A 56,895-nucleotide genomic window follows, 5' to 3' on the forward strand; every position below is an offset into this window, starting at 1 on the left:
TCAGCTCAGCCAGTTTCAATTCCTCATAGGTAGGCTAAAAACCTTTTTTGCCATTTCTTCCTACCCCTCAATATCCAAGTTTCAATTCCTCATAGGTAGGCTAAAAACTAGAATGCCAATATTCAGTCATCAGATACTAGGGGGTTTCAATTCCTCATAGGTAGGCTAAAAACGCGGGAAACAATGATGGGACACTTGGCACTATGGGGGTTTCAATTCCTCATAGGTAGGCTAAAAACTTCTGCCACGTCTCCCAACCGCCTCACCTCCGCAGAAGTTTCAATTCCTCATAGGTAGGCTAAAAACGTGGAGCATACCGCTATATCTTTCGTAGTGCATACGGGTTTCAATTCCTCATAGGTAGGCTAAAAACGAAACAGGTTGAGTACATTATGAACCTGTACCCGGAGTTTCAATTCCTCATAGGTAGGCTAAAAACTAACCCAAACTCTACCATCCATTGGGCCAAATTCTGGGTTTCAATTCCTCATAGGTAGGCTAAAAACTTAATACCCCATTTAGTTAATGCACTTACGGCATCGATGTTTCAATTCCTCATAGGTAGGCTAAAAACGTTATAGCAACAAAATATATGTTATTTCCACTAACGTTTCAATTCCTCATAGGTAGGCTAAAAACTTTTTGACCGGTTCAACAGTTCTTTGGCATAAAGGAGTTTCAATTCCTCATAGGTAGGCTAAAAACTGTGTTTGTTGCAGGGTCATATTCTTCGTTTGTAGCGTTTCAATTCCTCATAGGTAGGCTAAAAACGCCGCCGTATCGTCAGTTGCTGATCCTCCAGTACGGGTTTCAATTCCTCATAGGTAGGCTAAAAACTTGGTGTAGAATCGTTTCCCTGGTGGCAGTGGATATTGTTTCAATTCCTCATAGGTAGGCTAAAAACAGGCTGGAGGGCATTGCGGGAGTATCTGACACCGTAGTTTCAATTCCTCATAGGTAGGCTAAAAACCGGAGACGCATATATTCATCCCAGCGAAACTGTCTGAGTTTCAATTCCTCATAGGTAGGCTAAAAACGTAGAAAATATGATGCACGAAGCAAAATGCGGCAACTGGTTTCAATTCCTCATAGGTAGGCTAAAAACGAGGCCGCCTATCACCAAGGAGGAAAGGCTTATATTGAGGTTTCAATTCCTCATAGGTAGGCTAAAAACGTAACTTCCGTGACGTATTTAAGGGCGGTTATGAAGTTTCAATTCCTCATAGGTAGGCTAAAAACATTATGTCGTTTAAGAAGTGTTTAATAGAGTTATTGGTTTCAATTCCTCATAGGTAGGCTAAAAACAATGAAGTTACAGCGGCTATACTTGATACGTTTGAGTTTCAATTCCTCATAGGTAGGCTAAAAACCAGGTTGCCGGTTGAACCGCCGGCTTCCATGAATAGTGTTTCAATTCCTCATAGGTAGGCTAAAAACGCAAAAATTCTTCGCCTGGTGCAAATCCCAGGCCATGTTTCAATTCCTCATAGGTAGGCTAAAAACTCCATCATGGAGGATATTCACGATATCAATGAGGCCATGTTTCAATTCCTCATAGGTAGGCTAAAAACTACAATATCGAACCCGCATCCAAAAGACATCATTCCGAAGTTTCAATTCCTCATAGGTAGGCTAAAAACCAATCACCCTGGCCGCCGGCGGCTGTGGCTTTCCACCGTGTTTCAATTCCTCATAGGTAGGCTAAAAACTTTCTGGCTAGCCCCGCTATTGGCAATGTCGGTTGCAGTTTCAATTCCTCATAGGTAGGCTAAAAACGCAGAAAATTGCCGAGGCCATCAAAGAAAAGGAGGAGTTTCAATTCCTCATAGGTAGGCTAAAAACTACAGAATACTCACCGTGCGAGCACCTTCCAACGGGTTTCAATTCCTCATAGGTAGGCTAAAAACGCAGCAGAGTTAGAGCAGACTTACCTTGGTGATCTCAAGTTTCAATTCCTCATAGGTAGGCTAAAAACTGCCTCTGTTGATGCCGCACAATCAGCGAGAAGGTGTTTCAATTCCTCATAGGTAGGCTAAAAACTCATCTTTGTACGTCGTTTCAATGACGGTGTATTTATTGTTTCAATTCCTCATAGGTAGGCTAAAAACGAAGCCATCGATGAAAAGGAGGAAAAGTAAATGTTGTTTCAATTCCTCATAGGTAGGCTAAAAACGAGGTGGGGAATATTGGGGGAAAGTGACGTAGCAGGTTTCAATTCCTCATAGGTAGCTAAAAACGAACACCTACTTTCTCGCCTGCTATAGATACTGTTGGGTTTCAATTCCTCATAGGTAGGCTAAAAACTTTTGCCGTGTTGCTCTATTTGGCCCTTAATGAGAACACGTTTCAATTCCTCATAGGTAGGCTAAAAACTGAAGTCAAGGGCCTCATTGAAGCGGCATTGCGAACATTGTTTCAATTCCTCATAGGTAGGCTAAAAACGCTATTATAACTGGTGACAGTGACTTTTTGCCAGCAAGTTTCAATTCCTCATAGGTAGCTAAAAACGCACCGAAGCCATTTACGCCAACATTGCTTCCAAGTAGTTTCAATTCCTCATAGGTAGGCTAAAAACAGATAATAGGTAGTATTAATTGCCGGGGCGGTGATGGTTTCAATTCCTCATAGGTAGGCTAAAAACCGCATACATGATTAATTTTGAAGCCAAAGGGAAATGTTTCAATTCCTCATAGGTAGGCTAAAAACGCCGAGTTGACCACGCTCACGGCCCTGGACCGGCGGGGTTTCAATTCCTCATAGGTAGGCTAAAAACTAAATGACCTTGACTTCAAAGTACTAGCAGCAGTCGGTTTCAATTCCTCATAGGTAGGCTAAAAACGTTCGAACTATCTGGTGACCAAAGATGGGCGAATTTTAGTTTCAATTCCTCATAGGTAGGCTAAAAACCGAGTGGCTGGCGGCCAGGGCCGCTGAACACGGCAGTTTCAATTCCTCATAGGTAGGCTAAAAACAGAGAATCATGGTAGATCACTTTATCACCTCCTCAGTTTCAATTCCTCATAGGTAGGCTAAAAACGCGCGACGCAGTCCTTTTTGAATTTTTATCAGCCAGTTTCAATTCCTCATAGGTAGGCTAAAAACTGACCTGCAGTATGACATTGAGGGATACGCAAATATGTTTCAATTCCTCATAGGTAGGCTAAAAACGGGCGATTATTTCACGTGAAAAACTTCTCCAGAAAAAAGTTTCAATTCCTCATAGGTAGGCTAAAAACGAAACATTAATGTTAACCGCTGTGGCTGCCACCACTGGTTTCAATTCCTCATAGGTAGGCTAAAAACGTTTTGCGTACATACTACTATCATTGCTTGCCATATGTTTCAATTCCTCATAGGTAGGCTAAAAACTGGTCACCTGTGCCTGTAGTGTCTTTGACTATAACGGTTTCAATTCCTCATAGGTAGGCTAAAAACTAATCTCCAACCGCAATGCCACTGGAACTTGCAACAGGTTTCAATTCCTCATAGGTAGGCTAAAAACGCATATCAAAAATATGAAAAATTGTTTGATCAGATTGTTTCAATTCCTCATAGGTAGGCTAAAAACTGTGTGAGTATAAGTTCCAGATGCTACCTGAATAGGTTTCAATTCCTCATAGGTAGGCTAAAAACTATTAATGAGGGAATAGTTGTTGGTAGATTACCTAGGTTTCAATTCCTCATAGGTAGGCTAAAAACATTTTTTTGTTGTTATCTTTCAGGTTCTAAGTATTTGTTTCAATTCCTCATAGGTAGGCTAAAAACTGGACCTGATTTATCCGGAATATGGAACGCTATCAAAAAGTTTCAATTCCTCATAGGTAGGCTAAAAACATTTTAAGTCAACTACGCCATTTGAGGCGTAGCTAAAAGTTTCAATTCCTCATAGGTAGGCTAAAAACGTGGTAACCTGCCAGAGCAATGCAGCGGTACCAGGGAGTTTCAATTCCTCATAGGTAGGCTAAAAACGTACTGCCTCAACAAGTTCTTTTACTCGCCAATCGAGGTTTCAATTCCTCATAGGTAGGCTAAAAACTTTGTGATGTCGACGGAGGAAAAAGTCTCAATATCGGTTTCAATTCCTCATAGGTAGGCTAAAAACAAAACCGGAAGATTGAAGCCCTGAAACTGATCTATGGGTTTCAATTCCTCATAGGTAGGCTAAAAACTCTGCCTGCGTCAACTAGCTGGGTGGCGGCTACCGGTTTCAATTCCTCATAGGTAGGCTAAAAACTCAAGCAGGCTGTTGAGGTGCTGAAAAGAAAGGGTGTTTCAATTCCTCATAGGTAGGCTAAAAACCTACACAGCTATGTGTGAGTTTGCCGTCGCCGATGAAGTTTCAATTCCTCATAGGTAGGCTAAAAACGCTAAAGAATGCGTAATAAAGGCAGGTGATTAAAAAGTTTCAATTCCTCATAGGTAGGCTAAAAACGCGGAAATCACTTCGGGGAAGTCAGGACGTTTCTCTGTTTCAATTCCTCATAGGTAGGCTAAAAACTTAAGCCAAAGTATGACCAAGTTATCCCGAAAAAGTTTCAATTCCTCATAGGTAGGCTAAAAACCCGTCAGAGTGCCCAAAAAATAAGGTTTTCATTTACAGGCCTAACCGGGTATTTGGTGTTAGCAATATTGAAAATCCATATGCCGCAAGGATTTTTTGTTTTCAGGTTGTCGTCGATCCCCGGGAACTTTTACGCTACCGGAGATCGACGACAACCACTCGTCATTTTTTTAAATTATATTTTCATACCCGCCTTTTTTCAACCCTATTATTTCCCTGGACGAATATTTTGTTGTACGCAGGTAGTAAAATATCACCGAGTCCTCATCTTGCCGGATTATCCGTTCAAGCTCCATTTTCAATTTTTTTAAGTTAGCCTCTGAAATCTCACCCTCAAGAACCGAGTTCTGAACCCAGTTAAGGTACTGGCGGCATTTTTTCAGGACCTTTGCCACTCTTTTCTGATTGACATCATATACCAGGATTACAAACAGTTAAGGCTCACCACCTTCTAGTTCTTTCCATTTTTCTTAACGTGCCCTATGTCTAGTTTTTAGAATAGGTTTACTTCAGTTGCTGTCACCACCGGGCAACAAAGGGAGTGTAAAGTTTTTCCCCCATCAGGTGCTTTTCCAGCTTATAGAGTTCCAGGCGGATTAGACGGCGATATGATACCGGGCGGCCAATTTCCCGGTGATTAATGGTTGTTTTCAGTTTGTTATCCAATTCCTCTGCAAAACACTTTTTCGCCTTATCTTTAAGCACGATGCCCTCGGTGCCACGGTCAAAATCACTCTTTGTAACCATCTTCTTACCTAACAATGAGAATATAAGACGATCAATGATGATGGGCTTAAAAATCTCTGATATATCAAGGTTTAAGGTAAACCGCCGGAAATTGGTGGCATGCAGAAAACCTATCCGGGGGTCCAGGTGTGTTTTGTAAATCTCACTCAAACAGATAGAATACATTATAGAGTTGCCAAAGCTGATCAGTGTATTTAAATAATTTTTGGGAGGACGTCTGGTACGTTCCTGAAAAATAAAATCGGGGTCGCCAATGATGGCATCAAAGGCACGGTAGTAATGGTCGCGTATATTTCCCTCTATGGCCATTAATGCAGAGGTGTCCCCGCAGTCATCCACCGTGGGAAGAAGTTTTTCCACTGCATTAAGTGGTTCCCCCACGTCTTTCTCCCGTCCATGATAGTATTTTAGGACCTGGCGAATGTTTTTGCCTGCCCCGTGGACAAACTCCCTGGCAATAGCCAAACGCCGTTGTTTGTCCAGGTAATGTTCCGACTGTCGCAGTATCATGTATCCGGAGTTTAAATGTTCCCTGGGGTAGAAAGTGCCCATATAATAACCGTAATGACTAAAGTAGTGGAGAATAATTTCTTTCTGCGAGAGGAACTCCAGAAACTTTTTATTAATTTGCACTTCCCCGAATACCATGATCTCTCCGGTATCTTCAACGGGAATAAACCGCCGCCCGCTTTCCGATTCAAAATACAGGGTATTGTCTTTTCTATGCAGTTCACCATTGGAGAAAATATATAAGGTCTTTTTCAAAGGAATCCCCCTTACACCTATGACCAGCAGAACTCGGCATAAGCGCATTTTTTACAAAATTGTATCTTCCGGGGCTGCGGCGGTTTCTCCATATAAACGATGTGCAGAATCTCCCGCCGCACTTTATCCAGTTCCTGCTCCGTCCGTTCGTCCAAAATGACTTCTTCCCGGACTTTCTCCTTGGGGAACCTTAGTTCGCCGCGCGCCATAATGCCCCTTTCTTTCAATTCACTTAAATAAAAGGCCAGTTGCATCCGGGCGATTTCTTTATATTTGGAGCTTTTCTTAACTTCGCCTATTACCATTTTACCGTTTTCAGTATGAAAAACATCTATTTTGCTGTTGCCTACACTGATCTCCTTTTTCTCCCGCTGATAAGTATTTTCACCGATAAACCGTCCCAGAACCACATTATCGTCATCCTGGTCGGGGTTGATCTGATGGCTGATGAGCCATACCTCGCGCGGGCATATATAGTAGTACCATACCAGCGTACCGCTTACGCCTAGGTCTCTTTCTGACACGGTACATCAACTCCCCATACCATAATCCGATAACAACAAAGGGACAACCAAACGGATAAATTCATGGATATTATCAACCATCTTTAATTCTTCTGCCCGTTCTTTAAACAAGTCGCCTTCAATCATCAATTATTACCGCACCTGATACGGCGTCATCAGGCGGAACAAATCCCAATACTGCGTCATATAAACCGGTATTCATCCCGTCCCGTGTCATAAGATACGCATGACCACCAAATACTTCACCAAACGGTTCCAGAGTATCCTGGGTAGCAATCTCCGTCATTGCACTCCTGCACGCTCGAATATATTTTTCGGGAATACTGATCATATATTGTTGAAGCTCCCGGAACAGTTGCTTTTGTTCATGGCGTTCCTCTAGAGACCATTGTCTGTTCTGTAACTGTTCCAATATCTTCCGTACTTCCCCGCTCTGTTCGATAATTACATCTGCTTCTCTGTATTTTTGTTTGTCAATCAACGGAGGAACTTCATTCCATTTTCCCGAGGACAAGTTCTTATAAATCGGCACGGAACGTAAAGCATCAAGGATCTTAGTATAATATGTGTCAATAAGGCGAACAACTTCATTTTCTCCGAATTCACGATCGCGGGGCAATGTTTCACTTGTGGCAAATAAAAGAATATCGTCATAGACCGCTTTAGCAATGGTTCTGCTCCTGTTCATTAACTCCGCAACCATCACTTTCCCTGGCTGCAGGCATTTCAAATGCCGGTTGCAACGCCCCGCCACTTGCACAATACTGTCTAAAGGACCCATATCCCGGAAAACCCAGTCAAAATCAAGATCAACGCCTGCTTCAACAACCTGTGTTGAAATCAAATATCTCTGGATATTTTGTTCTTCCAATTGACGTAATTGGGCAAGGACTTTCTTTCTATGCCACGGCGTCATCCACGCACTCAAAAATAACATAGGCGCATCAGTTATAACAGCCTTCAGCGCTTCATAGGCTTTGATCGCCGCCCGTTTCGTATTTAATACAACGAGCCCGGAACCTTGTGTTACAGGTAAATTGTCACATAACAAATCACACAGCTCATCAAATTCGTACTTTTTGCTTTTAACCAGATAGCGGTGCCGTTCAAAGGGTCTTGACAAATCACGGGGAGCTAACTCGGCAGCCGCATTTATATGGGGCTGGGTCGCCGTCATAAATAAAAAGGTAGTTCCCAACTTTTCGCTCAGATAGTTTAAAGTATCAGATAAGCCTCCCCACAAGTTGGGAGAAATACTTTGCGGTTCGTCCAGTATGACTACGGCGCGGCTCAGTTTATGAAAATTCATGGTTTTGTTGGCTTTTGTATTAAATAACGCTTCCCACAGTTGCACCATGGTTGTTACTACTACCGCTCACGCCAATACCGAAATAAACTCAGCATTCTCTGCCAAAATGCATCCTTAACATTACCAAAATCATCTTCCTGGCCCCCGGCATAAGCAAGACTATGGTCTTCCTGTACCGCCGCACCGAATACCTTTTTGGCCACCGCCGCATTCTGCTCGACAACACTGATAAAGGGCAATGCATATATGATCGCCCGGTACTTGAACTTATCTGCCCATGTACGGGCTATCTCCAATCCCAGCAGCGTTTTTCCCGCTCCGGTGGGTAATGTTAAAGTATATACCCCCGGTTTTTCGATTTTTTCCGCCTGCTTGATGCATATTTGCCTTGTCTTTTCCCGCCATTGTCCTAATGCTGTTTGGGCTTTAAACGATAACGGCATAAAAGCAGGCACGGCTGCACTAGAAAAATCGCGAATCCCCAGGGCTTCCATCCTGTCAGCGGCTATGAGCACGGAATAAAGCAGCCGCAGCTTGAGCCATTCATCAATGCTTACATCCGGCCCGTCAGATAACAGGTTGTCAAGTTCTTTCCATTTCCCTTTGGTAAGGGGCAGTGGCCACTCCGGCAAGAAACGGCACAGCCTATTATTAATTTTATCTTCCGCGGCCCCGTCCGGCAGCCAGTCTTCTTCCAGGTCATCCACATCGCGCAGGCATGTATGATGCCTGCGGACGCTTCCGCCGCCCACAGGTCATGGGTTAACAAATAGGTAAACCACGCGGAGGGTTCCGCATGATTAACACCAGGGCCTTTTTTATCCAGATAGGCCTGGAAATCAGGGTGCGCCTTCCCCAGGTCATGGGTTATTGCTATCTGCTTGAGCAAACTCTTGTTTACAGGCAATTCGTATGTTTCCGCCAACCGCTCGCTGATGGCAGCCACACCATTCAGATGAGCGGCGAGTTTTTTATGAGGATGGCTCCGCAGATCACCATGCAGGAAACCAAGCGACAATATCTTCTCCGCACCGTGTGACATCCAACTCCCCCCGTTTAATAAGCCGCAATTTTTTAGCCGGGTCTGTCTGATAAAGGATTGGCAATGTCTCAACCAGGGATCTGTCCTGCGTCAGACGGTAAGGAATCCGTTCCCGGAACGCACCGCCCGAGCTTAATATATCTACTTCCAGATTGTTCATATATGGCACCACTGTCGACACATCTGCCTGTTCCAGCACCACCGGCCCCCATGGATAATGCCCGCAGTATTTGATGTCTGCCACTGCGTAAGCAACACCCAGGTACGGCGTATAAACAAAGGTGCCCCGGGACAAATGTTTTTTTAATTCTTCTTCAACACCGCCATGCACGTAAAAACGATACCGCGGTCGGCTGATGAACTGGTGCTTAACCTGGATATGCGGGTTTTTCTGCGGTTCTTTTACATTCCAGAAATTAATCGTCTCCGAACGCCATTTCAACGGCGCAAGCATTTGTATGGCAATACGAGTCCCCTGTAAATATTGCCAGTATTGGGCGGCAAATCCCCGTTCCTGGCAGCCGTTAACCAGACCGGTAATGGCTGCCAGCAACCCGGCCACAGCAGTTGGGGTCGGTAACGGATAGGAAACCGACGAGGTGGTGGTGTACGGTCGGCGGAACATGGCAATGGCTGCGGAAGCCTCAAAGACCGTCGCCATATTCTCACTCCTCTTTTTTGATTTTATCGCCAAGTTCCTGTTGTAGTTCGTCCAGCCCGATAATCTCCAGGTCAGCATCTTTGCGGATATTTACCAGCGCGATATCATCTTTCACACCTTTAATTCTCTCTACCAAAAGGGAAATATCCAACCGGCAGTCACGTACGCTGCGAATGGCAAATTCTTCGTCCCTGCTAAAATTGCCCGCTTCTGTGCCTTCTGCTTTGCTTAAGCAAACCTTTTCATCCAGAGAACCAAGGGCCCCCTGGAAACCTTCGCTGTATACGATTTCCAACAGTAAACGCGGGATATGGCCAACCTTGCTTCGCGTAATAAGGTTTACAGTACCGTCCCATAAAGCAGCTTTTAAATCCCTTAAGTCTGCGTCCGTTGCTCCTGTTGTTTGGGCGGCATTTTGATTGGCAATACCATAAACTGCTATTAACGCAAAGGGTACGATATATTCATTCCGGAAAGAACGCTGGTCGCTTTCGTCTTTGGTGGCAAAGGCCGCCGTCCCTTGAATTAATTCCGGTTTCACCCGGTGCAGTGAGCGTCCCCATTTGAATTGGACCGGGCCAACCCATGAAAAAGACTTTCCTTCTACCGGATAGGTAACACCGAACAGCCGCGTATCAATACAACCGGCGCATATTTTTTTCCCTTCCTTTACCTTTAGCTTTTCCTGCAGCTCCTCAATTTTCTTTTTAGCAGTTTTGGCTTCGCCGTCCACAAATACGTCTTTTCCGTCTCTGACCCACTGGTCCCGCACAGTCCGTTTGATCCTTACGTCCGAAACCAGCACTTGCCCCGTTTCCTCATCATACCTGGGGTGATTGGCATTGAGCGGATCACCGTTGGGATTGGCATCCTTTACACTGTAAACAAACAAATATTCCCGTCTTTGTTTAAAGGTCATAACAATTAACCTCCTCTGCTCTATTAATTCCCTTCGTCATTTTCCCCATGCTGTTTACCAAAAATCGTCCAGAAATACTCCCTTGCATTCATGAAGGCGGTGGCAAAAGCAAAATTACCGTCAACCCCCAGTTCAAACCCTTCATCCTGCAAAATAAGTTCACCGGCATAGGCAGCCAATTTCCTGATTAAATCTTTGTAATTCAAGTCATAGGCCTTTACCAGTTCCGGCACCCTGGCCAGATGGCGCTTGAGATCCCGGCGCTTCATCCGTCCAAAGGTCATCTGCTTAAAAAGGGGCGCTCCGTCAATGCTCCCGTCCTTTGTCTGCCCCCTCGCCACCATGCCGAGAACCACCCCTGCCAGGAAGGCTCCCTGCCCGGCGGGGGTCTGCATCACCGGATCGGCAAACTTGGCCAAGAAATCCAGCTTCATAAACTCACCTCCCATTTGCTTTTGTTAAAAAGTCAACCAGAGCAACCATATTTTTAACTTCATGGCGGCCAAATCTTTTTACCCAGTCCCGGTCCGCAAATAAACCGGGAAACCGGGATACCATCAAGGTTTTCAAACAATACACATCCACCTGCTGGCCACCTAACAGTTTTCCCATTGTTTGCACCCACTTGTCCCGCATTATTTTTTTATCTTCATCCCTTTTCCCCGCCAGACTCAGCAAAACCCTGTACAAAAGCTTGAAAAGACCGTCCAGGGCACCTGTCTCCCTATCATCTTCATTAACGGACAGATGCACATTTATTGTTTCCTGCCACAATTTAAGGAGTTTCCTTAACCGTGACGGCGGCACATCTTCAACGAGCAGGTGCACCCGCTCTTGCCTTTGGTTCTGTTCCCAGAAGAAGAAATGATAGACCAGCCCGTCGCCCTGTTCGGCCAATTTATTGAACCTTTTTTCTTCCGTCTTGATCCCCTTGTGTAAAAACTCCTCCGTTTTATCGGCAATCTTTTTCAGGTTGGCTATGCCAAATAACAGTTCAGGTACCACGTCAATATGCAGCCCCGCCACTGTTTGGGAATCGCGAAAACTTTCCTTTATTTTTTCCTTGCCGTCGCAAACCAGGGAAAAACAATGTTGACACACCGGATACACTTTTTCTTTGGACCCTGGAATGTCCCTGGCTCCAGGTAAAAAGCCGGGTTTGTCAAAGGTGGCGAAGGTAAACAGCTTGTCCACAGTAATAGCTGCAGCAGCCTGGCCGCCACATACAGCGCAAAAACAGGTCTTATCTACTTTGGCCACACCACCTGCGACCATATGGTCAGAAAGCTTTTTTTCGAAATACCGCCGAAAGGCGGCTACTTCTCCCGGATAAAGGAAACGCCCATTATCGTTTACACCGAATATCAGTATATAAGAGCGTTTTCTGTCTGACCAAAGGGATACGATATCGTCAACCCGGTCAATCAGATATTGCATAATGGTATTCACCGCTCCCGGCGTAAATGCTTTTTCTTCTTCAAAGGCGTCAAGCATGGCGTTTTTCAGTTTTAAGTAGCGGTTGTCTTTGATTTCCTTTGTTACTTGCTTGGATAAAAAACCAGGTTGTGTTCCCCGTAACCAGGCCAGCATTTCTTGGCGGGCCGCCTCACCCCCTTTTCCCATCAGTTCCTTCTGTCCGTCAGACATGGCTGTTCCCAATTTATACACCGGGGAAAACTTCCAGCTGGTATTTGATCCCACCGGCTCGCGGTATAAATATTTTTCTTTCTCCACCCGGGGATATTCAACAAGATCAATTTTTGCTATCCCTAAAACCTTTAATACATCCGCATCTTTGTCATCAACTGACAACCAAATTCGTATTTCCCGTCCGCTTTTCTTTGCGTCGGCCATAACAGGAAGAGGCAACTGTAGATAGCTGCTAATATCGTTGTCTTTTGAAACATCTTTCGCTGTCCCTTTAACCATTAATCCCAAGTCGCGTACCGCATGAATAAATCCCATAAACTTATCACCCCCCACTGAACTGCCAAGACCTGACTGTTGCCATAGCCTGCCGGTAATGGCTTTGACCTACTCATCGTATGATAATCCTCTGTCCTCCCTGGCCAGCTGTAAGAACCACTCCTTTGTAGCAGCCTTCATAAACCACTTAAAATTCTCGTCTCCACCTTCCTTTGCTTCTTTCGTCAACCTGGGATAGTGCACCGGAAGCTCATCTATGGGACTGCCAAAAATGGATTTTAAATCACAAATATTCTCCAGTTCAGAAAAGTCTTTACCAAAGGCCTCCTTGCAGGTTTCTTTAAATTTGTCAATATACCCATCCAGGTCGACTTCCTGTGCTCCGGAATTAGTTAAGCCGGCATATCTCTTTTGAAAATTAAAGGTTTTACAGGACTCAATTGATATTCTTACACTGCCCAGACCCAGCGGTTTGCCGTAACCCAGCCTGTGAAACAGACCTTCTTCCAGCTGGATACTCCAGGCAAGGGCCCCTAATTCTTCTTCGGTAAGGTTCTCAAAGCGGACTAAAAAGCTAAACCGGCTGCCCGGCTTCACAGGATCTTTTATTGTCCGGTTACGCTTGTTGTCAGATGATCCTTTTTGCCACTGAAACCTGCTGTGATGGCGGTAAAACTTTCTCCCCCGAAGTTTCAGGGTCTGTTGATAGCCATCCCTTTTATTAATGTAACGAGCCTTCCCTTCGCTGTCAGCAAGGTAAAAGAAAGTGGCAGTGGGCTTGGGCGATGCCAGCTCCGCCAGCGTAACCATGTCTTCTGTTCTATTTTTACCAACAAGTTTTCCATCACTTACTTCCACCCTGCCGGCGTATGAGGCAAATCCTTTGTCATCTGAGGTCGATGGTTTCACCCAACCAAAAAGACGACAAGCTGGGCACAGTTTTTCATATCTGCCGCATGGACGCAAGTATTCAGGCAACAGTTCCCCTGTACTTGCCTTAAACAGCCGGCGGCTAATCTGGACAGGAACCATGTACTTAACCTCATTCCCACTAACTCCGGCATATACAAGGTCTCCCGGTTTTAATTCTTTCGAAGCATAGATGAAATTGCTCAGCGCAATCTCGGTTTTATCCTTTTCTCCCCGGGAACACCCACCGTCAGAGTCTTTTAATTGTTCCTCATGCCTTTTCTGATATTCACCCACTATTCTTTCGTAATCCTCACGGACTTGTCCTGGCAATTCAATTAACTCCGCCTCCCCGAAGAAAAACCGCTCATCATGCTTGTTCTCAGCATTTTGCCCGGAGATAAACAGCCAACCCTTTTCTATAATAATTAGTTCATTGCTCTTGTACTGTTCAGAACACTGTCGTGCTTCATTTTCATCCCTGAAAAGATTTTTCACTTTCCAGTAAGAAATTGGTTTATTGGCATGTTTTTTCGGCTCTAAAAGGGCCCAGACTTTATCCCCGTGATTGAAGCCATCCGTATCAACCTTCGTTTCTGATGGAGCCGTTTTACTTTGCTTTTTCGGGTCATATTTACTTATCCAGGCAGCAAGCTGCATGTTTTTATGATTTTTAACTGACCTTCCCTTCAGTAGTTGCAGTTTCCAACTGACATCCTCTTGGATCACCCTGGCCGGAATCAGATCTTTTGCCTCTTGCGCCTCCATACGGCGGCTATACAGTTTGTCAGCAAAGACGGCAAAACAGGAATTGGTCGCAGCCTCATAAACATTCCTGATCATTCCCCGCAGGCTGGAGCCGGGAATAAAGGGTTTATCCCACCTTTTAATAAAACTATAGACTCCATGCCCGCCGGCTACTTCACCGGGTCTACCTTCACTAATAAACAACGGCGTTACTACTTCCAGTGTACAAGCCATATAACCCGTTAATCCGCTATAAACGGCATGGGAAGGCGGGGTTTGGTGTTTAAAAAAGGGGTGTTCCACCTCCGGCAGGGGAGAAACAAAATTGTAAGGGTTAAAAAAATGCCGGCTTTTTTCTTTTTGCTCGCTAACAAGTTTTAACTTTTTCGCTCTTTTTTTACCGTCATTTTCAGCAGCAAGCACAAACTCCACCTCCAGTCCTTTCGCAGGTGCAAAACCTTTGACCTCAGAAAGTCGAAAATAATAATCCTGACCTTGGGTCGTAATAAAGCCGTAATTTTTCTCCATCTTGATAAACTTAATTTTCCCTCTCATCCGCTTCCCACTCCTCCAGTGAATAGTACCAGGCAAACTGCGGACGGCCAAAATAGGTGTAAATCCTGGTCTTGATAACCGCTCGTTTTTTGTTCGTATGCTCCCCCAGCGGATAAACCAGCCGGGCGGCTGCAAACCTACCGTCATAGTACCTGTCTCCCCGTTTCTCTCCCCAGAGGAGCAAGGTTTCATCGTGCCGGCAGAGGTGCTGTATCCCTGTTTCTGCCCAAAAATCGCGAAGTTGATATCTACGGTCAAATTTGCTGCCGGCAGGGCCGATAAAACGCCACCTGTACGCATCATCTTCTCTTCTTAATTCCAGGTCCCCTCCTGGTCCAAACAGCCTTAACCGCTCAAGATATTTCAGCTCCGGCAATTGTTCTTTTAATATCTCGCAACGGTCCGGATGCTCACCAATGGACCATAGCAAGCCGCCGGGCGTAATCTTCAAAAAATCAGGTAATATTTCAGTTTTTATCCTGCCACCGAAAATGGCTATATGGTCTTTTGTACAAACTGATAACACCAGGGTTTTCATTTTACACCCTCCCCTGCCAGTTCCAAAAGCCTGGTATGGAATTTTTCAACCTGCCGCTGAGCTTCAGGTGATTGCATAAATTTTTTAAAATTATATTCTCTGACTGTCAGAGCACCGGAATAGCGTTCTGTTCCTTCGGAAAATAAACTGCTTTTAACCATTACCTTTCCTTCACTTATTGCCGCCTTGCCCAACCCTTTTGCCCTCCCTGAGCCCACAGATACAAGCCCTTCATTTAAGTCCCGCAGGTCAACAGCAGCCAGCCAAGTTCCCATGCTTCCGGTTCTTCAAATAGAATCTCGATATAATAACTAGGTCGATAGGTGTATACACTATCAAATTTTTTCCCTTCGCTGCCCCCTCCGGTAAAGCGGTCAACGGCCAGATAGTCTTGAAGATAAAATTTGCCCGCCTCAATTTCCCAGGCATCAGATATTTTCAGGCGGCTGCCTGCGTGCATGCTGCCGAAAAGCTTGCAGGCCAGGCATTCATTGCCGTTTTTCTTATCCGGTCGGCGGCTGCAGGACCTGCCAGGCTCACTTTCACCTGCAGCCAGTGGGTCACAGGCAACCAACCATCCTGCCAGATTATTTAATTCCGCCAGGGTTCTGCCAATCCGTTCGGTCTGGAAGCGCAATACACCGCGCAAAGAGCTCCCAGGCAGGCACGTCCGCCTTTTCCCTCTTTCCGTAACCAGTAGCGGGAATGAATCATAGGGACTTTCCACCGTCAGAAAGCTTTCTTTCGTCAGAAATCCTTCTTTAAACCTAAGTGTTCCGCTGATAATTAAAAATGTATCGTCCGACCCCGCAAATAGTCGCCGGGCTTCCTCCAACCGCCGGGAAAACCAGTTTGCTATTTCTTGCCCTCCTTGCAAAAACCAGTCATCCGAGGTAAGCAGAGCGTAAAATTGCGTCCACTGGGCCGGCGTGCATTGGGGCAGACGCCAGGCCGCAACATTATCTAAAGACACACGACCGAGGCCGCGGGAACTTTTCCCTCCAAAACGTATACGCCCTTCGCCGATTTCTGCCAGTAAAGCCGCCAGCAGCACTTCCTCCTTGTCCGTAAGCCCGGTTGCCTCCATTCTCAGCACAAGCTGTGCCCCCCGCGCCACGGTTTCATAGTCATACTTTGCGGCCGCTGCACTGTTGGAGGTGCGTGATACTCTGTTTATCCCGACACCATCCCGAATGGAAGTACCGTCTGCCAACTGGATCTCCATGTCATGGACCAGTATTTTGGCAGACAGCCTGTTATTGGATGATCCAGCATCCGGGTAAATATTGCCAAACATTGCGCATGTGGGGCAGTCGCATTCCCTATCCGTTATGCCTGATAAAGACAGGCACTTTTTCTCCCCGCGCAAGGAAGAAAACAGGCGTGTCGCCCTGCCACGTAAGGCCCCGGCAACGGAAGAACCTGGTATTATGAGGGCACTATCCGGCCTCCGGTATATCATGGCATCACAAAGGGGGCTGTCATCGCCGCTCCCGACATGAAGCTGCGTTGCCAGGGTCAGGTTTGCAGCCAATAAAATTCTATCCATTTTCTTCACCCCTTTGCTCCATGCTCACCAGTTTTTCACCCAGCCATTGCAGGCAAAGGGGCCACAAGGCGCCTTTGAGTTGAAAACCGGTATCAGAGTAATTCTTGATCTTGTCTTCCATTACTGCGTAAATATCTTTAACTTTTTGGGCCATTGATTTACCAAAACTTTGAAAATCGTCTTTGTTTCTGTCAGGTATATCAAACTCCTTTAAAATGTTTACACTGCCAAAGGACTCCAGCTTGTTTACTAGGTCATCAATTTCCAGATGGGCATGAGCAAACAGCCACCTTGCAACTTCTCTATACCTTTTGGTGACTTCTTCGCCCCATTTGGGATCAAACACCGGTAGAGTTGAATAATGATACTCCCACAACAAATCGGGTTGTATTTCGTCTTTCCAAATTGCTGTTACATCCGTCCTTTCTTTGAGCCAATCCTCTGGAACCTCAACCACATCTAATTTATCCGTAAGTTCCGGGATCAGGTAAACAGCGTGGTTAAAGGAAATTCTGCCGAAACCTTCGTGGCGTCTGTATCCCCAGCCGCCGGCTTCGAGTCTCTCCAGAGTTTTCTGGCATTCATCAAAGGAAGTATCCGGTGACAAGTCAAAGCCAAGGGCAGAACCTGCTTTAATGGCCAGATCACTAAAGCCCGGTAATCCCGTAACCCCGGAAAAGCTGCGGATTTCTCCGGTCTTTATGAAAACATTGTTAATTTTTCCGACTTTAAGGCCAAGCAGCTGGGACAGGATCTCAGGCGTAAACCGGGAAATGGTTCTTCCCCAGGGATCAGTGATAATGCTGTCTGTCAGAAAAGTAAGGGTGATGCCGCCGGCAGACTTTACCCTCTCTGCCAGCGGCAACGGGTTGAGCCAAGAACCGGCCACAGGTTTTAAATACAGGCGTGTTTTTCCATACCCTCTGGTTATACCCTTCCCCAAGCGTAATGTAATCTCATAGCCTTCTCCCTTTTGTTCGCACAACCGCAAAAGGCCGTTCAGGCAGTCTTTATCCGATGCCGTAATTTCTCCGATGAAATACTGCCCGGCGGACAGTGGTTGGTATGAAAAAAGCCTTCCTTTATCAGCCATGCGTTCCTTTTCTTTCATACCGACATGAGGTGCATAGTCAAAACGGGGATTATAAATGGTATAATCGCCTTCCTGCAGCGGCATATATCCTGCCACCTGCACCATGGGAACATCCTGGTCATCGCACTGTTGGCAGCTTCCCTGGAAGGACCTGTTTGCATAACTGTGTAAATATATTTCACCCTTTTCATTCCGGTGTGGTTTAGTGGCGTAAAAGGGTTTATTTTTGCAAGTGAGAAAATCAAAGGGAGCAGGAAGGCACGGAAATAACCAGTCTGTTTGATATTGTTTGGCGGGATACAATGGAGTAAAGCACACTTTTCCCCGGCGAAAAATATTTAGGAAAAGGTCATAATCTTCACGCATATCATTGTTTTGCACATACCTGGCAGCAAAGGCTCCTAACAGGGTCGAACCGCTGATAAAGGAAATACCATGGTATTCATTGCCGCCAAAGTTTGCTTGAGAGACGATGATCGGTTCCTGGGCCTGGGCTACAACCAGTAACCTGATGTAACCGGCATTCTCCGGCAGATGGCAGGCACCTTCCCGGTAATGCCTGGCATCATGTTTAAAACGCCTGTTTCTTTTTTCCTCCCCTTTTACTAACATGCCAAAATGCTGTAACAGTTCGGCCTGACAAACATCCTCCCCGATGCCCACAACCTTACACAAAGAGATCAAACACCGGCCACAACCCCTGTTGACTGAACTGCCAAGCCCCCGCACCATCCTGGCAGCAGCAACCAAAAGGGCTGCCTGATCCTTCTCCCGGTCACTGCCGGTTATTTGTTCAACAGAAAATTCAAACTCCAGGCCGTTGCTGCCAAACTCCCTGGCATACAATTTCTTGTCTTCGGCCTTCCGTAAAAGCGGATTGAGCTTGACCCCTCGCTTCACCCGGGCAAATTTTTTGTTTCCAAAGGATGTGAGGGCAACAGCAGACACCAGCCGGGCATTGCCGAAGGCCCAGCTTTTAGCCTTTGCCGGCGAACCGAAGATTTCTTCCAGTAAGCACCCTTTCCCTGCCACATGCTCCAACAATTCAGCGGCTGCAGAACGGAACAAGCCGGCCAGCGTTGAGCCTCTGATACAAGGGTTGCCGTTTTCATCCCGCAGCAACACCGAATCAATGGAATTTCCCCATGATTGCCCGGTTGAAGTATGAAACTCTGACAGAAACTTTAATTTAAAGACCATTGTAATACTCATAAATCCTGCACCTTTCCTTTAATGTCCATACCTAAAGTATAGTCCCAGAAATCCATAAGATCGCCAAAACCTGTCCCCCATATTCCATCATTGATATGTTCTGCGCTGCGCATATACAAAAAATCAGGGTCTGCGCTGCCAAGCCTGCGTAAAGCTTTTTCCAGATTATCCCTGTCCTGCGGTTTCCGCCCGGCCCTGTCCAGTTGATAATCCAGTCGCTTAAGCCAGTCCTTTCTTTTTTCATTATCATAATCATTTGGTGAAGGTAAAATAGCCTGATCATACAGTTCATGTATCGCTGCAAGTCTTGAACCAGGAACATCTTTCAAAATCTCCCGGCATTCTAGCAGGTCCAACAAGGGCAGAATAGAACCTGTACTTTCGTCCCGCAAATGATATGTTTGCAATGTATTCAACAGTTTTCCGGGCTTATCCGGTTCTTCCGCCGCTGTTGCTCCTTTTGTAAAAGAAATAAGGCTTAAACTTGCCCCCTGCGTCCTTGCTGCTGTTTTAGCCCGTTCAAGCATCCTGCTTGCTCGCTTATAGGCAAGGGTATGGGGATAGCTGGCCTTACAAACCACCAGCCCAACACACATACCTGCAGCAAAATCCCTTACGCCTATACCGGCCAAAAAAGCATTCAATTCATCAATATAGTGCTGCACAAACTGCCTGGCAAAATCAAAGCTGTAGGGCGCCGCCAAAAGCACACAAAGATCGTCGCCACCCATGATCAGGGGTAACACAGGTAAACCCTTAATTTTAAATTTTTCATCTTGTATTAACCGGTTGATTAGCTTGACCCTTGCTGTGCTAAGAGAGCTGTCAATGATCTCTGGGAGCCGCAAAGATACCTTTCTCATTTGTTCTTTTGAACATTTGCTGAAAAGGACACCCATATTGTTTCCGTCGGCCACCAAATAGGCAACATTGGTATGCGCGTCAAAGCTGCCAAAATAGTCAACTTGTCTATTAATTTCCAGGTCTGCCGCAAGGGTCTGCACAAACAGGCTATGTGAAATATCCTTTATATGGTCAAATCTGGCCGAGCAGCCGGAACAAACGGTTTTCCCTTCGCTCGATTCCCTTTTGCTGCCAAAACCGTGCCCGCATATATCACAATAGGCCAGAAAAGGGTTGTGGATACAAGCTGAAGCATTGGGCGGGTGCATTTTTTCCACCCTTAACCTGCGCTGCGCTTCAACGGAGGCGACAGTAAAATCTGCTTCCTCAAACTGCAACGGTTCTACGACAGTTAATGTCCCTCCCGTTTCCCTCCAGTAATACTCGGCCAGCTGTTCCCCCCAGAGACGGCACTTTTCCTTATCGGAAAAAACAACCCGGAAAGCTCCCCCGTCAGCCACTATAATATCCTCCGGCGGCACGCCGTCCCTTTGCATTTCTTCAGCCATTCGCCGGCACCATTCCGTCAGCAGTTGACTACCGCCGGTTATTTCTTTTTGACGGATGGCCTGGAAAATTAATTCCTGAATTTTATCTACTTCCGCTGCCAACAAATATTTCATCAGCGATGCTTCACCTCCGGCACAAACTCAAGCCCGCAGACCTCTTTTACCTTTTCCCACGGCATTGCCCCATACACCCCTGGTAAGGGTACCTTTTTAAGCCATAATCTAAATTCATCACAGTTTTTCCTCGCTATCTTTAAACATTCTTCTGCCAAATCCCGGCCCACGGGAAGACAACCGTGAACCACTGCATTTCTGATTTCCGCAAGCTTTTCGAGATTATCTAATTGTTCTCGAAATTCTTCCAGTCTTTTTTTTGAACCTTCAGGTAAGGATTCTTCATTTAACTTGTAAATATAATTTCTGTCTTTCGGCTCGTTTTTTCGATTATTTTTATTAAGTAGCAGGTTTCTTTTTTGACTAATTGACAGCTTATGCAAATCAATTTTATCTACGTTCATCCAATCATTATCATCGGATTTTTGTCTTTTTTTGGAAATATACTCACACAGCTTATGCAAATCAATTTTATCTACGTTCATCCATTCATTATCATCGGATTTTTGTCTTTTTTTGGAAATATACTCACACAGCATGGTAACCCTGGCCGTTATCAGCAATTCCGATGCCGCAGCCCCGCGGATGAGGGCGGAACGGTAATCCTCATAATATTTTATTAATCTTTCTGCCTTTGCCAGTTCATCATTAACATATACATATATCTTTTCAGGATCACCAAATATCTTCTCGACACTCTCTTCGCCTATTTTTTTATTTCTTTAGCTCTTTTACTTAATAACAGTTTTTGATCTTCAACGGGCCAATTACCGGAAAATTTATGAATTATTGTGGGAAGGTCTTCGGCAACCGGCATTTCCAATTGTTGATACAACTTTTTGGCTTCGGGATAATCCGCGTTATCCCAAGCTTTATATAATTCAAGCAGTTTTTTTAATTTTTCAGAACTCTTTTTATCTTCTTCTCTGAAATAGCTTTCTTCTTGCATAATCTTCTGAATCCCTTGAAGCAGTTTGAGAGCTGCAGAAAATGAGTGCTTTTGGCATAACTCTTTAATCTCGGTCCAGTCTCTCAAGGCAAATACCTGGTAAGGATTTTTAAACAACGTTGGTTTGCACAGGTAACCATATGGGCGGTGATATCTGGTGCTATACTTGTCAAAATCAATATAAGATATCTGGGTATCTGAATAAGCAGCAAATAAAAAAGCCCCCGCAACCATTGATTTTTTGCCCCCGGTAATATCTATGGTTAAGCCAGAACAGTTGCCAAAATCCCTCTGCAGGTAATCAAAAACCCCCGGGGGGTCATCATTTTCCAAAGAACGCTGATAATCCTTTATTTCCGGTCGGTAATCGAACTTTTTGTAAATTTTTTCCACTAGCTTGGTGAGCATTTGAAATCTATACTTTCCTTTATCAGACCCATATTCTTTATTCACTACAAAAGCCACTGTTTTGGGTTGCCAGTAACACATAGCGATTAACAACGGTTCCACTGTATGTCCCACCATCAGGACAAGGTTTTCAACCAAACCTTGTTCAGACCTTTGACCGCCATAAGAGGATCTTATATGCTCCAATTCAGATGGTAATAATTCCTCAATGTATACTTCCAAATACGTTTTGTCATCCTGCCCATTAGAATATTGCTGCCAAAATAAGTCCGTCTTTTTCTCCAACTGCTCGTTATAACTTCCCCGTCCCTTAACCATAAAATTCCCTCCTTACCTACCTACAAGGACTTGAGAAAACACCGTTATCGGTGTTTTTCTCCTTTACCACTCTCTACCACCTCCACACAGCCAAATCCCTGGCTGTTCTTATTCCCCATCCCTGCGTCCACCGCCATTTGCAGCAGTTCCTTCGGTCCGGTTAGTTCCATCCTGCCGGAATAACCTTTGATGATCGTCCCTTTGTAATTAACAATGTTCATTTTTACAGGGCCCATTGGTTTTACCTTCACTGTGCCGGGCGGGGCTGCCTGATTGTAAAACGCCAGGTATTTTTTCCGCAGGTTGTTTTCAATCAGGCTGTCGTAATCGGGGTCTCCCGGCTGAAAGTAGCAGGTATATTTTCGCCCGTCAGGCCGCAGGAACGTGCTGTAGGCGACAACCGGTGACAAGGTTTTTAAGATCACCTTGTCTCCCGGCACCGTAAACTGCTGAACTGTAACGGCTTTCACTTCGACGCGGTGCGTCCCCAGCCGAATTTGTCCCCCGGTCAACAGCCCGTTGGCGATGGACTGGCAAAAATCACCCACCGGGGAGGAAACCGTCAGAACGATATCTCCGGCAAACCTCAGGGTGTTTTTTTCTTTATTGGCATCGAACCTGCCGTTCACCTTGGAAAAGGCAAACAGCTTGAACCGCCGGCTACCACTTTCGTAGCCCTTATCGTGCAGAAAAGCCGCCAGTGCCGGGTCAATGGTTCTGTATAAGGCAGCTTGTAGTAAATGGTTGTAATGTACCGGCAATTCAAGTTCTTCCTGTGGAGCTAATGTAATAAATAGGTGCATCCTCTACCACCATCCGGTTTTTTAATGTTTTTCCATTAAAATTTATAAGATTTTTATCTAAATTTATTTTATCAAAACATTAAGTCAAAAAAGCTAAATGTATGTCGAATAGTAAAATAAAAAAGATGAATATACGGCAGGCGGGTAATGGCAGGGCTGCCAGGAATTGTGGGTTTATTTTTATGGACAAGCTGTGTTAGTCTTATAACCGACCCCGCCACCCAGATGGTTTTTGCTTGTTAACAGGTAAAACTCCAGACAACGTAAGGCTTTTAAAAAGCTTTCATTGAAAGGAGTGGAATCTAATGAAAAAATTAATCACGTTGTCGGTGCAATCTTTACAAACAAAAGGTTTACTAAAAAAGGTCATTGCTTCAGCTCTGGCTGTTTCAATACTGTCAGTATCAATGTTTCCTTTTTACCCGTCAGCAGGAACTGACAATCAAACAATCCAAGCGGCCGAAAAAGAAAATGAAAAACAAAATGACACCGGAATCATGAACAAACCGCAAATTCAAGTGGCAGATGCTTCTTCTAAGGATTTGTCACAGGTGAACAGACCTCAAAGAAAACCCCAAGTTTCCAGGGGGAATCTAAATCGCGATGAAGTGATCCTGCTGGCCATGGTCATCGAAGGCGAAGCAGCCGATGAACCCTATCAAGGAAAAGTGGCGGTGGGAGCTGTCATTCTGAACCGGATGGAAAGCAAAAAGTTCCCCGAAACATTGTCTGGAGTAGTTTATCAGGGATTGGCCTTTGAGTCAGTTATGAACAGCCAGTACAAGCGACCTTTGACCACCGAATCCATTAAAGCGGCCCAGGCCGCCATCCAGGGCTGGGACCCCACCAACGGGGCCCTGTACTTCTGGAACCCGGCAACCGCTAAAAGTAAATGGGTTTGGTCACGGCCGGTAACCGGCCAAATCGGGCGGCATGTATTTGCCAAATAAAAGTACAAAGAGGGACATTTCCCGGGTGAAGCCGGGAAATGTCCCTCTTTGTTTTATCCTAAAAAGCCACTTCCAAATGGCCGATTTCGTCTCCGCGGTGGTTTTTCAGCGTGGGCCGCCATAAATGGCGCAGGTCCTCAAATTCAGCATCTGTGATATAGTTTAATTGCTTGAGTATTTGAATCACTACCGGGTCAATGGCCCTGAAACTTCCATCCTCAATTTTTAGGGCCAGCCCGATGCCCTGATTCACGATACCAACGCAGTAAACCCCTTCAGCCCCCAGTTTGGCCACCACTTTACCCTTGGTGACTTCCATCAGAACGGTATCCAGGCGGTCTGTACCGGCCACAAAATACGGATGGGACGTCATGGCATCACGGATGGTATTGAGAGCCTCAACCATGGCCTGGTCAAAATATCCTTGGGGTAACGACAAGCGGGCATAGGCTGCTGCCATATTTCGAATGGGCAAACCAAAGACCGGTACCCCGCAGCCGTCTATGCCAGGTATACCCGGTCAGGCGAGAGGGCAGCACATTGACAGATGGCGTGCAGCATTTCCTGTTGCACCGGGTGCTCTTTATGGATATAACCTGTTAAAGGGGCTTCCAGAAGCAGTGTGAGAGCCAGCATGCCGCTGTGTTTTCCTGAACAGGCGTTGTTTAAAGCTTCAAATATTTTACCCGAGGCCAGAAGTTTCTTAGCGCTGGGAGATGCATGGGCGCAGAGGAACCACAATCCAAATCCGATTCCGCCAGGCCAAGTTTTTGCAAGATACCCTGGACGGCCTTTACATGCCGTTCTTCTCCGCCGTGAGATGAAGTAAAGAGTGCAATTTCAGGCCCGGTTAAGCCAAATTTTTCAACCACATCCCGTTCGATTAAAGGGATGGCCTGAAATGGCTTGGCGGCGGAGCGCCAGTACGTGACATGGTCCGGGTTGCCAAGACTGAAGAGGGTTTTGCCGTCCCGGTCCGTAACCACCAGGTGGCCGCGGTGCTGAGATTCAACAAGGTCTCCCCGAATAACTTTTACCAGTATTTCTACCAATTTTTATTCCTCCCGGCATTAACATACACAAAAAATATTATTTCTATCAAAATAAGAGTGTTTCCTTCAAAACCCAATTATATCATACTTTGACGAAAAGTCTTTTCCTAAAGCAGCCACCGGCATCGGCGGGATAAGAAGAAAAAACCATGGAACATGGAGGAAACAATGATTACTAACAAAAACCTTTTACTATGACGGTCTACATCCTTAAAATGATTCATGAAAGTAAAAAACCCACTGCCTGAACAGTGGGGTCAGAAAAAGCTGTTATTACAGGAGCCAGATAATAAAGACCACCTGGGCAATTCCCAGGGCGGGTATACCAAAGGCAAACACCGTTTTTCTGGTTTTATGGTGAGCAAATTTCATACCCAGGTATCCGCCCAATGCGCCACCGGCCAAGCAGGCAATGATGAGACTTCTTTCGGATATACGCCATCCTCCTGTGGCGGCATACCACTTATCCAGATTGAACATGATGAAAGTCAAAATATTGATGCCGATCAGGTAGAAAAGTAAAACTTCCATCCGTATCCCTCCTCATCGTGCCATAAAACTAGTTATTAAATATAGTATAAAGGAATATGATTTATTTTGTCTAATAAATTTTTATAAGGTCACTATTTGCTGCCTGAAAGGGGAATTGTGATGAAACGGTTGGTTCGATCCCGCTCCCAAAGAATGATTGCCGGTGTTTGTGGGGGAATTGCTGAATATCTTGATATTGATCCCACAGCGGTGAGGGTTCTCTATGCAATCCTTTCCGTGCTGTCTGCTGCCTTCCCGGGCATCATTATCTACTTACTTTTGGTGTTTATCATACCCTTGGAATAAACGAAAAGGTAACAATTGTCATTCGGCAGGATCCTCCTGCCCTTTTTATTTCACTGCACAGGAAATCAAAGTCGGCCCGGCATATCTACGAACCGGTTTCTTAATTTATTAGAGGAAAGAAATATAAGTGTTTTTCTGTAAATAATATTGACATTTGATCCTAAGAGGTATAATATAGTTATGAACAAATGTCAATAAAGGATGTTAAAGAAATGGCAAGACCACCCAAATGCCGTCAAGTTGCAAGGCTGCCTGCTGTGACCTATTTTAAGCCTCAGGGTGTTCCTATGAGTCAGCTGTCCGAAGTTATTCTCACGGTGGAAGAAGTGGAGGCCGTTCGCCTTTGTGACCTGGAAGGGCTGGAGCAGGAGTTGTGTGCGGAAAAAATGGCCGTTTCCAGACCAACCTTTCACCGAATTATTGCGGGGACAAGGAAAAAGATAGCGGATGCTTTGATTAACGGTCTGGCCATCCGGGTTGAAGGAGGAAATTTCAGGGTTTCCTCCTGTAAATTGATCTGTAATCAATGCGGCCACCGGTGGGAAGGGACTTTTTGCCGTCGCCATACCACATGTCCCAGTTGTCAATCCCGAGATTGGGAAGACCAGCAGGAATGAACCCTTCGGCTTTGAGGAGAATGTATGGAGAGATATCGCTGCCTGCAATGCGGGAAAATTGTGGAGTATTTAAAGGTTTATCGTAAAGGGGCAAAAGAAGCTTTGCTGTAACTGTGGCGGCTGCTTGGAACCTTTGCATAACCGACTTATTATACACCAAGGAGGAGAAACCTATGAAAATCGCCATCCCGGCAAGGAACGGCCAAGTGAATGAACATTTTGGAACCACTGAAGAGTTCGCCATCATTGAACTGGAAAACGGTAAAGTGAAGAATACCCGGATTCTCTCCAACGAAGGGCTGCAGCATAACCACGGCGGCATTGCCAATATGCTGAGAAATGAAAGCATCGAAGCCATCATCTGCGGAGGAATCGGCGGCCATATGATTCAGGCCCTGCGACAATTAGGCCTGAAGGTTGTCAACGGGGCCGCAGGTCCCCTGGAAAGTGTCGCTGAGGCCTATGCCGCCGGCACGCTGGTAACCCGCCCCGTTCAATGCGGCTGTGGCGGCGGACACCAACACCATCACCATCATCATCATGACGGCGGCTGCAATCACTAATGAGGCAAAATAAAGGACCCTGTGCCCGGCACAGGGTCCTTTTGCCATGTCGTTTAATTTTATAACAGCCCCATTTTCCTGTCTGCCTCCCCCTTAACTCCGGACGGTGGTCCGGATGAGCAATTAAACCCGGCAAGCAACTGAATAGAAGGGATAAATAATTGCCACAATAGTTTTGTAGAGGAGAAAGGTGGCGGCACCATGCCCTGGGTGATCACGGCTGTTGTATCATGGGTTGTTTTTTATTTTTTGGTGGATGTGAGTCAATTAAGAAGAACCATTTTTGGAGGCATTTTTACACTGGCCCTTGGCTCCCTGGTAGACTGGGGAGGTCAGGAATTAAACTTTTATAAATTTTATGATGTCATCATTCCCTGGGCCGGTTGTTCGATCTTTTATCAGTTTGGCCCGATCTTTGTCATTGGTATAATTTTTACACAGTATTTACCACGCAAAAAATCATTACAGATCCTTAATATTTTTGTGGTTGCCTTTTTATATTTATCTCTGGAAAGACTGATTTTACAGACCCCTGTTGCGGAATATCGAAACTGGCACCTCTTAGCCAGTCTTACCGTAAATATTGGCGCCTTTACGGTATTAACATGGTTTGCTCAGACCTTTCGGTTAGCCCCTTATTATATAAAGGACGTTTCTTTTAAGGATGAATAACCCCGGTTCGTGGAACCGGGGGTTATACGTCAATGAAGCCTTAGTTGCTAATGGGGAGAGTCACCAGCCAGCGCAGGTATTGTTGGGGCAGCCCGAAAAACTGGGCGCCGCTGTACATTTTTTCTATATACTGCCGGCTTGGTAAAAAGGCGCCTTCGGAAGTGGTTTTAAAGCTGTCGCAACAAAGGGTACCAAAGCTGGTCTTGACGGCTGTACGAATTTTACGGTACGGGTCCACCTGGTTTTGGTTTTGTTCCAGAACTGCCTGACCGTTGGCAGGCAGACAGTAGATAACCCCCCAAACACTGTCGTTGGGGGATCTTTCCAGGCCGGCAATGCCGCCACCCTGGCTGGAGCGTTTGTTAAAGACAAGCCTGTGTCCCTCTAAAAGGGCCCGGCAAAGAAAGTGGCTCCCCGGACAACGTTCACGATACATCCGGTCGGGATTGAGATTGGCTCCGTAGGCAAAATACAATCTTCCCTCCCCGGCTAACTCAGCCAGGTAGTCTGCCACCATAAGATCAACCTTTTGTTTGCTCTCCTTGGGGGTCAGGTAACGACAGGACCGCGGGTCAGTGACTTCTTCATCAAGGGAATAGATAAGCTGTTGTTCCTCCAGGGAACGAATTACATCCGCCAGTTCTTCGGCGGTAAAATTACCCCTGCCGGCAATGGTCTGAAAAGAGGGGGCGTTGTCTGCCTCTCGAATAATGCTTAAGACAGCGATAGATTTATCGATCTCTGACATAAGAAAACCCTCCTCCGGATGGAAATGAATAAATAATTCTACCTGACTGGTTTGATTTCCTTTAAATACCTATGCTTATGTGGTATTTATATTTTTCTAAAACGAGAGGGTAAAAATTGACAGTTAAACATAGTGATTGATAGAATAACCCTATGATTTAAAATAACGGAGGTAAATACAGCTTAATGGATGATTATTTGGTAAGAGGGGTTGCTGCGGACGGCAGCTTTCGTATATTCGCGGCCCAAACTACTCATACGGTGGAAGAAGCTAGGGCCAGGCACAATTGCTGGCCGGTGGCTGCGGCAGCCCTGGGCCGGACCATGACCGCGGGACTACTGCTGGGCGCCAATTTAAAAGGGGACGACCTTCTTACCATCAGGGTACTGGGTGACGGACCCCTGGGCGCCATCATTGTGTCAGCCAACGCCAGGGGGGAGGTAAGGGGTTATGTCCAGGAACCACAGGTGCATTTACCCGGCACCCCCGAGGGCAAGTTGCCGGTGGGAGCGGCTGTGGGCAAAGGGCACCTGCATGTTACCCGGGATATGGGGCTGAAAGAACCCTTTACCGGCAGCGTTGAATTGGTATCCGGGGAAATTGCCGAGGATATCGCCCATTATCTTACCCATTCGGAGCAAACTCCTTCCGCCGTGTCCCTGGGTGTTTTGGTGGATACCGACAACTCTGTGGTGGCCGCCGGGGGCCTTTTATTGCAGCTGCTGCCTAATACCAGTGATGAGGTTCTGGAAAAACTGGAACAAAACCTGGCTCAACTGCCCCATCTCAGTTCCCTGATCAAGGACGGGGAAACGCCGGAAGAGATCATCCACCGGGTAACCCGCAGACTTGAGGTTAAAATATTGGAAACCAAGCCGGTCTGTTTTTGCTGCCAGTGTTCCCGGGAAAGGCTGGAAGATTTACTGGTGGGGATCGGCAAAGACGAAGTGGCTTCTATGCTTGAGGAGCAGGGCGGGGCGGAGATTAGCTGTCATTTTTGTGCTGAACAATACCGCTTCGGGCAGGGGGACCTGCAAAGGGTTTTGGAAAGGATTGAAGCAGAGAAAAAAGAATCGTAATAAAGGGTTCTAAAAGCACAATAGGGGCGTAGGATTTGGCGCTCCTATTCTTATTTTAAAACACTACTTTACTAGAAAGCACTAACGGGGTGATGCAATGAAAATCTTAGTGGCGTCTGATTCCTTTCCATTGTCACCATTGTCAGCGGCCCCATGAGTCTGAAAGAAGCCATGACCAACGGCGCCGCTTTAACGGCGGATGCTGTAGAACGTACATTTAGATTATTTGCATTAGGCAGAAAAATTGAAGGATTTTCACGGGGTTATGAAGTAGTATAACAGGTAAATATTTTTTATGCCGGGTTATCTGAAAACATAAGAGTTTTTAAGGAGTGGTGGAATTGATTACGCATGTTGTATTTTTTAAATTCAAGGATCCTGCCGATATGGCCAAAGCCAGGGATGCCCTGCTGGGATTGCAGGGGAAAATTCCACAACTTCGTCACCTGGAGGTCGGGGTTGATGTGGTCCGTTCGCAGCGGTACTATGACCTGGCGCTGCTGGCCAAATTTGACTCCCTGGATGACCTGCAGGCTTACCAAATACACCCGGACCACCAGAAGGTTGCCAACTATATTTCAGAAATAAGAGAGTCTGTAGTGGCGGTGGATTACGAGTCTTAAACTGCCTTTAACAAATAGAAACAGCAGCAACTTACGGCACAAGGCCAGCGGTTGCTGCTTTTTCATCCAAACATTTATTTAACAAGTTTCCGGTATGAAAGATAGGAGTAAACGATGGTGATGACCAAAGGAACAAAGATTGCCGTTATAAGTAAGATAAAACCAAAGACCGGTGGAAAAAAACCGACAGCAGCCCGATAAAACCGCCGAGCACTATCAGTTTGCCTCCCAGGCGGTGTGTTTTATTCCACACCTCTTCGTTGGCCAGCGTCCAGGGAACTCTGAGGCCGGTAAAATAATTAAACCGTATTTTACCCAGATAGTTGCCGATAATCATAAACAATATGGGTATGGTAATTCTCATGAGCAAACTGACGTTAACACTATAGCCAAGGGCGCTTAACAAGGGGATAAAGGTGAAGACACCCAATATTATTACAATAGCCAATCTTATTTTTTCATAGGTTGAAGCAAACTTTTCATAGTTTTCTCTTTTCGGGTCCAGTTTGGGGATAACGGTCATAAAAAGATAAATCAGCAAAGGTAAAGCCGGCATAATGATTGCTGCAACCGCTTTATGAGAATACCCGTCCACTTGCCCCTGTTTGAATTAGATTTTGGGGGTCACCCGGCACAGGCAGTCGTAGTAGGGGGTGCCGAGGCCCATGTCCGGGATAAACTGGGGTGTCAAATGATTCACCCCGTTGCCGTGGCGGGCCCAGTGGCCTGGTAGACCAGTGCCGTGTCCGGGCGCACGATATCACTGATAACTGCTTTAAAAACGGCTTCGCCCCGGCGGGTTGCCACCACCACCGGTTGGTCTTGCCGGATTCCCGCTGCAGCGGCTGTGTCCGGGTGCAGGTAGACCGGCTGCACCTGGTGATACTTTTCATTTAGGTTCCAGAACTGGGAATGCAGGTAGTCCGGGTGGTGGGCGGAAATTAAGTGAAGCGGGTAGCTTTTTGCCAGTGCAGCGTCCCGTAAAGAACTTTCTGCCGGTTCCTCGTACACCGGCAGGGGGTTTACCCCGTCGGCCTCCGCCAGTTGAGAGTACAGTTCGAACTTGCCGCTGGGGGTGGCAAAATGTCCCTCCTGCCAGGTACATCCGGCGCCAGGGGATGCCGGACGGGACCCTTCTTTAACAGCTCCAGGGTGATGCCGTACCGGGATAAGGGGGCCAGGGCCTCTGCCAACCACTGCTCCGCGCTCAGATGGGGGAAATTAGGCAGTCCCATCCTTTGCGCCAGGCCGGCAAAGATGTGATGGTCCGAACGGCACTGGCCCACGGGGTCCACCACCCGGGGGGAATAACCCAGGTAATGGTTCCAGGAGGAATAAATCACGTCCTCTTCCTCCAGGAAGGTTGTGCAGGGCAGCACCAGATCGGCCATCTCAGCGGTATCCGTCATAAACATGTCAACCACCACCGTAAACTGCGATTGACGGAAAGCCTCCCTAACCCTGCCGGTGTGAGGAAGCTGGGTGACCGGATTGGAGCGGGTAACAAAGATCCCTTTAACAGGGGGGTCGTTGGCTTCTATGATGGCATCGGCCAGGGTGGGCCAGGGCAAAGTACGTGTCACTGCAGGCAGTTCACGCCCGTCTATGGGGGTCAATACCCCTTTCCAGTGACCTCCGGCATAATTGGCACCTCCGCCGGCAATACCGATATTGCCGGTGATGGCGGCCAGGGCGTCAATGGCCCGCACCGTTTGGCCCCCGTTGGTATAGCGCTGCAGCCCGTAGCCAAATAAAATACAGGCCGGGGAGATGGTGCCGTATTCTTTGGCCAACCGGCGAATTTGCCCTGCCGGAACCCCTGTGATGGAGGCAGCCCTTTCCGGCGTATACTCCTGCACCAGGTCCCGGTATTCCTCATAACCGTAGACATGCCGGTCAATATAGCGTTGGTTCAGCCAGTTGTTTTTTATTATTTCATGGGCTACGGCCAGCGCCAGTGCCCCGTCGGAGCCGGGACGGGGTGACAGGTGCAGGTCTGCCAGGGAGCAGCTGGCAACTTTAAGGGGGTTGATGACAATAACCCGGGCACCCTTTTTCCTGGCCTGCTGCAGCAGAGGCATCATTTGAATGTTTGTGCTGGCCGGGTCCCGCCCCCAGAGAAGAATTAACCGGGAGTTCAGGACATCCTCCCAACTGTGCAGCTGCAGTTTGCCAAAGTCATACCCCTGGGCCTTATAGCCGCTTCCCCAGCAGATGCTGCCGGTGGGGCGGGTGCAGCCGCCCAGGGCATTGAAGAACCGGTGGGACAGGGTTTTCAAGATGCCTTCAGAACCAGCGTTATCATGATGCAGGATGGCCAGGGGACCGTAAGTGTCAAGAATGTTTGTCAACTCCTCAACCATGATTTCGTAAGCGTTTTCCCAGGAAACCGGCTGCCAGCCACGGCTTGTTTTACGCATGGGTGTGGTAACGCGCTCCCCGCTGTAGAGGCGCTGCAGGTGTTTGGAGCGCCCTTTGCCGCAAATTAAACCTTATTGACGGGATGATTGTCGTCACCGGTAATTTTCATCACTTTGCCGTCCAGTACATGGGCCACTAGCCCGCAGTGCGCGTAACAATCCAGCGGGCAGTGGGTTCTTATTTGCTCCATTTCTTTCCCTCCTTGCTAAGCCTATTGTAGCATAAAAAGAAATGGCCGGGATTCGGCCATCTATAGAATATTGGATGAGGCTCCTGGTTTTGGCCATAATGATTGCGGGCTCATTGCCGGGTACCTGGCAGTTGTTAAAAGCCTTTCCAGAACACCGGCGGGCAAGGGCCTGCTGAACAAATAGCCCTGCATTCCGTCACATTGCTGCTGCCGGAGGAACCTTAACTGATCTTCTGTTTCAACACCTTCTGCGATAACCTTCATCTTAAGGTTGTGGGCCAGCACAATAATGGTGCTGACAATGGAAGCATCATCGGGGTCGACAGTAATGTCCCGGATAAAAGAACGGTCAATTTTAATAATATCAATGGGCAGTCGCTTAAGGTAACTTAAAGAGGAGTAACCGGTGCCAAAATCGTCAATGGCTATGGTGATGCCCATTTTTCTCAGTTCAAACAGGTTTTTTCGGTTAACTCCACATCCTTCATAGCCAGGCTTTCGGTAATTTCCAACGCCAACATGCGGGGGTTAAGGCCGGTTTCCCGGAGGATTTGGTCCATCTTTTTAACTAAATTTTGCTGCTGGAATTGACGGGCGGAAAGGTTTACCGTCACCCGCAGGGGAGGGAAGCCGGCATCCTGCCATGCTTTGTTTTGTGCACAGGCGGATCGCAGCACCCATTCATCAATGGGTACAATCAGCCCGGTATCTTCCGCCAGTGGAATAAATTCCCCCGGGAAAACGATGCCCAGCTGGGGGTGCTGCCAGCGAACCAGGGCTTCCATTCCCACAATTTTACCCGAGTGGATTTCTACCTGGGGCTGGTAGTAAAGGATAAACTCATCCCGTTCCAGGGCCCGGCGGAGACTGTTCTCCAGTTCCAGTCGTTTTATTGTTTTGGTGTTCATGGAAGGGGTATAAAACTGGAAATTATTGCGCCCCAACTCCTTGGCCTGGTACATGGCAGCATCGGCATTCTTCATTAATGTTTCGACATCCTCCCCATCATTGGGGCACAGGGCAATGCCGATGCTGGTGGTGATATGAAACTCGTGGCAGCCGATGATCCAGGGCTCTTTAAGGGCATCAATAATTTTTTGCGCCACCACCGCTGCATCTTCGGTCCTGGCAATGTCCTGCAGCAGGATGGAGAACTCATCTCCACCAATACGGGCGATGGTATCTCCTTTGCGCAAGAGTGAGGATAAACGGCTGGCAATACCTTTTAACAACTGATCCCCCGTATCGTGACCAAGGGTATCATTGACCATCTTAAAATAATCAAGGTCCAGGAACATAACGGCCAGCCTTTTGTTGTTTGGGCTGGCTTGGGTCAAAGCCACCGAAAGACGGTCATTAAAGAGGGTCCGGTTGGGCAGGTCAGTCAGTGAATCGTGGTAGGCCAGGTAGCGCAGGATTTCCTCAATCCGCCTGCGCTCACCCAACTCCTGTTGAGCGTCGGCATACAACCTGGCATTGTCCAGGGCAATTGAGGCCAACTGCGCAAAGCCGGTTAATAACATCAACTCCTCTTGACCCATCGGATAATTTTTTTCCAAGAAAGCGATTCCGATAATACCGACAACTTCTTGGCCGGATTTAAGTGGAACAGCTACGCCAGCATATATTTTTATAAAGTCAAACTTGGGTGAGCGACCGGACCAGGTGGAGTAATCTTCCACCGTCATTGGTTCACCGGTTTCCCAAACTTTACCGGCCAGCCCTTCTCCTCTCTGCAGGCGAAAGCCGGTTAGTTGTTTGTAATGTCCAATCCCCAATCGTAAAATGATTTCCGAGTGATCACTGTTAACCAGATAAATCCAGCCATGTTCAGTGCCCAAAAGAGCAGCCGCGCGAAAAACAATGGCTTCCAGCAGTTCATCCAGTTCCAGCCGGTCCATCAGTGCCAGGGCCGTTTGGTGCAGGGAGGTAAGATACTGGTTCTGCCGGGACATTTTTTCCTGGGCCAATTTGTAGTCCGTAATGTCATGGATATAAATGGACAACCCATCGGGTGAGGGGTATGCATGAATATTGAACCACTTTCCCCTTGGGTTATAGAAAAAATCAAATTGAGCAGCTGTTTGCCCGGACATGACGTTGTTTAATTGGTCGTAAATCAATGTGTTAACCAGCTGGGGGAACTCCTCCCAGAGGTGCTTCCCAATGATATCCACTTTCTTTATTTCCAGCAGCTTTTCCGCTTCAGCATTAATATAAGTTACTTCCCAGCGGCGGTTGACCGCGTAGAAAGCATCGGTGATGCTTTCTAAGATATTGTGCAGTTTTTGATGGGCCAGGTAAATTTCTTCGTTGGATTTTCTCAGTTCCTCTTCAATGGAAACAAGTTCTTCATTAACAGCCACCAGTTCTTCGTTGGCCGCCACCAGGTCCTGTTCCATTAATTTTCGCTCGGTAATCTCCCGACCCTCTGCCACCAGGTAAACTACTTCATTATTTTTATTAAGGACAGGGTTCAGGGTAAAATCAACATAAATAAATTCATCCGGGCCAATGCGATTCTTTACTTCATAATAGACGGTTTGTCCTGAAGCCGCCTTCTTGACGGCAATTTTCAGTTTTTTAGAGGCCTCGGGATCATAATTCCACAAGGGCGTGTCCCAGATTTTCTTGCCCACCAGTTCTTCGGGGCGCATATGAAGATACCCTGCTGCTGTTTCATTAACCAGTAACAGGGTGCCGTCAGGGGCCACTTTGGCATTTAGAGTGATCAGGTTGTCAATATAATCCTTTAATTCGCTTTCCTGGCACTTGAGGTTATGCACCGGCGAGGTCATATTTTTTGCTATGCTGATAAATTTCAGGATGAAGTTCCTTAGTTTCATAACAAAACCTCACGATCAACATAATGTGACCTGATTTATAAATACTACAAATAGAACCATTTACCTTTTTTTACAATGTTTTTTAAAAGAAAATAGTTATACAAATGCAGAGGCCCCCGGTTTCCGGGGGCCTCTCACCAACGGTTTTTTATTCATAGGAGAGTCTTTGCAATTCCTCGGTTAAGCGTCTGAATTCCTGCAGGTTCTTTTCGTCCAGCGATTTGTCAATCCTTACCATTAACGCTTTCCGCCGGGCTTCTTTACGATTTACGGTTCGTACGGCTTCCAGCAGCATCCTGTGGGCCACCGAGACAGGGTTGGGCATGGCTTTCACCTGTCTTTTATGGGAGCGGCTGCACAGTTTGCAGCCCGGTGGGCTGGCGTAGGATAGCCACATAAATAACTTTCTGGGAGGGTTGTTTTTTAGCTGATGAAGAACTTCATCCACTGAGCCATAACTGACATTGTTCAAACGGAAATCAAAGGGGAAGGTGTTGGTATACGCCGCGGAAACAAGCAGGGCATCCCTTTTGTCAGACAGCTTGTTGGTGAATTCGACTCTGGCTAATAAATTCCTGTTATCCCTGATAAACTCAAGTACACGGGCTGCTTCAGGTTTTTTCAACCGGTTGGTACGCAGAAACCAGACAATCAATTCCCTTTTTTCGGCCAGACTATTGGCTAGCATAGTGGTCCCCCCTTTAACAGAATAGTTAAATCTAAACATTAATAATTAGACTTTGGAACCCTTGAATCCTGCCTTGAGAACAACGGTAAAATGTTACATTTGTATGACGTCAGGGGGATAACCCATGTTTTCATTTTTATTCGTGCAGGGCTGCCGGTTTGCCTAAATAACAGGAATTGATAGCTGCCAATTTTAACATTGGTTGAATATCCTTTTGCTGACTGATTGGGGACGGTCAGGGCGCCAAACAGCACATTAAGCCAGTAAAAAAGCGTGTATTTGCGCTTAAAAAGCAGTTTCTGCCGTTTCGTTTTACTTGGCCGGGGCACCATCAGCAGCAGGCAGACGGCGGCGGCAACGGCACAGAGTCCGGCCAGGGCGAAAATCAGGCTGTAGCTCATGTCAAGGTAGCGAAAGCCCAAACCCAACAACCCCAGGGCCAGAACCAGGTTTGCCACCACCGCGATACACACGTCGGGCAGAAAAGGTAACAGGCCGGTGGTAAACACCACCAAAAAACCGGGCAGTTCCAGGGGAAATTCCAGACCTCCCCTGGCTACCTCGCCGATGTGGAATACATCATTTAAATAGTTGTTAAAGGACGGTTCATACAGGCCGGCATACAGGCCCAGAAAAGCCCCCGCTAAAATAAAAAGAAAAAGGTCCCGCTTCCGACGGGCCTCTGTGTATTCAGGCATCCTGGCGTCCTCCAACAGTATTAATCAGAAACCTACAATATCTATTTTAACAGCTATGTCCAAAAAGGCAATAAAAAAGGCCTCTCTAAGCCTGTTGCAGGGACTCTATTGCTTTCATTAAATCGTTGTTCAAGCGGGTGAACCAATCCTTCAATTCCTGCTGCTTTTGCAGGCGTGCCTCGTTTTGAGCAATGATTTGAGCCAGAGCCTTAATTGCTTTTTCCTTTTCGGACATATTTTAATTCCTCCTTTCTTTTGTTTTCATTCTACCACCTCAAAATTAAGTTGGTATTAATGTTGAATTAAGTTTAGATAATATGGCTATTTGTGTCAAGGGTAAAAAATTAATCCTATCCTTTCCCGGGGGGTGCTATAATAGTAGCAAAGATTCAAATTCTAAGGAGGTCTTGGTTGTGGATAGAGAGCTTGCTCTGGAGATTGTGAGGGTTACGGAGGTGGCAGCCCTGGCATCTTCCCGCTGGATGGGGAGAGGGAAGAAAAATGAGGCGGACCAGGCGGCCACCAGTGCCATGAGAGCGATGTTTGATTCCGTAAATATAAATGGCACCGTTGTGATAGGGGAGGGGGAAATGGACGAAGCCCCCATGTTATATATCGGTGAAAAGGTTGGTACCGGCCAGGGACCGGAGGTTGATGTGGCGGTGGATCCCCTGGAAGGCACCAACATCGTGGCCAAGGGTCTCAACAACGCCCTGGCGGTGGTGGCCATTTCCGACAAGGGCAACCTGCTGCATGCGCCGGACATGTATATGGAAAAACTGGCTGTGGGCCCCCGGGCCGCCGGGTTGGTCCATATTGACGACCCGATTCCCAGAACCCTGGAAATTGTTGCCCGGGCCAACCGCAAGAGAATTCAGGATTGTACCGTCATGATTCTGGAGCGGGAGAGACACGCCCAGATTATTGAGGCCGTACGCCGTACCGGCGCCAGGGTAAGGTTGTTCAGTGACGGTGACGTGGGCGCGGCCATCGCCACCTGCTTTGAGGAAACCGGTATTGATATTTATATCGGCACCGGGGGAGCGCCGGAGGGCGTTATCTCCGCCGCCGCCATTAAAGCCCTGGGCGGCGAAATGCAGGGACGCCTGGCCCCGGCCAACCAGGAAGAGTATGATCGTTGTGTAAAAATGGGTTTGCAGGACCCCAGGCAGATTTTGATGATGGACGATATGGTACGGGGTGAAGATGCCATCTTTGCCGCCACCGGCGTCACCGACGGGGAACTTCTCAGAGGTGTCCGGTTTGTGGGCAACGACCGGGCGGAAACCCACTCCATCGTCATGCGGGCCCGCACCAAAACCGTCCGCTGGATCAAGGCCCTGCATTGCATTCCCAACAAGCCTCACCTGGTGATGGAATAATATGATAACTGGAAAAGGACCGCCGCAAATTGTGGCGGCCTTTTTCTGTTACATGCGTTACATTTATTTGCTACCTGCCGTCTTTATGGATGAGTACTCAAAAAAATACCGCATAACCGTGAAATGAGGTAGGAAAATGACCCCAGCAACCAACCAACGCCACCCGGATGGGGATTTGCCCTTTGAAGAACTTTATGACCGTTACTTTGAGCCGGTCAACCGCTATCTCCGCTACCGGGTGGACAATACCTGGGATGCTGACGATTTGACAACCGCCGTCTTTATGAAGGCCCTGGAGAATTTCAGCAAGTACCGGGCGGATGGGCCCTTTGCGGCATGGATTTTTCGTATTGCTCACAACGTTTACGTTGACTACATTCGGGGTCGCCGGGAGTACGCCACTCAGGATGTCATGCTGGAACTGGCGGCGGGTTCCGATGACAGTCCCGAAGAAGCTGTCCTGCAGGGGGAAGAGGTAAAAAAACTGCGTCAACTTTTAAAGGATTTGGCCCCGGATTACAGGGATGTGGTGGCGCTGCGCTATGCCGGTGACTTGCGATTTGCCCAAATTGCCGAGATTCTGGGCAAAACGGAATCTGCGGTCCGCATGCTGCATCACCGGGCTCTCAAGCAGCTCAGGCAGAGATATGTTCGGGAAGGGGGGAGCGCCTGATGACCGAAGAGAGATTTCATGATGATGAAAATAAGGTTCTTCCCATTGAGGCGTACCTGAAGGCCCGGGAAGAAGGGGAAAACGGCATTTCACAATTGTTAAACCACATGCGGCAGGTCAGGGATGCGGTGCCGGTAAACCGCCGCCTGCAGGCTGAGCTGCGCAAGAAACTCCTGGAACGTCAAAAGGAGTTAATGAACCAGCAGCCGGTTCTCTCTCAACCGGCCCCTCATAAAGAGAAACCGCAACGTATAGATAAGTGGCGCCCTTGGCTGACCCCGTTCCTGGGAGCAGCGGCTATCATCCTGGTGGTGTTTGCTGTAAGCGGTTTATGGCGCTATAACAACGGGGAAGTTCACCTGGAAGCTGCCGGATCACCCCAGGAACTGACACGGTTCTGGACCGAAGAGCTGCCCCTGCAGCCCGCTGTCAGCCCGGACGGCAGCAAAATTTTAGTGGTGCGGGGCGGTGGACTGGTACTTCTTTCGGAAACCGGCGCTCAGCTGGCCTACCTGGAACCCCCGGAGGAGGTACCTTCCGCTCCCCCGGCTGGTCACCGGACGGCCGGCAGGTTTCCTTTGTCTTAAGCACCGAGAGTTCGGAAGAAATAAAAGAAATGGCGGCGGAAGAACTTCTTTCATCCGCCAAATCTAAAACCTTTAATTTACAGCAGATCGGCACTGCTTCCGATGAGAAAATATCTTCCAACATGGCAGATCAGGAAGCGGCCGTCGAAGGCGGAACCCAAAAGGTGATGGCCGGGAGTACAACAAAAACAATGCACTATTCCGATCTGGTTTACTCTCCGGACGGTAAAAACCTGGCCTATGTGGTAAACACGGTGGGAAAAGCTCCAGAAGTGTGGGTCCGCTTTTCTGACGGGGAGGACAAACGTGTTGCTGAAGGGGATGCCCCCACCTGGTCGCCGGACGGCAAACGCCTGGTTGTGCAACGACCCGATAAGTCCGGCAGCTACAAACTCTGGCTGGTGAATATCGAAACCGGCGGGGCCGACGTGTTGGGCCAGGGAGAAAATCCCGTCTGGGGCAAGAACGGCTACCTGGCCTTTTGCACCGAAAAGGCCCAGGAGCGAATTCTAACCTTTCTGCCCAACGGTGAGCCCCAGTATAGTGTACGCCAGCAAGTGGCGGAAATCCGGGTGGCTTACCTGGGCAAGGACGGTGCCCCGGCTTTAAAGAAATTGAAAAAAGACGAGGGCTGGCTGGCCATCAGCCACCTGCTGGTGGCGCCGGAAAACCGCATTACCGGGTTGGAAATCAACTGGCTGCGCCAGCAGGAATTAAGCGGCACTTACGGGCCAAAAACGCTGGTGTTAAATGAAATTCATAAATGCGAGGGTCAAGTTTTTGGCCCCGAGGGTAAATGGTTATTGTTTGCTCGCCAGGACGGCGACACCGTGGCTTTGCTTAAATTGAGGCTGGAAGAACGGTGGGAAAAGGAGAGAGACTAAGATATGCAAACGCTAGGCAATCAACCAGGGAGAAACACCTTTATCCCGTGGCTGATGATATCATTGCTGTTACTTGTCATTCTTGCAATGCCTGCTCCAGCCCTGGCAGCAGATGCCGCGCCGGTTCGGCTGGCTGTACAGCCCGGCTTGAGCGGTATCTACAAGTTAGGGGTTCCCACAGGGCTTACCATCGCCATTTCCAACCAGGGTGCGGAATTCAAAGGCCTGCTGGTGGTGGAGCCCGTTGATCACATGCTGGAACGGAAAGGGCCGCCTAACCAGAGTACCCGGTACCAAAAAACCGTTAAGGTACCTGCCAGGAGTTTGGTGCAAACCACCCTGGTGGTTCCCAGTGAAATGGTCAACGCCGGGGCCAGGGCCGTGCTCCTGGTGGACGGGGCGCCTGTGGCTGCCAGCCCCGTCCAGGGAACGGCGGTGGGCGGTGGTTTCATTGCCCTAAGTTTGGGAGAAAAGCCCCTGAGAGGGGGCCTCAGCGCCTGGCTGGATCAAACCTTTGGCGGGCAGACGGCCATTAAATTTCTTTCTCCCGCCTATCTGCCCGGAGATCCTCTGGAACTGGCGGTAGCAGATATTATTATCGTGGACGATATTTCTGTGACCCAGTTAAATAAGCAGCAGATTGGTCTGTTAAAGAACTGGGTGTCATTGGGCGGTATGCTGCTGATTTCCGGGGGAGCTGGCTGCTCACCCGGCGGGCCGCTGGCTGATCTTTCTCCTGTGGCAGCGGCAGGTCAGCAGGTTGTTGCCGCGGACCTGGGCGGGCTGCAGGTGGTTAAAGGGACCATGACGGCGACCACCGGCCGGCTGACCGAAGGTGAAGTCCTGGCCAGGGTGAACGGGGTGATCCTGGTGGCGTCCCGGGATTTTGGTAAGGGTCGCGTAATCTACAGCGGCATTCCCCTGGAGAACCTTACTTCAGAGTCGGCTGCCGTCTGGCCGCTGGTATTTGGCCAGAAAAACGGTCCCAACGGCTTCGATATGAAAATGAGCAGGGCTCAGGAAAAACGACAATATAACAACGATATGCTGGGGCACGCCGCCACGTACCTGCCCCAGCTAAAGACACCACCGGTGCCCCGGGTGGCCGCTGCCTGGGTGATCTACGTTTTGGTGGTAGGTCCGGTACTTTACCTTGTGCTGAAGCGTTACGACCGCCGGGATTGGATGTGGTGGATGATACCGGCCTGTGCCGTCATTACCACCGCCGTGGTTTATTTCATGTCACCGGCCCAGCGGATTCATGCTCCCATCAGTCAGACCCTGGCGGTGGTGGAAATCATGGACAGTGAAAGGGCGGAAGTCAATGCCACCGCCGCCTTTGTTAGTCCCTATGGCGGCACCTTAAATGTGGAAGGCGCCAAAGGAGCGGTGATCTGGCCCTCTAATCATTATTCTTCCAACAGGCAAAAATCTCCCGTCATTCAGTATGACGCCGAGGCCGGTCCCAGAATCTCCTTCCCGGATGTGGAGTACTGGTCCATGCGCCAGGCCAGGGCCACGGCCATTAAGAATGATGTGGGTTATATCAGCGGCAGTTTGTTCCTGGAAAACGGGTCCATTAAAGGAAAAATCGAAAACCATACCCAAATGAACCTGCGGGACTGCCGGATTTTACTGGGCGGACGATCCATTGCCCTGAACCGGATCCCGGCAGGCGGCAGTGTTGAGGTGAACCAGTCCCTGGCGAAATGGCCGAGCAGCCTGGGACCCAACGAATTCCGGGACCTGCTGGTTCCTCCCTTAAAACCGGGAGCAAATGATATTTATGTCAGAGAAAGACAAATGGTGGACGTGGTACTGGGGCCGCTGACCAATGTCCGCGGCAGCCAACCGGTCTTCTTCGGCTGGACCGAAGATTCCCTGGGGATGTTCAAAATTGTCTCGAACAAAAAGAACGTCCGGAACCACAACCTGGTGCTGGTGACCCAGGAACTGCAGCTGAACCTTCCCACCGGCCAGGTTGTCCAGCTGGCACCGGGCATGTATATGCCGAAAATGATAGAGAGCAGGGGGCTTTCAATCAAACACCCATGGGTTACACCCTCTATGAAGGGAAAATAACCCTGGGGATTGACTTGCTGTGCCCCCTGAATAAACAGAACTTCAAGGTAGTTTCCCTCGAGTTTCCGGCCCAGAGCAGCAAAAATGTAGTCATAAAATTATATCATTGGCAGGAAGAAAAGTGGGTGGATGTTCCGTCTTCCGGTTTTAAAATCGGTCCAGAAGAACTCAAGCGCTACGGTTCACCGTCAGGTGAATTCCGGTTCCAGGTAGAAAAAACAACCGGTCTTGGCCAGCCTGACAAGGTAGACCTTCCTGCAGTGTCTGTGGAAGGAGTGGTGAGCCGGTGAATGCAATTGTAATAAAGTCCTTAACCAAGATCTATGGTAGCAATTACGCCCTGAGGGAATTTAGCCTCAACATTGAGGCCGGGCGGGTCTACGGCTTAATCGGTCCCAACGGGGCCGGCAAAACAACCGCCATGTCCATTCTGGCCACCCTGCTGGCTCCGGACGGGGGAACAGCTACCGTTGGAGGCTATGACGTGGTCAAAGAACCTGCATTGGTTCGCCGGTTGATTGGCTACATGCCGGACTTTTTTGGGGTTTACGACGGGCTAAAAGCAACGGAATACCTGGAGTTTTACGCTGCGGCCTACTGGATTCCGGTGGGTGAGCGGCCCAGGTTAACCCGCAACCTGCTGGAACTGGTGAACCTTTCTGACAAGGCGAATACCTATGTGGATTTGCTTTCCCGGGGCATGAAGCAGCGATTGGCCCTGGCCCGCTGCCTGGTCCATGACCCCGCTGTGCTGATCCTGGATGAACCGGCCTCTGGCCTGGACCCCAGGGCCAGGGCGGAGATGAAGGAAGTCATCCGCCAGCTGCGCAGGATGAATAAGACCATTTTAATCAGTTCCCATATCCTGCCGGAACTGGCCGAGATGTGCGATAACATTGCCATCCTGGAACAGGGACGGCTGGTGGCCAACGGTACGGTGGAAGAAGTAGCCGCCGCCCGTCAGGGAGCCAGAATTTTAAAAATCGACGTGGCCGAAAAGTTAACCGAACTGATCGAGTTTCTTTGCCAGCAGCCCGGTGTGGCCGGTGCAGACGGCGATGCCGGCTGGGCCAGGGTTTCCTATACAGGGAACAAAGCCGCCCAGGGGCAGTTGCTGCGTGATATTATGGACCGGGGCTGGACTGTCCTGGAGTTTGCCGAAGTAAAGGGCAACCTGGAAGACGCCTTTATGGCCATGACCGGGGAGGTGGAATAACAGTGAGAGAATTAAACCCGGTATTGCTCAAGGAACTCAGGCAGAGATTTCGCTCCTATCGTTCTACCCTGGTGGTACTGCTTTACCTGATGGTGTTAGGAGGTTTTTCCTTAGGGTTTATTTATCTGGAATGGCGCAATGCGCCGGCCTTTTTCCAACCGGGCAGCAGCAAAGAAATCTTTACGGTTTTAAGTATGGCCCAACTGGGACTGCTGGCCTTTGTGGTGCCCGGCTTAACCGCCGGGGTGATCAGCGGGGAACGGGAGCGGCAAACATTGAACGTTCTGTTAACCACCGAGTTAAGTCCGTTGAGCATTGTGGTCAGCAAAATGATTTCCGCCTGTTCCTTTACAGCCCTGCTGCTGTTTGCCACCCTGCCCCTGTACAGCCTGGTCTTTATGTACGGCGGTCTGGCTCCCCTGCAAATCATGGGGGTTCTGGCCTTCTTCCTGGTTTCCATGCTTCTGTATGCCGCCGTTGGCGTCAGCTGCTCCACTTACTTTAAAAGGACCGGCGTCAGTACGGTGACAGCTACGGCATTGTCTTTTTCCTGGTGGCCGGCACCGGTTTCCTGGGTGGCTTTATCTACGAACTTTACCAGCACCAGGCCCGCCTGACCATGGTCAACCTGCAGGAAACACCACTGATCGTGCAACTGCTGCAGGACACCAACCCGGTGATGGTGATGCTGAGAATCCTCGGTGAACAAGCTACCTTCGGCCCCGGCCGTGACATGTGGCTGCCCTACTGGGGAACCTATGGTGTGGTTTACCTGGTGCTGAGCGTTCTGTTGATTCTCTGGAGCGGCTGGAAACTGAACCCAATGAATCATAACCGGAAGTTGTTTCGGTAAGAACAGTACGGTTGGGGAATATAAAAAGAGGATCCCTTGGGTGTCTCCATGAGAACCTCTTTTTATTGTTTGAAATTATGCTTTTTGTAAACTGTGGATAACTTTCAGGGCCGGAATTTGTTTTTCTGCCCATACAAAATAACTTAATAACTTAAGTACCAGGTACCGGTGTTTTCATATCTACGTTACGGTTGAAGCTATATGCTTATTTTACCAGGCAGACGTGTCATTGTCGGATGAAAGATCAAAGGATATAATACTTTACAGTGTAGTAATAAATAAAAGGAGCTGGCTGTATGTATTTTGCCACCTACATATTGAACGGTCAGGAAAAGATCGGCGTATTAAATTATGGTAAAACCAGAATTGTTGACCTGAGCAAATTGGATGTCCCGGACAGCCCGGGCACTATGCTGGATTTTATTACCAGTTGCAATGACCATGTTATCGCAACGATAAAAGAACACTTGTCCGATGAAAGCTTTATAAAAGAGAATTCCACCGACCTGGCTGCCGTTACATTGCTGGCCCCTATTCCTGAATTGCAGAGAAACGTTATCTGCCTGGGGCTTAACTACCGGGAACATATTCAAGAGGTTACCAGTATCATCAAGAAGGACTTGCAGGAACCGGAGGCCCCGATTTACTTTGGCAAGATGGCGACCAGGGCGATAGGACACAACGGGGAGATTTTAAGTCACCCGGAAGTCACAAAGGAACTGGACTATGAAGTGGAACTGGCCGTTATTATCGGCAAGGACGGCACGAACATCCCCAGGGAAAAGGCAGAGGAACATATTTTTGGCTACAGTGTCTTTAATGACATCACGGCCAGGGACCTGCAGAGGACTCATAAACAATGGATCCGTGGCAAGAGCCTGGATACCTTTACGGTGATGGGACCTCATATTGTACATAAATCTGAAATTCCCTTCCCGGTGGAGCTGGATATCTCTTGTAAAGTAAACGGGGAACTTAGGCAGTGGTCCAATACAAGGCATTTTATCTTTGATATCCCCTATATCATCAGTGACTTATCCAGGGGATTTACCCTCAGAGCAGGGGACGTCATCGCCACAGGAACGCCGAAAGGCGTGGGCATGGGCTTTGATCCTCCTAGATACCTAAAATCAGGAGATATCGTGGAGTGCTCAATCGAAAAGATCGGCACGTTGGTTAACAGGATAAAGTAATTTTCATTTGTATCCGTAGAATGGACTAAAAAACCGCCGGCCTGCCACGAGGCAGGCCGGTTTTAATGCCCGAAAAGGGATTTTTTTGTGCCTACTTTTTCTGAGGCGGCGTAGGGCCTTTTGCTTCCGCAAACTGACCGTTCAGGAATTTATCAAGGACGTCCTCCACTTTGCCGGAAGCGCCGGTGTACACCTTGATACCGCAGGCTTCCAGGGCGGTGAAAGCGTTCGGTCCCACAGTTCCGGTGATAACGGCTGTGACCTCATGATCATTCAATAAACCGGTGGTGGCGACCCCGGCAGCCCCCGAGGAAAAACGTCCGGTATTGTCGATGGCTCTGTAGGTACCGGTTTGAGTGTGATAAAGAACAAAATATTCGCATTTTCCCAGGCGGGGATTCACTTTGCTGTCCAGGGTATTGCCAAATGCGGATACGGCGACGATCATACTGCTCACTCCTTTCGTTTTTATGAACGTACGATTTAAGAAATGCATGTCTTACGGAGATATTCCAACATCCGGAACAAACATTTTTTTAGATGGAAAATAAATATTTCCTCGTTTGACATATGTTTGTTTTTGACATTATTTCAAAATGATCATATAACTATTTTAAAAATATGTCAATAAAAACCTCGAATCATTTCCTTCCTCAATTGTTCGCACACAAAAATATCAAATAAATTTTATAATGTTATTAAAAATTTTAACTAGTTTATATATAATAAAATTTTATAAATTTATTAAAATAGATTTGTCATCTTATTGACATGCGTTTATGATAAGAATAACATGGAAATGAAACTATATTAGTAACTGCCCTACCCAACGGGTAGCCGTTTGCTGCTTCGGGGCGGGAATAAACCACGGGTATTGGAAGAAGATGCTTATTCTTATTGTGGTTTTTACCTAGAAAAGATCCGCAGATCCCCCAATGTGCCCCCCTATAGCCAGGTGGTTTAATAAGTGTAAACAGGGAGTAATCCCGGATATAGGGGAGGTAAAAAAATGGCAACCAGAGCTTATCTTTTAGTGAATGTCTTTGATGATGTGAACCAGCAGGAATTCCTAAAAATCCTTCGTCAACTGGAAGAAATGCCCGAAGTGGACTTCGTCGATCCGGTGGTGGGTGACTGGGATATCGTCATCATGATTGAAGCGCCTATTACCGTTGAGATCGTGGCCAAAAAACTTAAAGAGCAGACCTGGATCAAGGAATTAAAAGTCTTGAAAATCGTCAGCTTATTTGAACGTCACCGGGCATCCAAGAAAGCGCTTCTTGCTGCACTACAGCACGAAGGAGAATAATTATGCAAGAGGGGAGAGTTCCAATCACCGGCAATGCCGAAGCAAATCCTTTTTCACTGATTGATCAAATCGTTCACGAAAATTACTTGGATTTAGGCTCTGCCATTGTAATTCTGCAGCAAATCCAGGATGCCTTTGGCTATGTAGCCCCCTACATGCTGGAGCGTGTAGCGGCCTTAACAGGAATCCCGACCGGTGAGCTCTACAGCATTGTCACCTTTTATGCTCAATTCAGGACCGAGCCCATTGGTGAAAACCTGATTCAAGTTTGTCATGGCACAGCCTGTCACCTGGCAGGGGCGGAAAAAATATCAGAAGTTTTAGAAAACGAAACCGGCGCCCGGGATGGTAGGACCAGCCCGGACCGCAAGTTTACCGTCAAAAAAGTGGCCTGCCTCGGCTGCTGCAGCCACGGGCCGGTGGTGACGGTGAATGACGAGACCCATGCCAAAATTACCCCTGAAAAGGCCCGCAAGCTGGTGCAGCAAAAGAGGCAAGGCTGCAGTTGCGGCACCATCACCTGCGAGGATGACCAGGCGCAGAAGGAGGTGGCGGCAGTTGATGAATAAAGAAAATCAGCTTCCGGCAGATGCCGCCTTGCACCCTTCTGTTCCAACCGTCACCGTGGGATTGGCCAGCTGCGGCATGGCCGCCGGCGCCAAAGGGTCTATGAGGCTTTCCAAACAGCGCTGGCAGGTCTCGGGCCGCAGCTAACCTTCAGCGGCTGCATGGGAATGTGTTATAAAGAGCCGCTGGTGGAGGTCCGGGGAGCGGACGGCAAGCGGTATATTTACGGCAAGGTACAGCCGGAGCAGGTACCAAGAATTGTTCAGGAGCACCTGCTGGAGAACCGTCCCGTTCTGGATTGGCTGGTCTATGCGGAGGACACCGACACCCCGGACAAAGCATTCCTGGACCAGCAGCAAAGAATTTTACTGAAAAACTGTGGTGTCATCAACCCGGAGGATATCGACAGCTACCTGGCAGTGGGCGGTTACCAGGCTATAGCCAAAGCGCTCAAATCCATGACACCGGAACAGGTGATCCAGGAGATTGAAAGGTCCGGCCTGCGGGGCAGAGGGGGCGGGGGATTTCCCACCGCCATCAAGTGGTCCCTGGCCAGAAAGTCCCCCGGCAAAGAAAAATATGTCATTTGCAATGCCGACGAGGGAGACCCCGGCGCCTTTATGGACCGCAGCATTTTGGAGAGCAACCCCCACAGCGTGCTGGAGGGAATGCTCCTGGCCGGTTATGCCATGGGCGCCGGCACCGGCTACATTTATATCCGGGCCGAGTACCCGCTGGGCATTAAACGACTGAAGATTGCCATTGCCCAGGCCGAGGCCAGGGGATTCCTGGGTGAGAATATTTTAGACAGCGGCTTTGCTTTCAGGATCATCATCAGAGAGGGTGCCGGCGCCTTCGTCTGCGGCGAGGAAACCGCCCTTATCATGTCCATTGAAGGAAAAAGAGGTATGCCCCGCATACGCCCGCCCTTTCCGGTGGAATCCGGTCTCTTGGGCAAGCCCACCTCCATTAACAACGTGGAAACCTTTGCCAATGTTCCCTGGATTGTTTTGAACGGGGCTGCATCATTCAATTGCTACGGCACCCAAACCAGTAAAGGGACCAAGGTTTTCGCCCTGGCGGGCAAGATCGCCAGGGGGGGCCTCATTGAGGTTCCCATGGGCATCACCCTGAATGAAATTATCTATAACATCGGTGGCGGTTTGGCCTCCGGGTTAAAACTTAAGGCGGTGCAGACAGGCGGTCCTTCGGGAGGCTGCATTCCGGCTCACCTCTGCGACACCCCCGTTGACTACGAATCGCTGAGAAATATCGGAGCCATCATGGGTTCCGGCGGCCTGTTGATTATGGATGAGTCCACCTGCATGGTGGATATGGCCAAATTCTTCCTGCATTTCACCCAGGAAGAATCCTGTGGCAAGTGCACCTTTTGCCGGGTGGGAACCCGACGCATGCTGGAGATTCTGGAAAGGATCACCGGCGGGGAAGGAAAACCCGGAGATATTGAGCTTTTGGAGGAACTGGGTCAGCAGATCAAGGCCGGTTCCCTGTGCGGCCTGGGCCAAACGTCACCCAATCCCGTACTCACCACCATTCGTTACTTCCGGGATGAGTACGAAGCCCACATTCATCACAACATGTGCCCGGCTAAGAAATGCAAGGCGTTCATTCGCTATCAAGTGGCGGCGGACAAATGCAAGGGGTGCCTGCGCTGCAGTAAAGAGTGCCCCGCCGGGGCCATTTACGGCGAGAAGAAGAAGCCCTTTACCATTGATCAGGAGAAATGCGTTCGCTGTGGCCTGTGCATGAATGTGTGCAAATTTGGGGCCATCCTGGTTACCACCGGACATGGGAAAGGGGGCGTAGAGAATGCCTAAAGTTCGCATTACCATAGACGGCAAAGAAATACTGGCAGAGGAGGGCAGCAACCTCCTGGAAGTGGCCCGTAAGAACGGCTTTGAAATTCCTTCCCTCTGCCACGATCCCCGCCTGGAGCCCTTTGGTTCCTGCCGGCTGTGCCTGGTGGAAATTGAAGGGGCCCGGGGGATGGTGCAGTCCTGCGGGGCCAAAGTCCTTAAGGGCATGGTGGTCAGGACCAACACGGAAAATATCACAGCATTACGCCGCCTGGCGGTGGAACTTCTGCTTTCGGAACACTGCGGGGATTGTGTGGCCCCCTGCCAGTCGGCCTGCCCGGCAGGCATCGACATCCAGGGCTTCGTAGCCCACATCGCCAACGGACAGACCGCGGAAGCGGCCAGGCTCATCCGCGAAAAACTTCCCCTGGCCGCTTCCGTAGGGCGGATTTGCCCTCGCTTTTGCGAGGCGGAATGCCGACGCAATCTGGTGGATGAACCTGTTTCCATCTGCACCTTAAAAAGGTTTGCCGGTGACTATGAGATAGAAGGGATGCCCTGTATCCCGGAAGTAAAGCCCAATACGGGCAAACAAGTGGCGGTGGTGGGAGGGGGTCCCGCCGGCCTGGCAGCGGCCTATTACCTGGCGCTGGAAGGCCACCAGGTGACGATTTTTGACGCCGCTCCCCAGTTGGGGGGATGATGCGCTACGGTATTCCCGAATACCGTCTGCCCAAAGAAGTTCTGGAGAAAGAAATTCAAATCATTACCGGCCTGTGCCAGAATGTATTCTGCAATAAGGCCCTGGGTCGTGACTTTACCGTCCGGCAGCTCAGGCAAATGGGCTTTGATGCGGTCTTTGTCGGTATCGGTTCCTGGACCGACCAGCGGCTTGGCCTGCCAGGAGAGCAGCTGGCAGGTGTTTACTCCGGCATTGAATTCCTGCGGCAAGTTGCCATGAAAAACCAGACCACCGTAGGGAAAAGGGTCGTCGTTATCGGGGGCGGCAACACCGCCATGGATGCCGCCCGGACAGCGGTGCGGCTGGGAGCCGAAGAGGTTACGGTGGTTTACCGGCGGTCCCGTAAGGAAATGCCGGCCAGCCCCCACGAGATTGAACAGGCGGCGGAGGAGGGCGTCCAGTTTGCGCTGCTGACCAACCCCGTGGCCTTTGTCGGGGAAACGGGCAAAGTACAGGCCATCCAATGTGTCAAAATGGAACTGGGTACGCCGGACAGTTCCGGCAGACGGCGCCCGGTGCCGGTGGCCGGGTCGGAATTTGAGCTGCCGGCAGATATGGCCATCACTGCCACCGGTCAAAAATTGGATCAAGGCAGTCTCTCCGGCAGCCCGGAAGTAAAGGTTACTGCCCGGTGTGTCATCCAGGTCGACAAGTCCACGCTGCAGGGTGATACAGAGTGGATTTTCTCGGGCGGTGACTGTGTAACCGGCCCGGCCACGGTGGTGGAAGCGGTGGCAGCCGGTCGCAAAGCGGCTTATTCCATTGACTGTTATCTCAAGGGCCATGTGGTGGCCCCGGCTGCTGAACCTTTTAATATTTCCCGTGGCAGCCTCAAGGAAATGGACCCGGCGGAATTTACCGGCAGGGAGAAAATTTCCAGGACGCCTTTGCCCACCCTGCAACCGGCAGAAAGAAAGAAGCATTTCCAAGAGTTTGAACATGGTTTTACACAGGGAATGGCCCAAAGGGAAGCAGGTCGCTGTCTTTCCTGCGGCTGCCTGGATGTCTTTACCTGCCGCCTGCGGGAATACGCCACCAAGTTCCAGGCAGATGCCGCCAGGTTCGGCAAGGGGGTAAAACGACATGCGGAAATCAATGACCACCCGTATATCATCAGTGACCCCAATAAATGCATCCTGTGCGGCAATTGCGTGCGCCTTTGCCAGGAAATCCAAGGCACCAGCGCCCTGGGCTTTGTCAACAGAGGTTCAGAAACCGTCGTACTTCCTGCCCTGAGATCTCCCCTGGCAGAAACCCTCTGTTCCTCCTGCGGCCAGTGTGCCGACATCTGCCCCACCGGGGCTTTAAGCAAGCGCAGCAATCTTGCCAAACCGGGTCCCTGGCAGGTACAAAAGGTGGCAACCACCTGTCCCCACTGCAGCATTGGCTGCCAGGTTGTGTTGCATACCGCAGGTGGTCAAATGACCGGCGTAACCTCCCAAGGGGACCTCTGCAACAAAGGGTTTACCGGGTATAACGGTATCCGCAGCGCTGAACGGTTAGACGTTCCCCTCCTCAGGAAAAACGGCAAGCTGGAGCAGGCCGAATGGGACGAGGCCCTGACAGCTGCCTGGAAACTGCTGGCGCAGGTCAGGAATGAACACGGTCTGGACAGTGTGGCCGTCGTTATTTCACCCAACGCAACCAATGAAGAAAGCTATTTGGCTTACAAACTGGGCAGGATGGTGCTTGGCACCAACCAAATCTTCAGTACGGTGCCGCTGCCTGCCGTGGCCCTTACCGGCAGTCAAAGAGGCCTCCAACCTTCCTTTACAGACATACAAAACAGTGACCTGCTTCTGGTGATTGGCGGGGAACTGACCCACCGTTATCCTGTCATCGCCCATAAAATTAAAAAGGCGGTAGACAAAGGGGCCACGTTGTTATTGATTGACCCCCATGTGACCGGTTTGGATAGACTGGCAAAAATGACCCTTAAAGTAAGCCGGCAGAAAATGCAGCGACTCTTTGAAGCCTTTGCCAGCTATCTCCTGCAGTATGGCATGGTGGATCAAGAAACAGCTCTGCAGCACAGGTCTTTCCTGGATTGTTTGGAGGACCAACTGGTGGAAGATTACGTTGATATCCTCCGGGACTTCCGGGTAAAGCCGGACAAAATCATTCAATTTATCCACCGCTACAGAAGGGCCAGAAATCCTGTCATCATTGTTGACGGCCAGCGTCAGTCCCAGGATGAATTAGAGCTTTTACGGACCTTTGCTCTCATGACAGGGAACCTGGGGCAGCCGGGACGGGGCATCCTGGCGCTGTATCCTTACAGCAACGTGCACGGTCTGCTGGATTTGGGCATTAAAACAGCACCAAAGGACTGGGAACTCCTCTGGCAGGGGATCAAAAACGACAGGATAAAGGGACTTTTTATCCTGGGAGAGGCTGCGGAACTGGACGAAAGGTTCTGGCAAGGGGTGAAGGCAGTGGTTATAACACCTTCATTGAGTAAAAATTTACAGGCAGATGTCATTTTACCGGGTTCTACCTTTGGGGAAACCGGCGGGACCATCACCAATTCCGAAGGAAGAATACAAAGATTGTTTCCGGCATTACCATCACCCGCAGAACGGGAAACCTGGCAGGTTCTCCTGGGTTTAGCCTATCAATCCGGTTATTTTATGAACTACAGCATGCAAGAAGTTTACGGTGAAATGATTAACCAGCGGATAAAGAGTTAGCCTTTTTCGGGGGAAAGGTTTGAACTGGGAGTTCCTCTCTTTTTCAAACCTTTTCCCCAATGGGATTTTCCCGGCAGTTCGCGGTAAAGGGGGTGATTCCATGGAAACGGGGCCGCTTGCGAAAATTTAAGTCACTACGTCGATCTTGTCACCAAAGCACAGGAGGAGGAGCGTCGCAGGATCTCCAGGGAACTGCATGACTCCACCATCCAATCACTGGTCATGGTCCTGCACCAATTAGAAAGGTTTCTTGTGGAGCATCAGGATATTCAGATGCCTGCCATCCGGTTTTTGCTGAATTTACAAAGTCAAATTCAAAGTGTTTTAAAAGAGGTACGCTATCTAAGCCAAAATCTGCGTCCTTCCATTCTTGAACACCTGGGTTTGCTGCCCGCCATTGAGTCTTTAACAGAAGGACTGAACAAACACCAAGGGGTAGAGGCCGGCTTCATGGTTAAAGGGAAGGCTGCCCGGTTTCAGCCGGAGATAGAATTAAGCCTTTTCCGGATTATGCAGGAAGCCTTAAACAATATCCTGCGGCACGCCGAGGCCACCAGGGTCGAGGTGATCCTTGAATTTAAAGAAGACGGCGTTCTTTTGACCGTTCAAGATAACGGAAAAGGAATGCAGGAACTGCCCCAATCCTTTTATGAATTCCTCAAGCAAGGGAAACTTGGACTTATCGGTATGTCAGAAAGAGTGAAGTTATTTGGGGGAAAATTGCAGTTGGCATCCACCCCCGGCAATGGAACCATTCTCACGATTACTCTGCCCCCGGGGTGTTTATTGATATAATTGCATGGTCAGGTCATGAAAGTGATCGCTACTTTGTTGCAGTCCTGCCCTATTCCCTAAATAGGAGAGGGGGAAGCACGGTGGATAAAATTACAATCATGCTGGCGGATGATCACGTTGTGGTCAGGGAGAGTATCAGAAAGTTTTTGGAGGAGGAAGAAAAATTTCAAGTGGTGGGTGAAGTGGGGGATGGGCAAAGCGCCGTACAAATGGCTGTCAACCTGCAACCCAAGGTGGTTATTATGGATATTGAGATGCCCGGGTTAAACGGCATAGAAGCTACCAGGCAAATTAAGAAACTTTGCCCGGGGTGTTTTGTGCTCATCCTGACCGCCTACGATTACGAACAGTATATCTTTGCCCTTCCCGACATCGGAGCGGACGGATTTTTATTAAAGGACATCAGCGGCAGAGAGTTAATCAACGCCACCCAGGCAGTGTTCCGGGGGGAGTCTGTTTTACACCCCTCCGTCACCGGCAAGGTGATGAAAAAATTGCGAGCCCGTGCCGCCCAGGACCCGGCATACACGGAACCTTTGACCGGCAGGGAGAAAGAGGTCCTGCTTCTGGTGGCTGCGGGTTACAAGAATAAGGAAATCGCCAAAACCCTTTACGTAAGTGTTCGTACCGTTGAGGCCCATTTGGGAAATATATTTGCAAAACTGGGGGTTACCTCCCGTACCGAAGCGATTTTAGAGGCTTTAAAGAAAGATTGGATTCTTTTGGATCAACTTAAAAGCATGGAACAAGCCAGAGTCATAAACTGAAGATAAAGTGTAAGCAACTATAAGGCCGGCACCTGTCAGGTGCCGGCCTTGTTTGTATAGGCAGACAAGTTAATGTTTAAGTTGTAAAACGGCCTATCCCATTTGTGAGTTCTGGCACACGTATTGCAACATTTTTGTTTGTGACTTAAGAAAAATCTCCATGCAGCAAATCACGGCGGTTACTCTACTCACTTGTCTGTTCGTCCTTCTCCTGGAGCTTCAGCTTGCTAATGACATCGGGAATCATCTCAACCAGCTTGGCTAGATTGCCCTTCTGGGACAGGGAATAAACCTGCACATCATCCCCCTGCATAATGAGCAGTGCGGACGGGGTAAGCTTTATACCGACACCTACGGTAGCGGTCACGAGGGGGATAATCGTTGTGTTGCCGCTGATAATCGGCTCGCCTACGATGGTCTTGTTCGAGATGAGATTCTCCAGGCGGGACACCGGGGCCTCAATGTCTTCCTTAAAACATATCGTGCATCCTCCTAATCGGATTTTCAGGGATGATTATGGCGAAATAAAAATAAGCCCGTGCGTTCCCTGGAATCGTAAGGCGCCTTTGAAATGATTACGGTAAATGAATTAGATACCAGAACAGTAAAGGTCGTACCCGGGGCGGATACGACCTTTACTGGTTTTTATTAAACGAGAATCTCAGGGCTTTGCCGTTTAAATAGTCAAAATTCTTACCCTGCCAGGTATCCCTTTCTGCCAGTGTTTTCTCAATGGTCTGCTTAATTTTCCACCAGCTGGTGTTCCAGTTGGAAAACAGCTGGTTGTCCTGCGGGCCTTTGCCCACCAACCGCTGGATCACGATGCGGGGATCCAGGTATTCCAGGAAGGTGACCACCCGGTCGATGTACTCCTCCAGGGGGATGATGCGGAATTCCTCCCTTTGGTACATGTCTGCCAGCACCGTACCCTTCACCACATAGAGGGAATGGAGTTTGACATAATGGACGCCCAGGACGGAGAGGATTTTGGCGTTTTCAATGACGTCCAGGCCGTTATCCCAGGGTAAGTTTAGGATGATGTGAACGCAGATTTCAAACTTTCTTTTTTGAATGCGCTGCACGGCATCAATAAATTCCGCCAGGGTATGACCGCGGTTTACCTTCACCAGCGCATGGTAATTAACGGTCTGCAGCCCCAGCTCAATGTTGATGTCCAGCCCCCGGCGGGCCTGCAGTTCCTGCAGGAAGTCCAGGTAGGCGTCGTTAATACAGTCCGGCCGGGTGGAGACAGAGATGCCCACCACATCATCCTCATCCGCCGCGGCCAGGATATTCTCCTTGAATTGCTCCAGGGACAAATACGTGTTGGTAAAGGCCTGAAAATACACGATAAATTTTTGGGCGTTAAACCGGCGGATAAAAAACTCCCGGTTCTTTTGAATTTGCTGTTTCACACTCATGGTGTTGGGAAGGCATTCAAAGCCGGCCCCTTCTTCATCACAAAAAATACAGCCGCCCCGGCCTACGGTGCCGTTCCGGTTAGGGCAGGTGCCGGGAAGATTCACAGGAAGTTTATAGACCTTCTGACCGAACTTTTCGGTCAGATGATCGGAGTACTGGCGGTAACGGGTGGATTTCTCAAACATATGCATACCTCAACTTACTGAATTTTATGCCACCAACGTAGCACCATCAAAGGACGGAAATGTTCCAGGGCATGGTGTTATCCATAGAGAACGGTTGCGGAGCGATATTTTTCTCACTTCCAACCTCTCACTTCTCATATCTCAAGTAGTATATCACAGGAAAATTGTTTCTCACAACTTTATCACAAGATGTCGTTTTGAGGCAGGAGCTGCATTAAATTGATCGCATATATACAAAAAGCCTTGCGGAGGAAATTATGGATCTTACTAACACCCTTGTTGATGTTCACCGGTTGCGACGCCGGTGTGATGCGTCCGAATTGAATTTTTGCTGCACCTCGGCGGATGTGCCGCCCCTGAATGATTTTATCGGCCAGGAAAGGGCTGCCCGGGCCATGTAGTTCGGCCTTACCATATTTTTCCTCCAGTTTAATGAAAGCGGTTCTGGTTACATAGTCAGTATTGCTGAACTTGTTTTGGTTTACATCTAATAATAAAGAGGCTAGGATTCCCTGGAATCCTAGCCTCCTGTTGTCAACAGACCACTGCCTCCGAGGAGGCGGGTTTTTAGTTGCTGATAACTGCTTTTTCATCTTTAATTGCGGACTTACGTTCAAAAGGGGTGCCGGCTTTGCTCAGCTTACCCAGGAAGGACGGCGCGTATTGACCCCGGGCCAGGGAGAACA

Annotated in this window: 61 protein-coding genes, 2 pseudogenes and 1 CRISPR repeat array (1 of these 64 only partly in view); of the genes and pseudogenes, 26 read left to right on the plus strand and 37 right to left on the minus strand. The window is 48.6% G+C overall.

Features of this window, described 5'->3' with window-relative positions:
- Positions 1–12: 12 nt before the first annotated feature.
- Positions 13–4,562: a CRISPR direct-repeat array (repeat unit 30 nt; unit sequence GTTTCAATTCCTCATAGGTAGGCTAAAAAC).
- Between the two features lie 169 nt (positions 4,563–4,731).
- The 7 genes from cas2 to P378_RS23890 all read right to left on the minus strand — a co-directional run bounded on the left by cas2 (position 4,732) and on the right by P378_RS23890 (position 8,813).
- On the minus strand, positions 4,732–4,995 hold the full coding sequence (gene cas2 / locus P378_RS01665; RefSeq protein WP_099082050.1) for a CRISPR-associated endonuclease Cas2: 264 nt from the start codon (positions 4,993–4,995) through the stop codon (positions 4,732–4,734).
- Between the two features lie 85 nt (positions 4,996–5,080).
- Positions 5,081–6,073 (minus strand): type I-B CRISPR-associated endonuclease Cas1b, encoded by a 993-nt coding sequence (gene cas1b / locus P378_RS01670; RefSeq protein WP_099082051.1) that lies wholly within the window; start codon positions 6,071–6,073, stop codon positions 5,081–5,083.
- A 17-nt stretch (positions 6,074–6,090) separates the two neighbouring features.
- Positions 6,091–6,597 (minus strand): CRISPR-associated protein Cas4, encoded by a 507-nt coding sequence (gene cas4 / locus P378_RS01675; RefSeq protein WP_099082052.1) that lies wholly within the window; start codon positions 6,595–6,597, stop codon positions 6,091–6,093.
- A 6-nt stretch (positions 6,598–6,603) separates the two neighbouring features.
- Positions 6,604–6,726 carry a hypothetical protein gene (locus tag P378_RS22675; RefSeq protein WP_274378619.1) on the minus strand — a complete coding sequence of 41 codons (123 nt, stop codon included), beginning with the start codon at positions 6,724–6,726 and terminating at the stop codon, positions 6,604–6,606.
- Complete coding sequence (locus tag P378_RS01680) at positions 6,716–7,954, minus strand: CRISPR-associated helicase/endonuclease Cas3 (RefSeq protein WP_099082053.1); 1,239 nt, start codon at positions 7,952–7,954, stop codon at positions 6,716–6,718. The genes P378_RS22675 and P378_RS01680 overlap by 11 nt, the downstream gene beginning before the upstream one ends.
- Positions 7,955–7,965: 11 nt before the next feature.
- Positions 7,966–8,400 (minus strand): DEAD/DEAH box helicase family protein, encoded by a 435-nt coding sequence (locus P378_RS23885; protein ID WP_420795960.1) that lies wholly within the window; start codon positions 8,398–8,400, stop codon positions 7,966–7,968.
- A 59-nt stretch (positions 8,401–8,459) separates the two neighbouring features.
- Positions 8,460–8,813: a CRISPR-associated endonuclease Cas3'' gene (locus tag P378_RS23890; RefSeq protein ID WP_420795961.1), complete on the minus strand. Its 354-nt coding sequence runs from the start codon at positions 8,811–8,813 to the stop codon at positions 8,460–8,462.
- Here P378_RS23890 and P378_RS20520 point away from each other — a divergent pair.
- A complete protein-coding gene (locus tag P378_RS20520; protein WP_238472741.1) occupies positions 8,703–8,945 on the plus strand; it encodes a hypothetical protein in 243 nt (80 codons plus the stop codon). The two genes, P378_RS23890 and P378_RS20520, sit on opposite strands and share 111 nt — an antisense overlap.
- Here P378_RS20520 and cas5b read toward each other — a convergent pair.
- The 13 genes from cas5b to cas6 form a co-directional block, all read right to left on the minus strand.
- Complete coding sequence (gene cas5b / locus P378_RS01695) at positions 8,899–9,609, minus strand: type I-B CRISPR-associated protein Cas5b (RefSeq protein WP_099082056.1); 711 nt, start codon at positions 9,607–9,609, stop codon at positions 8,899–8,901. The genes P378_RS20520 and cas5b overlap by 47 nt on opposite strands.
- 4 nt (positions 9,610–9,613) lie before the next feature.
- Complete coding sequence (gene cas7b / locus P378_RS01700; RefSeq protein ID WP_099082057.1) at positions 9,614–10,528, minus strand: type I-B CRISPR-associated protein Cas7/Csh2; 915 nt, start codon at positions 10,526–10,528, stop codon at positions 9,614–9,616.
- Positions 10,529–10,551: 23 nt separating this feature from the next.
- Positions 10,552–10,962, minus strand: a complete 411-nt coding sequence (locus P378_RS22680; RefSeq protein ID WP_099082058.1) for a TM1802 family CRISPR-associated protein — start codon at positions 10,960–10,962, stop codon at positions 10,552–10,554.
- Positions 10,963–10,966: 4 nt separating this feature from the next.
- Positions 10,967–12,493 (minus strand): TM1802 family CRISPR-associated protein, encoded by a 1,527-nt coding sequence (locus P378_RS01710; protein WP_099082059.1) that lies wholly within the window; start codon positions 12,491–12,493, stop codon positions 10,967–10,969.
- 69 nt (positions 12,494–12,562) lie between these two features.
- Complete coding sequence (locus tag P378_RS01715; RefSeq protein ID WP_180260927.1) at positions 12,563–14,665, minus strand: TIGR03986 family type III CRISPR-associated RAMP protein; 2,103 nt, start codon at positions 14,663–14,665, stop codon at positions 12,563–12,565.
- Positions 14,649–15,203 (minus strand): hypothetical protein, encoded by a 555-nt coding sequence (locus tag P378_RS19250; RefSeq protein WP_180260928.1) that lies wholly within the window; start codon positions 15,201–15,203, stop codon positions 14,649–14,651. The genes P378_RS01715 and P378_RS19250 overlap by 17 nt, the downstream gene beginning before the upstream one ends.
- Positions 15,200–15,397 carry a hypothetical protein gene (locus P378_RS01720; protein ID WP_099082061.1) on the minus strand — a complete coding sequence of 66 codons (198 nt, stop codon included), beginning with the start codon at positions 15,395–15,397 and terminating at the stop codon, positions 15,200–15,202. The genes P378_RS19250 and P378_RS01720 overlap by 4 nt, the downstream gene beginning before the upstream one ends.
- A gap of 41 nt (positions 15,398–15,438) precedes the next feature.
- The gene (locus P378_RS01725; RefSeq protein WP_099082062.1) at positions 15,439–16,752 is read right to left on the minus strand and encodes an RAMP superfamily CRISPR-associated protein; all 1,314 of its coding nucleotides are present in this window, start codon (positions 16,750–16,752) and stop codon (positions 15,439–15,441) included.
- Entirely contained in the window at positions 16,745–19,057 is a 2,313-nt protein-coding gene (locus tag P378_RS01730; protein ID WP_099082063.1) for an RAMP superfamily CRISPR-associated protein, read from the minus strand. Before P378_RS01730 ends, P378_RS01725 begins: the two co-directional genes overlap by 8 nt.
- Positions 19,054–20,583, minus strand: coding sequence for a Cas10/Cmr2 second palm domain-containing protein (locus P378_RS01735; protein ID WP_099082064.1), 1,530 nt, complete (start codon positions 20,581–20,583; stop codon positions 19,054–19,056). The genes P378_RS01730 and P378_RS01735 overlap by 4 nt, the downstream gene beginning before the upstream one ends.
- Entirely contained in the window at positions 20,583–21,146 is a 564-nt protein-coding gene (locus tag P378_RS01740) for a hypothetical protein (RefSeq protein ID WP_099082065.1), read from the minus strand. Before P378_RS01740 ends, P378_RS01735 begins: the two co-directional genes overlap by 1 nt.
- Before the next feature lie 143 nt (positions 21,147–21,289).
- Entirely contained in the window at positions 21,290–22,258 is a 969-nt protein-coding gene (locus P378_RS01745) for a hypothetical protein (protein WP_099082066.1), read from the minus strand.
- A gap of 44 nt (positions 22,259–22,302) precedes the next feature.
- Entirely contained in the window at positions 22,303–23,061 is a 759-nt protein-coding gene (gene cas6, locus P378_RS01750) for a CRISPR-associated endoribonuclease Cas6 (protein WP_099082067.1), read from the minus strand.
- 305 nt (positions 23,062–23,366) lie between these two features.
- Between cas6 and P378_RS01755 the strand changes: the two genes are divergently transcribed.
- A complete protein-coding gene (locus tag P378_RS01755) occupies positions 23,367–24,011 on the plus strand; it encodes a cell wall hydrolase (RefSeq protein WP_099082068.1) in 645 nt (214 codons plus the stop codon).
- A gap of 58 nt (positions 24,012–24,069) precedes the next feature.
- Here the strand turns inward: P378_RS01755 and P378_RS20525 are convergent, their stop codons facing one another.
- From P378_RS20525 to P378_RS01765, 3 genes and pseudogenes are all read right to left on the minus strand, one after another.
- Positions 24,070–24,486, minus strand: coding sequence for an asparaginase (locus P378_RS20525; RefSeq protein ID WP_238472742.1), 417 nt, complete (start codon positions 24,484–24,486; stop codon positions 24,070–24,072).
- A gap of 26 nt (positions 24,487–24,512) precedes the next feature.
- Positions 24,513–24,997 (minus strand): annotated as a pseudogene (locus P378_RS23895) (asparaginase).
- A gap of 339 nt (positions 24,998–25,336) precedes the next feature.
- Positions 25,337–25,594, minus strand: coding sequence for a DUF1294 domain-containing protein (locus P378_RS01765; protein WP_099082069.1), 258 nt, complete (start codon positions 25,592–25,594; stop codon positions 25,337–25,339).
- A 120-nt stretch (positions 25,595–25,714) separates the two neighbouring features.
- On the opposite strand from P378_RS01765, the gene P378_RS01770 reads away from it, so the two are divergent.
- The 4 genes from P378_RS01770 (at position 25,715) to P378_RS01785 (ending at position 27,752) form a co-directional block, all read left to right on the plus strand.
- A complete protein-coding gene (locus tag P378_RS01770) occupies positions 25,715–25,900 on the plus strand; it encodes a PspC domain-containing protein (protein ID WP_099082070.1) in 186 nt (61 codons plus the stop codon).
- A gap of 212 nt (positions 25,901–26,112) precedes the next feature.
- The gene (locus P378_RS01775; RefSeq protein WP_099082071.1) at positions 26,113–26,517 is read left to right on the plus strand and encodes a DUF134 domain-containing protein; all 405 of its coding nucleotides are present in this window, start codon (positions 26,113–26,115) and stop codon (positions 26,515–26,517) included.
- Positions 26,518–26,690: 173 nt separating this feature from the next.
- Positions 26,691–27,080, plus strand: coding sequence for a NifB/NifX family molybdenum-iron cluster-binding protein (locus tag P378_RS01780; protein WP_099082072.1), 390 nt, complete (start codon positions 26,691–26,693; stop codon positions 27,078–27,080).
- A 201-nt stretch (positions 27,081–27,281) separates the two neighbouring features.
- Positions 27,282–27,752 (plus strand): CBO0543 family protein, encoded by a 471-nt coding sequence (locus P378_RS01785; protein WP_099082073.1) that lies wholly within the window; start codon positions 27,282–27,284, stop codon positions 27,750–27,752.
- 40 nt (positions 27,753–27,792) lie between these two features.
- Here P378_RS01785 and P378_RS01790 read toward each other — a convergent pair whose 3' ends face one another.
- The gene (locus tag P378_RS01790; RefSeq protein ID WP_099082074.1) at positions 27,793–28,500 is read right to left on the minus strand and encodes a gamma-glutamylcyclotransferase family protein; all 708 of its coding nucleotides are present in this window, start codon (positions 28,498–28,500) and stop codon (positions 27,793–27,795) included.
- 185 nt (positions 28,501–28,685) lie between these two features.
- Here P378_RS01790 and hslO point away from each other — a divergent pair, with 185 nt between their 5' ends.
- Complete coding sequence (gene hslO, locus P378_RS01795; RefSeq protein ID WP_099082075.1) at positions 28,686–29,579, plus strand: Hsp33 family molecular chaperone HslO; 894 nt, start codon at positions 28,686–28,688, stop codon at positions 29,577–29,579.
- 335 nt (positions 29,580–29,914) lie between these two features.
- On the plus strand, positions 29,915–30,202 hold the full coding sequence (locus tag P378_RS01800) for a Dabb family protein (RefSeq protein WP_338013799.1): 288 nt from the start codon (positions 29,915–29,917) through the stop codon (positions 30,200–30,202).
- A gap of 145 nt (positions 30,203–30,347) precedes the next feature.
- Here the strand turns inward: P378_RS01800 and P378_RS01805 are convergent, their stop codons facing one another.
- The 9 genes from P378_RS01805 to P378_RS01830 all read right to left on the minus strand — a co-directional run bounded on the left by P378_RS01805 (position 30,348) and on the right by P378_RS01830 (position 37,280).
- Positions 30,348–30,797 carry an SdpI family protein gene (locus tag P378_RS01805; RefSeq protein ID WP_099082077.1) on the minus strand — a complete coding sequence of 150 codons (450 nt, stop codon included), beginning with the start codon at positions 30,795–30,797 and terminating at the stop codon, positions 30,348–30,350.
- Between the two features lie 101 nt (positions 30,798–30,898).
- A complete protein-coding gene (locus P378_RS20540) occupies positions 30,899–31,213 on the minus strand; it encodes a molybdopterin dinucleotide binding domain-containing protein (RefSeq protein ID WP_238472745.1) in 315 nt (104 codons plus the stop codon).
- A gap of 11 nt (positions 31,214–31,224) precedes the next feature.
- Entirely contained in the window at positions 31,225–32,622 is a 1,398-nt protein-coding gene (locus P378_RS01810; protein WP_238472746.1) for a molybdopterin-dependent oxidoreductase, read from the minus strand.
- A gap of 65 nt (positions 32,623–32,687) precedes the next feature.
- A complete protein-coding gene (locus P378_RS20545) occupies positions 32,688–32,813 on the minus strand; it encodes a hypothetical protein (RefSeq protein ID WP_238472747.1) in 126 nt (41 codons plus the stop codon).
- Between the two features lie 60 nt (positions 32,814–32,873).
- The gene (locus tag P378_RS22685; protein ID WP_274378620.1) at positions 32,874–33,254 is read right to left on the minus strand and encodes an EAL domain-containing protein; all 381 of its coding nucleotides are present in this window, start codon (positions 33,252–33,254) and stop codon (positions 32,874–32,876) included.
- 5 nt (positions 33,255–33,259) lie between these two features.
- Positions 33,260–35,659 (minus strand): diguanylate cyclase domain-containing protein, encoded by a 2,400-nt coding sequence (locus P378_RS01815; RefSeq protein WP_274378621.1) that lies wholly within the window; start codon positions 35,657–35,659, stop codon positions 33,260–33,262.
- 148 nt (positions 35,660–35,807) lie between these two features.
- Positions 35,808–36,347 (minus strand): YpiB family protein, encoded by a 540-nt coding sequence (locus P378_RS01820; RefSeq protein ID WP_099082078.1) that lies wholly within the window; start codon positions 36,345–36,347, stop codon positions 35,808–35,810.
- Between the two features lie 38 nt (positions 36,348–36,385).
- The gene (locus P378_RS01825; RefSeq protein WP_238472748.1) at positions 36,386–37,045 is read right to left on the minus strand and encodes a hypothetical protein; all 660 of its coding nucleotides are present in this window, start codon (positions 37,043–37,045) and stop codon (positions 36,386–36,388) included.
- 85 nt (positions 37,046–37,130) lie between these two features.
- Positions 37,131–37,280 carry a peptidase gene (locus P378_RS01830; RefSeq protein ID WP_099082079.1) on the minus strand — a complete coding sequence of 50 codons (150 nt, stop codon included), beginning with the start codon at positions 37,278–37,280 and terminating at the stop codon, positions 37,131–37,133.
- A 178-nt stretch (positions 37,281–37,458) separates the two neighbouring features.
- Here P378_RS01830 and glpX point away from each other — a divergent pair, with 178 nt between their 5' ends.
- The 9 genes and pseudogenes from glpX (at position 37,459) to P378_RS01865 (ending at position 45,915) form a co-directional block, all read left to right on the plus strand.
- A complete protein-coding gene (gene glpX, locus P378_RS01835; protein WP_099082080.1) occupies positions 37,459–38,427 on the plus strand; it encodes a class II fructose-bisphosphatase in 969 nt (322 codons plus the stop codon).
- A 136-nt stretch (positions 38,428–38,563) separates the two neighbouring features.
- A complete protein-coding gene (locus tag P378_RS01840) occupies positions 38,564–39,100 on the plus strand; it encodes an RNA polymerase sigma factor (RefSeq protein WP_099082081.1) in 537 nt (178 codons plus the stop codon).
- Positions 39,100–40,571: pseudogene (locus P378_RS23900) on the plus strand (TolB family protein). The gene P378_RS01840 and the pseudogene P378_RS23900 overlap by 1 nt, the downstream one beginning before the upstream one ends.
- 3 nt (positions 40,572–40,574) lie before the next feature.
- A complete protein-coding gene (locus P378_RS01850) occupies positions 40,575–42,653 on the plus strand; it encodes a hypothetical protein (protein WP_238472751.1) in 2,079 nt (692 codons plus the stop codon).
- 14 nt (positions 42,654–42,667) lie between these two features.
- Positions 42,668–42,943: a hypothetical protein gene (locus P378_RS20560; protein WP_238472752.1), complete on the plus strand. Its 276-nt coding sequence runs from the start codon at positions 42,668–42,670 to the stop codon at positions 42,941–42,943.
- Positions 42,940–43,869: an ABC transporter ATP-binding protein gene (locus P378_RS01855; protein ID WP_099082082.1), complete on the plus strand. Its 930-nt coding sequence runs from the start codon at positions 42,940–42,942 to the stop codon at positions 43,867–43,869. The genes P378_RS20560 and P378_RS01855 overlap by 4 nt, the downstream gene beginning before the upstream one ends.
- 2 nt (positions 43,870–43,871) lie before the next feature.
- Positions 43,872–44,486: an ABC transporter permease gene (locus P378_RS01860; protein WP_238472753.1), complete on the plus strand. Its 615-nt coding sequence runs from the start codon at positions 43,872–43,874 to the stop codon at positions 44,484–44,486.
- Positions 44,487–44,488: 2 nt separating this feature from the next.
- On the plus strand, positions 44,489–44,722 hold the full coding sequence (locus tag P378_RS20565; RefSeq protein ID WP_238472754.1) for a hypothetical protein: 234 nt from the start codon (positions 44,489–44,491) through the stop codon (positions 44,720–44,722).
- Positions 44,723–45,018: 296 nt separating this feature from the next.
- A complete protein-coding gene (locus P378_RS01865; RefSeq protein ID WP_099082083.1) occupies positions 45,019–45,915 on the plus strand; it encodes a fumarylacetoacetate hydrolase family protein in 897 nt (298 codons plus the stop codon).
- 91 nt (positions 45,916–46,006) lie between these two features.
- Here the strand turns inward: P378_RS01865 and P378_RS01870 are convergent, their stop codons facing one another.
- A complete protein-coding gene (locus tag P378_RS01870; protein WP_099082084.1) occupies positions 46,007–46,363 on the minus strand; it encodes a NifB/NifX family molybdenum-iron cluster-binding protein in 357 nt (118 codons plus the stop codon).
- A gap of 561 nt (positions 46,364–46,924) precedes the next feature.
- On the opposite strand from P378_RS01870, the gene P378_RS01875 reads away from it, so the two are divergent.
- The 8 genes from P378_RS01875 (at position 46,925) to P378_RS01900 (ending at position 54,602) form a co-directional block, all read left to right on the plus strand.
- Positions 46,925–47,224 carry a hypothetical protein gene (locus tag P378_RS01875; protein ID WP_099082085.1) on the plus strand — a complete coding sequence of 100 codons (300 nt, stop codon included), beginning with the start codon at positions 46,925–46,927 and terminating at the stop codon, positions 47,222–47,224.
- 2 nt (positions 47,225–47,226) lie between these two features.
- Positions 47,227–47,793: an NADH-quinone oxidoreductase subunit NuoE family protein gene (locus tag P378_RS01880; RefSeq protein ID WP_099082086.1), complete on the plus strand. Its 567-nt coding sequence runs from the start codon at positions 47,227–47,229 to the stop codon at positions 47,791–47,793.
- On the plus strand, positions 47,786–47,938 hold the full coding sequence (locus P378_RS23280) for a hypothetical protein (RefSeq protein WP_338013800.1): 153 nt from the start codon (positions 47,786–47,788) through the stop codon (positions 47,936–47,938). Before P378_RS01880 ends, P378_RS23280 begins: the two co-directional genes overlap by 8 nt.
- A gap of 20 nt (positions 47,939–47,958) precedes the next feature.
- On the plus strand, positions 47,959–49,629 hold the full coding sequence (nuoF, locus tag P378_RS01885; protein WP_338013801.1) for an NADH-quinone oxidoreductase subunit NuoF: 1,671 nt from the start codon (positions 47,959–47,961) through the stop codon (positions 49,627–49,629).
- Positions 49,622–50,311 (plus strand): FAD-dependent oxidoreductase, encoded by a 690-nt coding sequence (locus P378_RS20570; RefSeq protein ID WP_238472755.1) that lies wholly within the window; start codon positions 49,622–49,624, stop codon positions 50,309–50,311. Before nuoF ends, P378_RS20570 begins: the two co-directional genes overlap by 8 nt.
- Positions 50,308–53,040, plus strand: a complete 2,733-nt coding sequence (locus P378_RS01890; RefSeq protein WP_238472756.1) for a molybdopterin-dependent oxidoreductase — start codon at positions 50,308–50,310, stop codon at positions 53,038–53,040. Before P378_RS20570 ends, P378_RS01890 begins: the two co-directional genes overlap by 4 nt.
- Before the next feature lie 180 nt (positions 53,041–53,220).
- A complete protein-coding gene (locus tag P378_RS01895) occupies positions 53,221–53,835 on the plus strand; it encodes a sensor histidine kinase (protein ID WP_274378625.1) in 615 nt (204 codons plus the stop codon).
- Positions 53,836–53,915: 80 nt separating this feature from the next.
- On the plus strand, positions 53,916–54,602 hold the full coding sequence (locus P378_RS01900) for a response regulator transcription factor (RefSeq protein WP_207653969.1): 687 nt from the start codon (positions 53,916–53,918) through the stop codon (positions 54,600–54,602).
- A 184-nt stretch (positions 54,603–54,786) separates the two neighbouring features.
- Here the strand turns inward: P378_RS01900 and P378_RS01905 are convergent, their stop codons facing one another.
- Together P378_RS01905 and mnmL are read right to left on the minus strand one after the other, a co-directional pair.
- A complete protein-coding gene (locus P378_RS01905) occupies positions 54,787–55,053 on the minus strand; it encodes a GerW family sporulation protein (RefSeq protein ID WP_238472757.1) in 267 nt (88 codons plus the stop codon).
- Between the two features lie 184 nt (positions 55,054–55,237).
- A complete protein-coding gene (gene mnmL / locus P378_RS01910; RefSeq protein WP_099082089.1) occupies positions 55,238–56,209 on the minus strand; it encodes a tRNA modification radical SAM protein MnmL/YtqA in 972 nt (323 codons plus the stop codon).
- 257 nt (positions 56,210–56,466) lie between these two features.
- Between mnmL and P378_RS19255 the strand changes: the two genes are divergently transcribed.
- Positions 56,467–56,610: a hypothetical protein gene (locus P378_RS19255; RefSeq protein ID WP_180260929.1), complete on the plus strand. Its 144-nt coding sequence runs from the start codon at positions 56,467–56,469 to the stop codon at positions 56,608–56,610.
- A gap of 166 nt (positions 56,611–56,776) precedes the next feature.
- Here the strand turns inward: P378_RS19255 and P378_RS01915 are convergent, their stop codons facing one another.
- Positions 56,777–56,895: the 3' portion of an amino acid permease gene (locus P378_RS01915; protein ID WP_238472758.1), read on the minus strand. It continues 934 nt past the right edge of the window; the window shows 119 of its 1,053 coding nt (coding positions 935–1,053); the start codon falls outside the window, past its right edge — the gene reads right to left on this strand; it ends in the stop codon at positions 56,777–56,779.

Source organism: Desulforamulus profundi (assembly GCF_002607855.1).

What these genes read in the sequence shown, in the direction of transcription:
- P378_RS20570 (WP_238472755.1), top strand. Translation starts at nt 49,622, where the DNA reads ATGCCTAAAGTTCGCATTACCATAGACGGCAAAGAAATACTGGCAGAG.
- P378_RS20520 (WP_238472741.1), top strand. Translation starts at nt 8,703, where the DNA reads ATGATTAACACCAGGGCCTTTTTTATCCAGATAGGCCTGGAAATCAGG.
- P378_RS20545 (WP_238472747.1), bottom strand. Translation starts at nt 32,813, where the DNA reads ATGGAGCAAATAAGAACCCACTGCCCGCTGGATTGTTACGCGCACTGC.
- P378_RS01780 (WP_099082072.1), top strand. Translation starts at nt 26,691, where the DNA reads ATGAAAATCGCCATCCCGGCAAGGAACGGCCAAGTGAATGAACATTTT.
- P378_RS01880 (WP_099082086.1), top strand. Translation starts at nt 47,227, where the DNA reads ATGCAAGAGGGGAGAGTTCCAATCACCGGCAATGCCGAAGCAAATCCT.
- P378_RS01715 (WP_180260927.1), bottom strand. Translation starts at nt 14,665, where the DNA reads ATGAGAGGGAAAATTAAGTTTATCAAGATGGAGAAAAATTACGGCTTT.
- P378_RS01785 (WP_099082073.1), top strand. Translation starts at nt 27,282, where the DNA reads ATGCCCTGGGTGATCACGGCTGTTGTATCATGGGTTGTTTTTTATTTT.
- cas5b (WP_099082056.1), bottom strand. Translation starts at nt 9,609, where the DNA reads ATGGCGACGGTCTTTGAGGCTTCCGCAGCCATTGCCATGTTCCGCCGA.
- P378_RS20565 (WP_238472754.1), top strand. Translation starts at nt 44,489, where the DNA reads ATGGTCAACCTGCAGGAAACACCACTGATCGTGCAACTGCTGCAGGAC.
- P378_RS23885 (WP_420795960.1), bottom strand. Translation starts at nt 8,400, where the DNA reads ATGGAAGCCCTGGGGATTCGCGATTTTTCTAGTGCAGCCGTGCCTGCT.
- P378_RS01725 (WP_099082062.1), bottom strand. Translation starts at nt 16,752, where the DNA reads ATGGATAGAATTTTATTGGCTGCAAACCTGACCCTGGCAACGCAGCTT.
- P378_RS01870 (WP_099082084.1), bottom strand. Translation starts at nt 46,363, where the DNA reads ATGATCGTCGCCGTATCCGCATTTGGCAATACCCTGGACAGCAAAGTG.
- nuoF (WP_338013801.1), top strand. Translation starts at nt 47,959, where the DNA reads ATGTGTTATAAAGAGCCGCTGGTGGAGGTCCGGGGAGCGGACGGCAAG.
- P378_RS01735 (WP_099082064.1), bottom strand. Translation starts at nt 20,583, where the DNA reads ATGAAATATTTGTTGGCAGCGGAAGTAGATAAAATTCAGGAATTAATT.
- P378_RS01680 (WP_099082053.1), bottom strand. Translation starts at nt 7,954, where the DNA reads ATGGTGCAACTGTGGGAAGCGTTATTTAATACAAAAGCCAACAAAACC.
- mnmL (WP_099082089.1), bottom strand. Translation starts at nt 56,209, where the DNA reads ATGTTTGAGAAATCCACCCGTTACCGCCAGTACTCCGATCATCTGACC.
- P378_RS19255 (WP_180260929.1), top strand. Translation starts at nt 56,467, where the DNA reads ATGGATCTTACTAACACCCTTGTTGATGTTCACCGGTTGCGACGCCGG.
- P378_RS01770 (WP_099082070.1), top strand. Translation starts at nt 25,715, where the DNA reads ATGAAACGGTTGGTTCGATCCCGCTCCCAAAGAATGATTGCCGGTGTT.
- P378_RS01865 (WP_099082083.1), top strand. Translation starts at nt 45,019, where the DNA reads ATGTATTTTGCCACCTACATATTGAACGGTCAGGAAAAGATCGGCGTA.
- P378_RS01755 (WP_099082068.1), top strand. Translation starts at nt 23,367, where the DNA reads ATGAAAAAATTAATCACGTTGTCGGTGCAATCTTTACAAACAAAAGGT.
- P378_RS01875 (WP_099082085.1), top strand. Translation starts at nt 46,925, where the DNA reads ATGGCAACCAGAGCTTATCTTTTAGTGAATGTCTTTGATGATGTGAAC.
- P378_RS01745 (WP_099082066.1), bottom strand. Translation starts at nt 22,258, where the DNA reads ATGGTTAAGGGACGGGGAAGTTATAACGAGCAGTTGGAGAAAAAGACG.
- P378_RS01890 (WP_238472756.1), top strand. Translation starts at nt 50,308, where the DNA reads ATGATGCGCTACGGTATTCCCGAATACCGTCTGCCCAAAGAAGTTCTG.
- P378_RS19250 (WP_180260928.1), bottom strand. Translation starts at nt 15,203, where the DNA reads ATGAAAACCCTGGTGTTATCAGTTTGTACAAAAGACCATATAGCCATT.
- P378_RS22685 (WP_274378620.1), bottom strand. Translation starts at nt 33,254, where the DNA reads ATGGGCATCACCATAGCCATTGACGATTTTGGCACCGGTTACTCCTCT.
- P378_RS01825 (WP_238472748.1), bottom strand. Translation starts at nt 37,045, where the DNA reads ATGCCTGAATACACAGAGGCCCGTCGGAAGCGGGACCTTTTTCTTTTT.
- P378_RS01830 (WP_099082079.1), bottom strand. Translation starts at nt 37,280, where the DNA reads ATGTCCGAAAAGGAAAAAGCAATTAAGGCTCTGGCTCAAATCATTGCT.
- cas7b (WP_099082057.1), bottom strand. Translation starts at nt 10,528, where the DNA reads ATGACCTTTAAACAAAGACGGGAATATTTGTTTGTTTACAGTGTAAAG.
- P378_RS01815 (WP_274378621.1), bottom strand. Translation starts at nt 35,659, where the DNA reads ATGAAACTAAGGAACTTCATCCTGAAATTTATCAGCATAGCAAAAAAT.
- P378_RS01710 (WP_099082059.1), bottom strand. Translation starts at nt 12,493, where the DNA reads ATGGGATTTATTCATGCGGTACGCGACTTGGGATTAATGGTTAAAGGG.
- hslO (WP_099082075.1), top strand. Translation starts at nt 28,686, where the DNA reads ATGGATGATTATTTGGTAAGAGGGGTTGCTGCGGACGGCAGCTTTCGT.
- P378_RS01810 (WP_238472746.1), bottom strand. Translation starts at nt 32,622, where the DNA reads ATGCGTAAAACAAGCCGTGGCTGGCAGCCGGTTTCCTGGGAAAACGCT.
- P378_RS01775 (WP_099082071.1), top strand. Translation starts at nt 26,113, where the DNA reads ATGGCAAGACCACCCAAATGCCGTCAAGTTGCAAGGCTGCCTGCTGTG.
- P378_RS01765 (WP_099082069.1), bottom strand. Translation starts at nt 25,594, where the DNA reads ATGGAAGTTTTACTTTTCTACCTGATCGGCATCAATATTTTGACTTTC.
- P378_RS23280 (WP_338013800.1), top strand. Translation starts at nt 47,786, where the DNA reads ATGAATAAAGAAAATCAGCTTCCGGCAGATGCCGCCTTGCACCCTTCT.
- cas6 (WP_099082067.1), bottom strand. Translation starts at nt 23,061, where the DNA reads ATGCACCTATTTATTACATTAGCTCCACAGGAAGAACTTGAATTGCCG.
- P378_RS22680 (WP_099082058.1), bottom strand. Translation starts at nt 10,962, where the DNA reads ATGAAGCTGGATTTCTTGGCCAAGTTTGCCGATCCGGTGATGCAGACC.
- P378_RS01790 (WP_099082074.1), bottom strand. Translation starts at nt 28,500, where the DNA reads ATGTCAGAGATCGATAAATCTATCGCTGTCTTAAGCATTATTCGAGAG.
- P378_RS01840 (WP_099082081.1), top strand. Translation starts at nt 38,564, where the DNA reads ATGACCCCAGCAACCAACCAACGCCACCCGGATGGGGATTTGCCCTTT.
- P378_RS01820 (WP_099082078.1), bottom strand. Translation starts at nt 36,347, where the DNA reads ATGCTAGCCAATAGTCTGGCCGAAAAAAGGGAATTGATTGTCTGGTTT.
- P378_RS01730 (WP_099082063.1), bottom strand. Translation starts at nt 19,057, where the DNA reads ATGAGTATTACAATGGTCTTTAAATTAAAGTTTCTGTCAGAGTTTCAT.
- P378_RS01850 (WP_238472751.1), top strand. Translation starts at nt 40,575, where the DNA reads ATGCAAACGCTAGGCAATCAACCAGGGAGAAACACCTTTATCCCGTGG.